This is a genomic window from Stenotrophomonas sp. LMG 10879, assembly GCF_002750935.1.
In the GTDB taxonomy this organism is placed as follows: domain Bacteria; phylum Pseudomonadota; class Gammaproteobacteria; order Xanthomonadales; family Xanthomonadaceae; genus Stenotrophomonas; species Stenotrophomonas lactitubi_B.
This window is the reverse complement of sequence record NZ_PEJT01000011.1, coordinates 1-57,671: the sequence shown is the minus strand read 5'-3', so window position 1 is coordinate 57,671 and position 57,671 is coordinate 1. Positions and strand designations below refer to the sequence as shown.

44 protein-coding genes (1 of these 44 running past the window's edge) are annotated in these 57,671 nt (G+C 66.1%); 12 read left to right on the top strand and 32 right to left on the bottom strand.

Annotation, left to right across the window (positions count from 1 at the left end; translation table 11 throughout):
• A protein-coding gene (gene fhuE / locus CR919_RS16570; RefSeq protein ID WP_099820945.1) for a ferric-rhodotorulic acid/ferric-coprogen receptor FhuE crosses the window boundary here: on the top strand, positions 1–1,517 show its 3' portion. 643 nt of this gene lie to the left of the window's left edge; 1,517 of the gene's 2,160 nt are visible here — the last part of the coding sequence; the start codon falls outside the window, past its left edge; the stop codon is at positions 1,515–1,517.
• Between the two features lie 147 nt (positions 1,518–1,664).
• On the opposite strand, the gene CR919_RS16565 is transcribed toward fhuE, so the two are convergent.
• The gene (locus tag CR919_RS16565) at positions 1,665–4,529 is read right to left on the bottom strand and encodes a TonB-dependent receptor (RefSeq protein ID WP_099820944.1); all 2,865 of its coding nucleotides are present in this window, start codon (positions 4,527–4,529) and stop codon (positions 1,665–1,667) included.
• A 257-nt stretch (positions 4,530–4,786) separates the two neighbouring features.
• Positions 4,787–5,194, bottom strand: a complete 408-nt coding sequence (locus tag CR919_RS16560) for a biopolymer transporter ExbD (RefSeq protein WP_099820943.1) — start codon at positions 5,192–5,194, stop codon at positions 4,787–4,789.
• A gap of 151 nt (positions 5,195–5,345) precedes the next feature.
• On the opposite strand from CR919_RS16560, the gene CR919_RS16555 reads away from it, so the two are divergent.
• Both CR919_RS16555 and CR919_RS16550 read left to right on the top strand, forming a co-directional pair.
• The gene (locus CR919_RS16555) at positions 5,346–7,331 is read left to right on the top strand and encodes a transglycosylase SLT domain-containing protein (RefSeq protein WP_099820942.1); all 1,986 of its coding nucleotides are present in this window, start codon (positions 5,346–5,348) and stop codon (positions 7,329–7,331) included.
• Between the two features lie 93 nt (positions 7,332–7,424).
• Entirely contained in the window at positions 7,425–8,645 is a 1,221-nt protein-coding gene (locus CR919_RS16550; RefSeq protein WP_099820941.1) for a multifunctional CCA addition/repair protein, read from the top strand.
• A 44-nt stretch (positions 8,646–8,689) separates the two neighbouring features.
• On the opposite strand, the gene CR919_RS16545 is transcribed toward CR919_RS16550, so the two are convergent.
• From CR919_RS16545 to CR919_RS16525, 5 genes are all read right to left on the bottom strand, one after another.
• Positions 8,690–9,124, bottom strand: a complete 435-nt coding sequence (locus CR919_RS16545; protein WP_049467432.1) for an SseB family protein — start codon at positions 9,122–9,124, stop codon at positions 8,690–8,692.
• 50 nt (positions 9,125–9,174) lie between these two features.
• A complete protein-coding gene (locus tag CR919_RS16540; RefSeq protein WP_099820940.1) occupies positions 9,175–9,510 on the bottom strand; it encodes a hypothetical protein in 336 nt (111 codons plus the stop codon).
• 3 nt (positions 9,511–9,513) lie between these two features.
• Positions 9,514–10,545: a S41 family peptidase gene (locus tag CR919_RS16535; protein ID WP_099820939.1), complete on the bottom strand. Its 1,032-nt coding sequence runs from the start codon at positions 10,543–10,545 to the stop codon at positions 9,514–9,516.
• 146 nt (positions 10,546–10,691) lie between these two features.
• The gene (locus tag CR919_RS16530; protein WP_108724218.1) at positions 10,692–14,099 is read right to left on the bottom strand and encodes an XVIPCD domain-containing protein; all 3,408 of its coding nucleotides are present in this window, start codon (positions 14,097–14,099) and stop codon (positions 10,692–10,694) included.
• Between the two features lie 35 nt (positions 14,100–14,134).
• Positions 14,135–14,776: a DUF1629 domain-containing protein gene (locus tag CR919_RS16525; protein ID WP_099820937.1), complete on the bottom strand. Its 642-nt coding sequence runs from the start codon at positions 14,774–14,776 to the stop codon at positions 14,135–14,137.
• Positions 14,777–15,468: 692 nt separating this feature from the next.
• Here CR919_RS16525 and CR919_RS16520 point away from each other — a divergent pair.
• Complete coding sequence (locus CR919_RS16520) at positions 15,469–15,891, top strand: hypothetical protein (protein WP_099820936.1); 423 nt, start codon at positions 15,469–15,471, stop codon at positions 15,889–15,891.
• Positions 15,892–16,028: 137 nt separating this feature from the next.
• On the opposite strand, the gene CR919_RS16515 is transcribed toward CR919_RS16520, so the two are convergent.
• The 6 genes from CR919_RS16515 to CR919_RS16490 all read right to left on the bottom strand — a co-directional run bounded on the left by CR919_RS16515 (position 16,029) and on the right by CR919_RS16490 (position 25,016).
• Positions 16,029–19,076, bottom strand: coding sequence for an autotransporter outer membrane beta-barrel domain-containing protein (locus tag CR919_RS16515; RefSeq protein ID WP_099820935.1), 3,048 nt, complete (start codon positions 19,074–19,076; stop codon positions 16,029–16,031).
• 286 nt (positions 19,077–19,362) lie between these two features.
• Positions 19,363–20,430 carry a heparan-alpha-glucosaminide N-acetyltransferase domain-containing protein gene (locus CR919_RS16510; RefSeq protein WP_099820934.1) on the bottom strand — a complete coding sequence of 356 codons (1,068 nt, stop codon included), beginning with the start codon at positions 20,428–20,430 and terminating at the stop codon, positions 19,363–19,365.
• A 2-nt stretch (positions 20,431–20,432) separates the two neighbouring features.
• A complete protein-coding gene (nagA, locus tag CR919_RS16505; RefSeq protein ID WP_099820933.1) occupies positions 20,433–21,581 on the bottom strand; it encodes an N-acetylglucosamine-6-phosphate deacetylase in 1,149 nt (382 codons plus the stop codon).
• Positions 21,581–22,609, bottom strand: coding sequence for an SIS domain-containing protein (locus CR919_RS16500; RefSeq protein WP_099820932.1), 1,029 nt, complete (start codon positions 22,607–22,609; stop codon positions 21,581–21,583). Before CR919_RS16500 ends, nagA begins: the two co-directional genes overlap by 1 nt.
• 7 nt (positions 22,610–22,616) lie before the next feature.
• Positions 22,617–23,684 (bottom strand): LacI family DNA-binding transcriptional regulator, encoded by a 1,068-nt coding sequence (locus CR919_RS16495; RefSeq protein WP_099821016.1) that lies wholly within the window; start codon positions 23,682–23,684, stop codon positions 22,617–22,619.
• Positions 23,685–23,723: 39 nt separating this feature from the next.
• Positions 23,724–25,016, bottom strand: a complete 1,293-nt coding sequence (locus CR919_RS16490; RefSeq protein ID WP_099820931.1) for a sugar MFS transporter — start codon at positions 25,014–25,016, stop codon at positions 23,724–23,726.
• A gap of 385 nt (positions 25,017–25,401) precedes the next feature.
• Between CR919_RS16490 and CR919_RS16485 the strand changes: the two genes are divergently transcribed.
• The 3 genes from CR919_RS16485 to CR919_RS16475 all read left to right on the top strand — a co-directional run bounded on the left by CR919_RS16485 (position 25,402) and on the right by CR919_RS16475 (position 31,692).
• Complete coding sequence (locus CR919_RS16485; RefSeq protein WP_099820930.1) at positions 25,402–26,418, top strand: glucokinase family protein; 1,017 nt, start codon at positions 25,402–25,404, stop codon at positions 26,416–26,418.
• 143 nt (positions 26,419–26,561) lie between these two features.
• Complete coding sequence (locus CR919_RS16480) at positions 26,562–29,225, top strand: TonB-dependent receptor (RefSeq protein ID WP_099820929.1); 2,664 nt, start codon at positions 26,562–26,564, stop codon at positions 29,223–29,225.
• Between the two features lie 112 nt (positions 29,226–29,337).
• On the top strand, positions 29,338–31,692 hold the full coding sequence (locus CR919_RS16475; protein ID WP_099820928.1) for a family 20 glycosylhydrolase: 2,355 nt from the start codon (positions 29,338–29,340) through the stop codon (positions 31,690–31,692).
• A 305-nt stretch (positions 31,693–31,997) separates the two neighbouring features.
• Here the strand turns inward: CR919_RS16475 and CR919_RS16470 are convergent, their stop codons facing one another.
• Together CR919_RS16470 and CR919_RS16465 are read right to left on the bottom strand one after the other, a co-directional pair.
• On the bottom strand, positions 31,998–32,390 hold the full coding sequence (locus tag CR919_RS16470) for a hypothetical protein (RefSeq protein ID WP_099820927.1): 393 nt from the start codon (positions 32,388–32,390) through the stop codon (positions 31,998–32,000).
• Positions 32,387–33,571 carry an SAM-dependent methyltransferase gene (locus tag CR919_RS16465; RefSeq protein ID WP_099820926.1) on the bottom strand — a complete coding sequence of 395 codons (1,185 nt, stop codon included), beginning with the start codon at positions 33,569–33,571 and terminating at the stop codon, positions 32,387–32,389. Before CR919_RS16465 ends, CR919_RS16470 begins: the two co-directional genes overlap by 4 nt.
• 59 nt (positions 33,572–33,630) lie before the next feature.
• Here CR919_RS16465 and CR919_RS16460 point away from each other — a divergent pair, with 59 nt between their 5' ends.
• A complete protein-coding gene (locus tag CR919_RS16460) occupies positions 33,631–34,368 on the top strand; it encodes a pteridine reductase (RefSeq protein ID WP_099820925.1) in 738 nt (245 codons plus the stop codon).
• A gap of 61 nt (positions 34,369–34,429) precedes the next feature.
• Here the strand turns inward: CR919_RS16460 and folK are convergent, their stop codons facing one another.
• A complete protein-coding gene (folK, locus tag CR919_RS16455; protein ID WP_099820924.1) occupies positions 34,430–34,930 on the bottom strand; it encodes a 2-amino-4-hydroxy-6-hydroxymethyldihydropteridine diphosphokinase in 501 nt (166 codons plus the stop codon).
• A 105-nt stretch (positions 34,931–35,035) separates the two neighbouring features.
• Between folK and CR919_RS16450 the strand changes: the two genes are divergently transcribed.
• Positions 35,036–35,785, top strand: a complete 750-nt coding sequence (locus tag CR919_RS16450; RefSeq protein ID WP_099820923.1) for a 20S proteasome subunit A/B — start codon at positions 35,036–35,038, stop codon at positions 35,783–35,785.
• A gap of 104 nt (positions 35,786–35,889) precedes the next feature.
• Here CR919_RS16450 and CR919_RS16445 read toward each other — a convergent pair whose 3' ends face one another.
• The 4 genes from CR919_RS16445 to CR919_RS16430 form a co-directional block, all read right to left on the bottom strand.
• A complete protein-coding gene (locus CR919_RS16445; RefSeq protein WP_099820922.1) occupies positions 35,890–37,401 on the bottom strand; it encodes a hybrid sensor histidine kinase/response regulator in 1,512 nt (503 codons plus the stop codon).
• A gap of 4 nt (positions 37,402–37,405) precedes the next feature.
• Complete coding sequence (locus tag CR919_RS16440; protein WP_025878695.1) at positions 37,406–37,846, bottom strand: response regulator; 441 nt, start codon at positions 37,844–37,846, stop codon at positions 37,406–37,408.
• Positions 37,843–39,660 (bottom strand): ATP-binding protein, encoded by a 1,818-nt coding sequence (locus tag CR919_RS16435; RefSeq protein WP_099820921.1) that lies wholly within the window; start codon positions 39,658–39,660, stop codon positions 37,843–37,845. Before CR919_RS16435 ends, CR919_RS16440 begins: the two co-directional genes overlap by 4 nt.
• Before the next feature lie 201 nt (positions 39,661–39,861).
• Positions 39,862–40,248, bottom strand: coding sequence for a BON domain-containing protein (locus CR919_RS16430; RefSeq protein WP_099820920.1), 387 nt, complete (start codon positions 40,246–40,248; stop codon positions 39,862–39,864).
• A 188-nt stretch (positions 40,249–40,436) separates the two neighbouring features.
• On the opposite strand from CR919_RS16430, the gene CR919_RS16425 reads away from it, so the two are divergent.
• Positions 40,437–41,480, top strand: a complete 1,044-nt coding sequence (locus tag CR919_RS16425) for an oxidoreductase (protein WP_099820919.1) — start codon at positions 40,437–40,439, stop codon at positions 41,478–41,480.
• A gap of 384 nt (positions 41,481–41,864) precedes the next feature.
• Here CR919_RS16425 and gnd read toward each other — a convergent pair whose 3' ends face one another.
• The 7 genes from gnd to CR919_RS16385 form a co-directional block, all read right to left on the bottom strand.
• Positions 41,865–42,770, bottom strand: a complete 906-nt coding sequence (gene gnd / locus CR919_RS16415; protein WP_099820918.1) for a phosphogluconate dehydrogenase (NAD(+)-dependent, decarboxylating) — start codon at positions 42,768–42,770, stop codon at positions 41,865–41,867.
• 10 nt (positions 42,771–42,780) lie between these two features.
• Entirely contained in the window at positions 42,781–44,019 is a 1,239-nt protein-coding gene (locus tag CR919_RS16410; RefSeq protein ID WP_099820917.1) for a hypothetical protein, read from the bottom strand.
• 17 nt (positions 44,020–44,036) lie between these two features.
• Positions 44,037–44,657, bottom strand: coding sequence for a DUF2242 domain-containing protein (locus CR919_RS16405; protein ID WP_099820916.1), 621 nt, complete (start codon positions 44,655–44,657; stop codon positions 44,037–44,039).
• Between the two features lie 175 nt (positions 44,658–44,832).
• Positions 44,833–47,010, bottom strand: a complete 2,178-nt coding sequence (locus tag CR919_RS16400; RefSeq protein ID WP_099820915.1) for a carboxy terminal-processing peptidase — start codon at positions 47,008–47,010, stop codon at positions 44,833–44,835.
• A 278-nt stretch (positions 47,011–47,288) separates the two neighbouring features.
• Positions 47,289–48,299: a lipoyl synthase gene (lipA, locus tag CR919_RS16395; RefSeq protein ID WP_033832023.1), complete on the bottom strand. Its 1,011-nt coding sequence runs from the start codon at positions 48,297–48,299 to the stop codon at positions 47,289–47,291.
• A gap of 17 nt (positions 48,300–48,316) precedes the next feature.
• On the bottom strand, positions 48,317–48,961 hold the full coding sequence (gene lipB, locus CR919_RS16390; RefSeq protein ID WP_236511563.1) for a lipoyl(octanoyl) transferase LipB: 645 nt from the start codon (positions 48,959–48,961) through the stop codon (positions 48,317–48,319).
• A gap of 56 nt (positions 48,962–49,017) precedes the next feature.
• Complete coding sequence (locus CR919_RS16385) at positions 49,018–49,296, bottom strand: YbeD family protein (protein WP_032975372.1); 279 nt, start codon at positions 49,294–49,296, stop codon at positions 49,018–49,020.
• Between the two features lie 281 nt (positions 49,297–49,577).
• Between CR919_RS16385 and CR919_RS16380 the strand changes: the two genes are divergently transcribed.
• Positions 49,578–50,651, top strand: a complete 1,074-nt coding sequence (locus CR919_RS16380) for a lipid A deacylase LpxR family protein (RefSeq protein ID WP_099820913.1) — start codon at positions 49,578–49,580, stop codon at positions 50,649–50,651.
• A 104-nt stretch (positions 50,652–50,755) separates the two neighbouring features.
• Here the strand turns inward: CR919_RS16380 and CR919_RS16375 are convergent, their stop codons facing one another.
• The 5 genes from CR919_RS16375 to rodA all read right to left on the bottom strand — a co-directional run bounded on the left by CR919_RS16375 (position 50,756) and on the right by rodA (position 56,525).
• Positions 50,756–51,976 (bottom strand): D-alanyl-D-alanine carboxypeptidase family protein, encoded by a 1,221-nt coding sequence (locus tag CR919_RS16375; protein WP_099820912.1) that lies wholly within the window; start codon positions 51,974–51,976, stop codon positions 50,756–50,758.
• Positions 51,977–52,078: 102 nt separating this feature from the next.
• Positions 52,079–53,323 carry a septal ring lytic transglycosylase RlpA family protein gene (locus CR919_RS16370; RefSeq protein ID WP_099820911.1) on the bottom strand — a complete coding sequence of 415 codons (1,245 nt, stop codon included), beginning with the start codon at positions 53,321–53,323 and terminating at the stop codon, positions 52,079–52,081.
• Positions 53,320–54,465: a lytic murein transglycosylase B gene (gene mltB, locus CR919_RS16365; RefSeq protein ID WP_099820910.1), complete on the bottom strand. Its 1,146-nt coding sequence runs from the start codon at positions 54,463–54,465 to the stop codon at positions 53,320–53,322. Before mltB ends, CR919_RS16370 begins: the two co-directional genes overlap by 4 nt.
• Positions 54,466–54,737: 272 nt before the next feature.
• Positions 54,738–54,989 (bottom strand): hypothetical protein, encoded by a 252-nt coding sequence (locus CR919_RS16360; RefSeq protein ID WP_099820909.1) that lies wholly within the window; start codon positions 54,987–54,989, stop codon positions 54,738–54,740.
• 459 nt (positions 54,990–55,448) lie between these two features.
• Positions 55,449–56,525: a rod shape-determining protein RodA gene (gene rodA, locus CR919_RS16355; RefSeq protein WP_207761046.1), complete on the bottom strand. Its 1,077-nt coding sequence runs from the start codon at positions 56,523–56,525 to the stop codon at positions 55,449–55,451.
• A 417-nt stretch (positions 56,526–56,942) separates the two neighbouring features.
• Here rodA and CR919_RS16350 point away from each other — a divergent pair, with 417 nt between their 5' ends.
• On the top strand, positions 56,943–57,353 hold the full coding sequence (locus CR919_RS16350; protein WP_099820907.1) for a hypothetical protein: 411 nt from the start codon (positions 56,943–56,945) through the stop codon (positions 57,351–57,353).
• Positions 57,354–57,671 lie beyond the last annotated feature (318 nt).

The window sequence follows — 57,671 nt, the reverse complement described above, 5'->3', positions numbered from 1 at the left end:
GCCGGGTGATCGGCAGCTACCTGGACACCGATGGGCAGATGGACCGCTACAACCAGCGCAAGACACTGGGCTATGCGGTGATCGACGCCGACCTGACCCCCGATACCCAGCTCAGCGTGGGCTACGACTACCAGCAGAAACGCGCGAACGGCGCGACCTGGGGTGGCTTCCCGATGCTGTACTCCGACGGCAGCGCGACGCCGTACGACGAATCGTTCAACGCCAGCCCGAACTGGACCTACTGGGACACCACCAGCAAGCGTGCGTTCGCCACCCTGCAGCACGCCTTCAGCAATGGCTGGAAGTTCAAGATCGGCGCCACGCATGACCAGACCAAGGCCGACGACAAGCTGTTCTACCCCGCGTACAACGACTGGACCACCGGCGCGTCGAACTTCGACAAGACCACCGGTGCGGGCATTTCGCCCTCAGCCGGCTTCTACAACACCGAGCGCAAGGTCACCGGCGTGGATGGCTATGTCGACGGCCCGTTCCAGCTGTTCGGCCGCGAGCACCAGTTCATGGCCGGCCTGAGCTACAACAAGCGCGAGTACGCCAACTATGGCGACTATCAGGTAGGCGGCGCTGGCCTGCCGTGGAACCCGTTTGCCAGCTATCTGAACTGGACCGGCAACATCAGTGAGCCGAACTGGAACCCATTGGCCCTGGCCAGCGAAGGCACCATTACCCAGAAGGCCGGCTACGTCGCCGCACGGTTGTCACTGTCCGACCCGTTGAAGCTGATCATCGGCGCACGCTACACCGACTGGAAGAGCGAAGGCGAGAACGCCGACCGCTCGCACAAGGAAACCACGCCGTATGCCGGCCTCGTGTTCGACATCAACGACACCTACTCGGCGTACACCAGCTACACCGAGATCTTCCAGCCGCAGACGCTGAAGGACCGCAACGGCAGCTATCTGAACCCGGTGGATGGCAAAAGCTACGAAGTGGGCGTCAAGGGCGCCTGGTTCGACAACCGCCTGAATGCTTCGCTGGCGGTGTTCCGCATCGAACAGGACAACGTCGGCCAGATCACTGGCGAGCCGGTGCCCGGCAGCCAGAACGAATTTGCCTATCGCGCTGCACGCGGCACGGTCAGCCGTGGCTTCGAGTTCGAGTTGAACGGCGAACTGGCACCGGGCTGGAATGCCACCTTCGGTGCGTCGCGCTACGTGGCCAAGGATGCCAACGACGCCGACATCAACACCAATCTGCCGCAGACCGCACTGAAGCTGTTCACCAGCTACACCCCGCAGTCGCTGCAGGAACTGACTGTCGGTGGCGGTGCCAACTGGCAGAACCGCATCTACTACCCGGTGCCGGCCTATGGCCGTATCGAGCAGAGTGGCTACGCCCTGGTCAGTGCATTCGTGCGCTACCGCATCTCGCCGGAATTCAGCGTGCAGGCCAACCTCAACAACCTCCTGGACAAGAAGTACTACTCGCAGATCACCGGCTACGGTGCGTATGGCGATGGTCGCAACGGTTCGCTGACCTTCACCTGGTCGTTCTGAGCAGGCGCGGGGCACGATCGCCCCGCACCTGTAGAGCCGAGCCCATGCTCGGCTGCCTTTCGCAATGTTGTGGGCGATCGAGCCGAGCATGGGCTCGGCTCTACATCCACATGGGGACGCCGGGCTGAGCCCGGCGCCACCCCTTCATCAGAACCGCAGGTCCGCGCGCAGGTACCAGTAGCGGCCACGCGGGATGTCGTAGGTCGAGGCGTCATAGCCGTTCAACGAGCACGACAGGCAGATCGGCGGATCCTTGTCGAACACGTTGTTCAGGCCGGCCGTCAGCTGCAGCCCCTTCATCCAGTCGATCTTGTAGCCCACCTGCGCATCGTGGAAGGTGGTGGCGGACAGCGTGTTGGTGCCGGCGGCCTGGTTGCTGCACACCGGGAACGCCACGGCGTCACCACAGTCTTCGGTCAGTTCGGAAATGTGGCGTACCGTCCAGTTGGCGCTCCAGTTGTCCAGCGTCCAGCCGATGCTGGCGTTGCTGGTCCATTCCGGAATCGAACTGTCAGCCACTTCCACACCGGGCTTCTGCGGCTGCCGCTGGCCGGCCGCACCGGTGGCCTCATAGCGACCGACGAAGGTGTTCTTCCAGCCCAGCTTGAACTGGCCGATCGAGCTCTGCGGCAGGGTCCAGAACAGATCCACATCCCAACCATCGGTCTTGATCGAACCCAGGTTGGTCAGGCGGTTGTTGAAGCTGCTGACCGCACCGGTGCTGGCACGGGTGATGCCGTCGCAGTAGATCGGGTCCAGCGTATCCACGCACAGGTCCAGCTGGGTCTGCGCGTTGATCGCCTGGATCGCGCCATCGATGTTGTGGCGATAGAAGGTCACTTCCACGTCGAAGCGCTCCGACCACGACGCATCGTTGCCGAACCAGGGGCTCCACACGAAGCCGGCACTGAAGCTGCGCGACCGCTCCGGTTCCAGCTCGCGGTTGCCGCCGGTGGTCACCGAGATCTGCGAGTTGGCCTGCTGGAAGCCCGCCGGCACGCCCAGCGAGGCACAGTTGGCCGCACTGCCGCGCGGCGGCGTGCCACCCAGGCCGACCGAGCAGGGATCGAACAGCTGCAGGTCAGCGCGCGCAGCCGAACCGTACAGCTCACCGATCGACGGTGCGCGGAAGCCTTCGGCGTAGGTGGTACGCAGCACGAAGTCATCGGTCACCTGCCAGCGCAGGCCGTACTTGGGCGTGAACTCGCCACCGAAGGTCGAGTAATCCGAATAGCGGCCGGCCAGGCTCAGGTCCAGCTTCTTGCCCAGTGCCGAGTCGGCGAAGATCGGCACGCTCAGCTCCAGGTACGCTTCATTGACGTCGTAGGAACCGGACGTCGGCTGCGACGGTACGCCGTTGTAGTGGCCGATCACCGTCAGCGGGTCGGGCTGGTACGAGCCTTTGTACTTGCGGTGTTCGAGGCCGGTGGCGAAGGACACCGGACCGGCCGGCAGGGTGAACAGATCGCTGGACAGGTTGGCGGTGAACAGGCTCAGCTCGTTCTGGCTGCGGTCGCGCACCACCGGCTGGATCCAGCGCAGCATGTCCGGGGTGATCGAACCGGCGCCACCGAAGATGTTCAGCGGCACGCAGCCCGGCGTGGCCGCGCACACGGCCGGATCACCCAGCGCCATGTTGACGTTGTAGATGTTGTAGCTGCCGTAGTTGGTCTGCTCGGCCTTGTTCTTGCTGTACATGCCGTTGACGTCCCAGTACCAGCTGCGGTCGGCCGCCTGGAAGTTGCCGACCAGACCGGAGGCGAAGTACGTGGTGTCCACCTTCTGCTCGAACACGCGCGCGCCGCCTTCCACCGGGCGGCGACCGATCAGGCTCATGTTGTCACCCGAGACCAGGTCGAAGCCGAACGGGTTGTATGGATTGAGCGCGGACACGGTGATGTTGTCGGCCAGCGGATTGCCGGTGGCACCATCGGGGCCGAAGAACAGCGGCTCCGGGCCGGCCTGGTTGGTCGACTCGCGGCGGTTGCCCAGTGCCTTGACGTACCACTGCACGTTGTCGGTGATGTCGAAGCGGAACTGGCCGAACAGACCCTTACGCTCCGAGGGCGTCAGCACCATGTTGTATTCGGCGAAGTTGAAGCGGTCGGCGCTGGTGAAGCAGTGATAGTCATCGGTGCGCGCGCAGCCGGCGCTGCCGTCGTAGCGCGGGTTGCTCACGCCGGTATTGGGCACGATGTTCTGCACCGCGCCGGTGTTCGGGTCGGTGAACATGAAACGGCCCTGCGGAATGCCACCGCTGCCGAACGCCAGCCCGGTGCCGGGAATCGGGAAGCGCGACTGCTCGCGGTCCTTGGCAAACACCGGATCCTGCTTGGTCCAGCTGGCGCCCAGGAACAGGCTGAAGCGGTCGCCGCTCTTGCCCCAGGCCAGGTCCACGCCCTTCTGCGTGCCGTCGCCCTTGCTGTATTCACCGTAATTCAGCGTCACCTGGCCGCCATCGAAATCGCGGCGGGTGATGATGTTGACCACACCGGCGATGGCATCGGAGCCGTACAGCGAGGACGCGCCATCTTCCAGCACTTCGATGCGTTCAACGATCGCCAGCGGAATGGTGTTGAGGTCGGTGGCCGAGCCCACGCCCGAGGCCGAGGATTCATTGACCCAGCGGATGCCATCGACCAGCACCAGTACACGCTTGGCACCCAGATGGCGCAGGTCCACCTGCGCCGAACCCGCGCCAACACCACTGCCGTCGGGCGGGAAACCGAAGTTGCCCGACGAATTGAATTTGGCATTGAGCGCCGAGCCGGAACCGGTGAGCTGTTGCAGCACTTCACCGATCGAGGTCAGGCCGGTGCGTTCGATGTCGGCGCGATTGAGGGTCTGGACCGGCACCTGGCCTTCCACTTCAGCGCGCTTGATGCGGGTGCCGGTGACTTCGATCGCGTCCAGATTGGTGGTGGTCGATTGGGCGGCAGCACCCATCGGTGCCAGGGCGGTCACGCACAGCGCGACGGCAACCGCCAAGGGGCGGTGGTGCAGGTAATTCATTCGCTCTCTCTCCAAAGGAATGTCGGGACATGGACTGCCGCGCTCCCCCCTGCATGGCGGCAGCGTCTCCTTTGTAAACAAGCGGTAAAAATCGCGGCGTGATGCCCGACACTCTTTCACGCAGATTTGACGATTCTGAAAGCAGATAACGTCATTTCGCTGCGTATTCACCGAAGGGCGCGCTGACCATCGGTGCCTTTGTAAGCGCCCCTGCGCGAGTGCGGCCCTCCATCAGGAAGGCCGCACCGGTAACCCGCTCACTGCACGAACGCGATGCGTTCCATGCCGGTGGCCTCGGCGGCGGCCAGGATCTTGGCCATGCCGTCGTACTCGGCCGACGGATCGGTACTGATGCGCAGCTCCGGCAGGTTGCCGGCATGCTCGCTGGCCTGCGCCTGCAGGCGCGACTGCAGATCGCCGATGGCCATCGGCTGCCCGTCCCAGCTCAACTGGCTGGACGCATCCAGCCGCAGCTCGATCGGCGGTGGCGGTTCGGGGCGATCCACCACGCGATCGGTGGCCTGCGGCAACTGCACGTTGATCGGCCGCGACAACATCGGCGCGGTCACGATGAAGATGATCAACAACACCAGCATCACATCCACCAGTGGCGTGACGTTGATGTCCGCCAGCGGGCCGCTTCTTCCTGCGCTACTGAATGCCATGTGCCGCTCCCTGCAGCAGGGCCGGTCGCCCCAGCCCAAACCTACGCCGATCAGCTGCCCTCGCGGCAGTGCGGATCACCTCATCATTCAGCTGTCGTTGCCCTCTGCTGCCGTGTACGAAATGAGAAACTGAATTCAGCCACCGCCCGCTATGCTGGTCGCCATGACCCGACGATCTTCGACCGCCCTGTCCCTGCTCCCGCTGGCCACCACGCTGCTGATCGGCTGCGCGAGTGCCCAGTCCCTCGATGCCCAGAACGCCCAGTTGAAGGCCGCCATCGCGGCCGCCGAACGTGGCCAGTTCGATCCCGGCCAGGCCGCTGCGCTCAGCCGCCATCCAGCGTATGGCTGGCTGGAGTTCGCCAACCTGCGGCGCAACATCGACACCGTGGATACGGCGCAGGCACAGGCCTTCCTCAAGCGCTACCAGGGCCAGGCCGTGGCCAACAGCTTCCGCAGCGCGTGGCTGCCCTCTGTAGCACGCCGGCAGGACTGGCCGACGCTGCTGGCCAACTGGGTGCCGACCGACAACCTCGGCCTGCGCTGTGCGCAGCTGACGGCGCGCCAGGCCACCGGCAAGGTGGACCCGCAGTGGATCGGTGAAGCCCAGGATCTGTGGCGCAAGAACGGCAAGTCACTGCCTGATGCCTGCGACGCCGTGTTCGCCGTGCTGCAGGCGCAGGGTGGCATGAGCGATGCACTGCGCTGGGAGCGCATCGATGCCGCTGCCGATGCACAGCAGCCGGCGGTGATGCGCTCGGCCGCGCGCGGCCTGCAGGCGGGCGATCTGGCGCTGGCCAACACCTACGCCGCCTTCGTCGACAAGCCCAATGCCAGTGCCCTGAACTGGCCGCGCAACGAGCGCAGCCGGCGCATCGCCACCGATGGCCTGGCCAAGCTGGCCAAGGCCGATCCGGACGCCACCGAACAGCAGCTGCCGCAGTACGCGCAGGCGCTGGGCCTGAGCGCCGAACAGCAGGGCCAGGTGCGTTACCAGATCGCCCTGTGGACGGTGGCGTCCTACCTGCCCGACTCTGCCCGCCGCTTGAATGCCGTACCCGATGCGGCCTACGACGAACGCCTGCACGAATGGCGCGCACGCGAAGCAATGTCGCGCGGCGATTGGCCGGCGACGCTGGCAGCGATCCGCAAGATGGGCCCGACCCAGCGCAACGATTCGCGCTGGCGCTATTTCGAAGGCCGCATGCTGGAAAAGACCGGCCAGGCACAGCAGGCGCAGCCGCTGTTCCGCGAAGCCGCACGCGCGCCGACCTTCCATGGTTTCCTGGCGGCGGACAAGCTGCAGCAGCCCTACACGCTGTGCCCGTGGAAGCCCGACGACAGCGCGCAGGCGCAGGCCGCGGTCGCCCGCGATCCGGCCATCCAGCGCGCGATGGCGCTGTACCAGATCGACCGCGCCGGCTGGGCGGTGGCCGAATGGAACAACGCACTGTCGCGCTTCGATGACACCCAGCGTCGCCTTGCGGTACGCGTGGCGCAGGACAACGGCTGGTTCGACCGCGCAGTGTTCTCGCTCGGCAAGCAGAAGCAGGAGCAGCGCCTGTACGACCTGCGCTTCCCGCTGCACCACGACGCCACGATCCGTCGCGAGTCGGCGCGCAATGCGCTGGACCCGGCCTGGGTGGCCGCTGAGATCCGTGCGGAAAGCGTGTTCAGCCCGCGCGCGCGTTCGCCTGCCAACGCCATGGGCCTGATGCAGGTGCTGCCGGCGACCGGTGCCGGTGTCGCCAAGTCCATCGGCCTGACCGGCTACGGCGGCGCTGACAGCCTGTACGACCCGGACACCAACATCGCCATCGGCAGCGCGTACCTGCGGCAGTTGATGAACAAGTACGACGGCCTGCCCTACGTGACCATCGCCGCGTACAACGCGGGCCCGACGCCGACCGCACGCTGGCAGACCCAGCGCCCGGGCTTCGATCCGGACCTGTGGATCGAGACCATCAGCTACAAGGAAACACGCGAGTACGTTGCCCGCGTGCTGGCCTTCAGCGTGATCTACGACTGGCGACTCAATGGCGACGCATTGCCGCTGAGCGACCGCCTGATGGGCCGCCTGGTGGACAAGCGCAAGGCCTTCACCTGCGCCGCCAACGCCGACCAGGGCGGCGATTGATCGCACGATGACGGTAGCGCCGGGCCATGCCCGGCGGACGCCACGATGTATCCCGCTGGGCATGGCCCGGCGCTACCGTGTCATCATCCCCGCATGAAGATCTATCTTGTCGGCGGCGCCGTGCGCGACCGCCTGCTGCAGCGTCCTGCCGGCGACCGTGACTGGGTCGTCGTCGGCGCCACGCCCGCGCAGATGGAAGCGCAGGGCTACACCGCCGTGGGCCGCGATTTCCCCGTCTTCCTGCACCCGAAGACCGGTGAGGAATACGCGCTGGCGCGCACCGAACGCAAATCCGGCCGTGGCTACCGCGGCTTCGTGGTCGATGCCGATCCGGCGGTGACGCTGGAAGAAGACCTGCAGCGCCGCGACTTCACCATCAACGCCATCGCCTGCGATGAAGACAGCGGCGCGCTGGTCGACCCCTATGGCGGCGCGCGTGACATCGAGCAGCGCGTGCTGCGCCATGTCGGTCCCGCCTTCGTAGAAGACCCGCTGCGCGTGCTGCGTGCGGCGCGCTTCATGGCCCGCTTCGCCTCGCTCGGCTTCACCGTCGCGCCGGAAACCATGGAACTGATGCGCGAGATTGCCGCCAGCGGCGAGCTCGACGCACTGGTGCCGGAACGTGTGTGGCAGGAACTGCGCAAGGCACTGGTGTGCGAACGCCCGTCCGCGTTCCTGCGCACCCTGCACGACGCGCACGCGCTGGGCCCGATATTGCCGGAGCTGGAAGCGTTGTACGGCGTGCCGCAGCGCGCGGAATTCCATCCGGAAGTCGACACCGGCATCCACCAGGAAATGGTCAGCGACATGGCGGCGAAGCTGGCCCCCGGTGATGATCTGGTCGGCTTCGCCGCACTCACCCACGACCTCGGCAAGGGCCTGACCCCGCCCGAGGAATGGCCGCGCCACATCATGCACGAACAGCGCGGCATCGAGCCGCTGAAAGCACTTTGTGCGCGCCTGAAGATTCCGACCGAGCACCAGCAGCTGGCCGAGGCGGTATGCCGCGAGCATCTGAACGTGCATCGCATCGACGAACTGCGCGATGCCACCGTGCTGGAACTGCTGGGCCGCTGCGATGCGTTGCGCCGGCCGGAGCGGGTGGCGCGCATCGCGCTGTGCTGCGAGGCCGACAAGCGCGGCCGGCTCGGTTTCGAGGACAGCGACTACCCGCAGGGCGAAACGCTGAAGCGCCTGCACCGGGCCGCGCTGTCAGTGCAGGCACGTGACCTGGATACCACGCACCTGAAGGGGCCGGCGATTGGCGAGGCGCTGGCCAAGGCGCGTGTACGAGCGATCGCTGCCGCCCGCTGAAGCATCGGGTAGTGCCGGCCGCTGGCCGGCAACCACAGCTTCTATCAGTGCGCCATCCCACGTGTGATCGCCGCAGCACGTTCCTTCAGCTGCGCCACCGCGTCGGGGATCATCTCCATGCCCACGTCCAGGCCCGGGTTCAGCACCAGGCCGACGCCCTCGCCGATGCCCGACAGCAGCGCATGTACCGCGATGGGCATGGCATGGGCGAACTGCGGCAGCTGCTCATGCCAGATTTCCGCGCGCTCGGGCGCCGTGAACACCGCGAACATCGGCTCGCCGCCTTCGCTGGTCAGCACCAGCGGCGAAATGCTCTCGTCCCAGGCGCCATCTTCACCGATGGCCTTGTCCAGCAGCACGAACACCGGCGCGGTCAGCAGGCCGTCGAGGAACTGCGAGGCCGTGAGGGTTCCGTCCTGGGCCTGCAACAGGCGCACTTCCAGGTCGTTGGCGGGTTCGAACGGCGTTTCGTGGTCCATGGTCGGTTCCGGTACGTGATTGCTGGCTGCAACTTTAGCAGGCCGCGTCCTCAACCACCGTGCCCTTGCCGCCACATCCACCCTGCCACTGCCAGCCCGGCCACCACCACCAGCATCACCGGCAAGCCGAAGCGGTGTCGCCACGGGATCGGCACCCCGCCCAGCTGCTGGTCCATGCTTTCGGTATCCAGCACCCAGCCATGCTCGCAGCCGGTGCAGGCCAGCTCATAGCGGCGCTGGTAGACGAAGCCGAACAGCAGGTCGATGCGCGCCATCTTGTAGCGCAGCTGCGGGGCGAATTCGGTTTCAGTCTGGCAGCGCAGGCAGTGGTGTGCTTCGGTGGGGCCGACAATCAGCACCCGTTCCTGTTGGCCGATCAGGATCATGGATCAGCTGCCCTGGCAGGCGGGTTGAGCCAGCAGCCAGGCCTGGGCAGCGGCGATGGTTGCAGCATCGCCTTCGGTGAGCTGGTCCGGCGCGATCTTCAGCCCATCGCCACGTCCGTTGCGGTCCCGCATCACGCTGGTGGTCAGCACCAGTGAACTGCCATCGACCAGCGGCCGCACGATGTTGGCCGTGGACATGCCGGCGGTGGGCAGACCGAAACTGCGTGTCTGGGGCCGGCCACGGAAGGCTAGCACCGTGGCTTCACCGGAGCTGGCGGTTCGCGGGCCGGTCAGCACGGCTACCGGCGCACCCGGGTTCTTCAAGCGGTAGCCAGGTGTACCCAGATCCACAATCACACGCGGGCCAAGGCGCACCCCGGAAGCCGTGGACTGCCAGCCCTCCGCACCAGCGGGGGTGGCGAAGGAACCGACGACTTCGTCATCGTTCACCGTGGTGCGCAGCAGCGGCGCCGCACCCACCAGCATCGGCCACATGTTGCCACCGGTGTTGCCGCGCAGATCAACGATCCAGCCGCAGCGGTTGCGCTTGTCCTTGTCGCGGATGATCGCCTGCCAGCGTGCAGCACGCGCCTTCATCTGCTCGCGCGCAGCGGGACCCGGGGCGACGGAATAGCCTTCGATACCCAACCAGCCGATGCGCCGATCCAGCATATCGACCGGCACATGCGCTTCCGGCGCAGTGGAAACGGCGGCATTGGCACGACCTAGGCGTTGCGCCTCCGATTGCAGCCGCTGGGGACTGATCCAACTGCCATGGCCAGCGGAACTGCGGTCAATCGCTTCGCGTAGAACCTCACGCGTCCTGCTCGGATCGCCCTGTGCAGCCTTCATGCGCGTGCGGATGGCGGGCCATTCCACGCGGTCACGGTACAGCGCCTCGCGCTCCAGTATGTCCAGCAGTTCGGCTTGGGCCTGCGGGGTTGGAAGATCGACGGATTCAGCGGCCGCTGCCGGCATTGCGATGAAGAAAAGTGAGCCCAGCGCAGTAACCATCGTTCGAAGTTCAAGCTGCATTCGACGTTCCTTCGTCATTGATGAATCACATAGAGCCAACCACTTTGGCACCAGCGCCAGACTGGACAACGCCCATATGGATGGCGCCTCTACTACATGCAACCGAAGACGGTATAGCCCGATCTCCAGATGAGCAAGCCCCAGTTTCACCCGCCACTGGCAGCGCGAATCTGGATATCGTGTTGTACCCGCTGATCTTCCATCTGCTGCTCAAATTGATTGGCCAGAGCCCGTTGATGGGCCTCCTGGCTCACCACGTCGAACTGCTGCATCGACTCTTCCACCGAGGTCTGTGCAGCCAGTTCCGTCTGCATCGCAGCCCGTAGGTGAGCCGGGTTGCCTGGTTCGCCCTGCACCACGAACAGGGTATGCCCGGCCGGCTTGTCTGCAGTGGCGTTGCTCAACAGCACGTGGTCGACCCGCTCCAGATCGTTGTCCTTGGCCAGCACCAGCAGGCTGGCTGCCATCCGCTCGCTGGTCGCATCGAAGCTGCGTCCGTGCTTGGCATCCAAGGCTTGAACCCCCTCGCAGATCTGCTGGTAGAGCGCGTGGTCGGGGTGGCCCGGGTGGGTGGGATAGGGCATCTCATCGCGAGCGACCTGCACCGGATCGGCATCGCTCGCCACTGCATAGGCCGGATGCGTGGTCGGAGCAGTTGTGGGCTCAGCCCATGCATTCACCGACGCAACCTGGACCTGCATGGGGGATTGCTCGTTTTCAGGCAACTTCTCTGCAAGGTCGGCAGTGGGCCGCTCGATGGACGCGTGCTGCGTGGCGGGTGACGGCAATGATTCGGTGGTTGGCTGCACCTCATGGCATCTTTCAACTTGCTGCGAAGTGCTTTCCTGCGGAGGCGTTGCCGAGGGCTGCGGTTCCGGCGGCATGGCGTGGGCAAAGGATTCATGCGCTGCCGGGCCAGTCTGCTGCGCTGACTCGGTGATGCGGGGCGATGCGTTCACCTGCCGCGGCATCGGATCGGGCGTAGGAATTCGGGTCGGTTCGGGCGTGGCCGCGTTGTGCGTGGCAGTGCCGTGCGTGACCGCTGGCATACCCGTTGCAGCGAGCGACGGCGGGTGCCGCACTTCTGCTGCATACGTGTCGCGCCGATGCTCAGCCTCGAACTGGCCGGATGACGATGGGGTATTCGGCTCCGCAGGTTGCTTGGCGACAGCAGCTTCGGGCTTGGGCTCCGGTGGTGGCCGCATTACCAGCGGCGGTACCGCCGCAACCGGTTCGGCAGGGGCCAGCGGCCGGTGCAGCGCCTCTTCGCGCTGAGCCGCCTCCACCGCTTCACGCGCATCGGAAGGTTCCGTTGCACTGCCGCTTACGTGCTGCGCTGCCGCCACCGCCGCCTGCCCCGCATCCACGGTGGCTGCACCCTGGCGATTGGCCTCCTGTAGCGCCTGCTGGTGCGCCTCCCGCTCGCGCGGTGACAACGCAGCGATGCGCAGCTCCGGGATTTCCGGCACAGGTGCATGCTCGCCTGCACGTGCACGGACTTCCCCCCATGCCGCCTGCAGCTCCTCGGTGGTGGTCACCGCCACCGGCCGGGCCACACCATCCTGCCCCACCTGGTAATGCGTGATCGGCCGGGATTCGCCGGCATGGCCGTCAACGGCAGGACCCAGCTCCTGCATCGTAGCGCCGGTAATGCCGTGCTGCTCACGCGTGCGCGCCGTGGCCAACGCGATCGCCTCCTGCCACACTGGCGTTGGCGCAACGCCCGCCGAGGCATAGGCATGGCGCTGCTCGTATTGGTTCAGTTCGGCATTGGTCGGCGCAGGCCGGGCTTCCAGTGCAGCCACCGTGCGCTCGAACCGTTCCAGCGAGGGTTGCTGGATCGTGCGTGTCAGCTCCAGTTCCAACGCAAGGTTCCCTTGGGCCACCTTGCCATCATGGTTCCACTGCCCGGTGGTGTCGCGCTGGTACATCGTATTGTCCGAACCCAGGATGGCATCGGGCCGGGCGCGCGCAGTCTCCACAGCATCGGGTACCAACGGCACGAAATCGCTGGCACGGGTGGCGGCGCGGGTTTCCAGATAGCTGGCCGCGATGGCGGCCTTGCCATGGGCAATGTTGTCTTCAATACGCTGCACCGCCTGCTGGTTCAGTTCTGCAGCGCGCTCCGGCGTGGCGATCTGGGATTCGTACACGCCACGGTCGTTGGCGCCTACCACGGCCGTCTTCACCTGACGGGTCCACTGCTCGGTCTGCGGGTCACGCTGCCAGTTCTGATTGTCCAGACCTTTCACATCCTGCGGCCCTGCCGGGATGCTGAAGGGATTCTGCGGCTCATGTGCTTTGCCCAGTGCCAGCTCTACGGCACGCACACTGGCTTTGGCACCCAACTCACGCGCCTTCTCATAGCTGGCGCCGACACTATGCTCGGCGGCGTCGGGCAAACCATCGGCCGCACGCGCCATCTTCACTTCGCGCTGCCAGTTGCGGCCGTTGAACTCCCACTGCACATGCGCACTGTCTTCCTGGCGGTAGACGGCGCGGTTGTCGAGCAGATCAGCGCCTTTGTCGAAGGCCTTGCTCATGAACAGCGCATCGGCAGCGACCACCGCCGCCGGCACGAAGCTCGACGTACCAATGACCGAGGCCGTTGCCACGCCGCCCATCCAACCGCCACCACTGCGTGCGAGTGCATGGTTGAACTCAGACTGCGCGGCTGTGCCATTGCCTTGCTGCAGCAGCTCGGACACGCGACGCGTGGTCATGACGGCATCGGCGCCAGAGGCCAACAGACCACCGGCACGGATCAGCGGGCTGGCCGAGGCTTCGCCGAGAAGCAGGTCCATCGAGGCGAAGCCCTGCTGTGCACGCGGTACACGGATGCGATAGGCCGCTTCCTCACCCAGGGTGCGCTCTACTACCAGGATGCCGCCGGGAGACATGCTCACACGGCCATCGTAGTGAGCATTGGCAATGGCCAGCGACAACCCGCTGCGCTGCAGTTCCATGTTGCCACCGCGAATGATCGGCCGGGTATCGACCTGGAACTGATGCAGCGAAGTGACGATCCGCGGCTCGGTATGCACGATGGCGCCCCAGCCGTGGTCCACGCCGTTGAAGCCCTTCAAGGCCTCAATCTGCTGAGCGTGGGTCTCGTAGTAGGTTGGGATGTTGCGAAAGAAGTATCGAACCTGCTGGTTGGTCAGCTCAGGGGAGCTTCCGACGGGGGTGTTGGTGTTCAAATCACCGTTGATCAGGCCGACCTTGACAGTATCCCGCAACTGCTCCACCCGCCGGGCAACTCGATCCATCGCTGACAGGTCGCCCTCTAATGAGGCTTGACCATCAGAGGTCATCTGGATCCTGTTCAGTCGATCAAGCATCCCTAGCTGGTAGGCACTCAGCGGACCACCACTATGGGGAGTAACACCAAGCACGTTGGCAAACTGGGGATCTGCTGGCAGAAAAATTCGGTTCTCCAGGGAATGGATATCGAACTTTCCGGCGCTCTGCAGCTTGGCAAGCAGTGGACTGTTCTTCAGCGTCTGCTGCTCGATGGTGTGATGGTCCTGAAGGTGCGTGCGGTAGTTAGGCATGATCAGGTTCCTTCCCTATTGCCGATATTGCCGGTTCAGCAGTTCACAACGTCTTCGAACCAGAGGCCGTTGGACTTCCTGGTCGTGACGATTCCGGCGGCCTCCACGGCATCTTTGAATGTGCGGTCGCAGAAGACCCCTCCATGGAACGCCAATCTGAACACGTGGGCCGAATCCAGAACCTCACGCTTGAAGGCCAGCCGGACATCACCCGTGAGCCCGTAATACTTGCCGGCTTCAAACTCATCACTAATCTCGATGTCGAGTGTAGATGCCTCCTCATCCAAGGCATCCAACGTACGCACCACATCGCAGAGGTAGTAGGTCGGCCCCTTTGAACCGTCGACCAAGCGATAGTCGACATCGGCGAAGGCGAATGCATCAGGGTCGACCGCTTCCATCACCTGACGCAGGCGCTCGGAGACCAGCCAATAGCCGCTCATCCCACCTTCCAGATCCTCGGGGAGTACACCTTCGCGAGGGTGATAGACCAAGCGTGGGGTTTCGCGCAGCGGTGGGAAACCACCAGCCTTGGGCAACAGAATGAGTCTGGGCGGGACAAGTAGGGCGTCCTCGTTCTCAAAGACCACCCCGTGGCCCTTTCCGCCTCGGCGGACATCTGGCTGCAATTGGTAGAACTCGCCTTTCCGAGGCTGATTGGTAGATGTCGATTCCATGCGTTGCGTCCTGCCCCGTGGCTGCGTCTTCGGAAGTGTCTCGGGTAAGCCTACCCCTCCATCCACTGGCGGGCCAAATTGCACCCTCGTTGGGCGAAGGGGCATCAACGGGCTCTGGCTATTGCGCTTCGGCCAGGAACCAGAGCAGACGCGAACCAGACGTTGAACACGAAGGTGTGACGGAAGTTCAGCTCAGAGCGCGTCGTTTACGACATTGGCCGCTTGATAAGTCACCTCGATTCGGGTTCTGTCTCAAATTCAATGATGACTAGCTGTCTCCAGTCTGGCGGCCGTGTCGGGCTTGTTTGGCTACAGGTTCCAGTTGATTGGCGTTTCGTAATGGATATCGCAGCATCCCGCCTCGGCGCACGCGCAAGGTGTCGTATTGAGCCCGTACGCATGGGACTGTGATTTGCAACTTTGCTCATGTCATCTCACGAGCGAACGCACGAAGGTTGTTCTGCCAGCGTCACCTGCGCTGGTCGGGATTGGCGTCCCGAATCAATGAGCAAAGATGACCGATTGCCTCACTGCAGGCACTCGCGACAATGCACCACCTGCCGGTCCACGGCGGGCGGTGCGTGGGGACCCTTTGGTCCGTCGGCTTATTCTTTGCTCTTGACCGGCACGCCAACCCGCACCGCCCGCCACCTTGCATCCCGCGGGTGGCCTTGCCCTGTGAGGTTGCTGCCATGACCACGCTCTACCCCACCTATCCCCGCCTGCACACACTGCTGGGTGATGCCCTGCCCGACCTGCAGCTGTCCAACGCCACTGCCGAGGCACTGGAAGACGCGCTGACCGAAGCCGATGAAGCCGCTCCCACGCCCGCCTTTTTCAAGCGGTTGCGCGACATCACGCGCTGCCACGCCGCCGACGGCGAGCCGTGGACGGAACTGCGCATCACGCCGGCACGTGCGCGCGATCTGGCCGGCACCACGCGCTGCCTGCTGGCATTGTCTGCGCTGGGTGGTGTGTTGTTGGCCACGCAGGCCGCGCGTGAACTGGACGACGCGCAGGCGCAGTGCCCGCCGCAGACCGAGGAAGGCCTGCTGTATGCAGTACAGCTGCTGGCCGATCACGCGGGTACGTTGCTGGGGCGATCGCCGTTGTGATGTGGTGGCGTAGGGATTGATTGACTGCTGCCAATGCGTGTCGACCAAGGTCGACACCTACCAGGGCGGTGCATGGCGCCCGTTGGATTCGTGCCGACTGAGGTCGGCACCCACCAAAGCCGCCAACGCGGCGGGCATCACCAATCCGCACGCAGGCCGATGTTGCCTTCGATGATGCGGCGCTTGCCGTTGTCGCTGCCACCGACCTCGCGGGTGTAGTCGGCCACGGCATACGCGCTGATCGTGCGGTTGAAGCGCCCGACCACGCCGACACCGGCTTCCAGTGCGCGCGAGCGCTGCGAATTGATGATCGCGTCGCTATCGAACAGGATGCGGTCCTCGCCCGAGCGACCGTGCCAGTAATTCAACTTGAAGTACGGCTGCCAGCCGTTATCGGCCAGTTGGTAATCACCCGCCAGGCGCAGGCCGACGCGGCCGGTCCAGGCGTTGTCGTTGTCGAAGGAAATGGTGGACACCAGATCGCGCTGGTCATCCAGCGAACTGCGCTGCCAGATCACCTGCAGTTGCGGCTCCAGCCACCACGATGACTGCCCGACCTGCAGCAGTGGCTTGCCCGCTTCCAGCGACAGCGTGGTGCCGTCGCCCTTGAGGTCGATGCCCAGCCCGCGCGACGAACGCGTGCGGCCGTCGTAGCGGCTCTGCATCGCCACCGCGTCGATGTAGCCGCCACTGCTGTCAGTCAACGTCCAGTACAGGCCCACGTGCTTGTCGTCCAACCGGCTCTGACCGACCAGCACGTTGTCCCAGCCAATGGCCAGGCCGGTGATCCTGCCATCGGCGCGGGTGCGGCCGACGAACACGCCGATCTGGTTGCGGTGGCTGTCGGCGGCAGCGGCCCATACATCCAGGCCCGCCTGCACGCCCATCACGTCGCCATCGAAGCCGGGCCGTGCATCGCCCTTCCAGTGGATCTCGCTGCTCTGCCCCACCAGCCGTCCCCATGCGGTGCGGAAGGCGCCCTGGTTGTACAGCAGGCGCTGTTCGCCCTGGCGCTCGTGGAAGGTCCCCAGGCTGGCCAGCGAGGTCTCGCGCAACAGCGGGGGCACCACGGCGTAGGCCGCGGTCTCCAGGCGGTACAGCGGCACCAGACCATTCTCGTCCGGTGCGGCGGGTCTTGCCCCCGCTGTGGGCGGCGGCGAACCGGTACCGGGCAGGCTGCCACCAGCCACCGGCACGTCCGGCACCGGTGGATCGCTGGGCGGTGCTACGGGCGGCGGTTCCGGCGGCGGCGGCGGTGGCGCGGTCTCACCGGCGGTCAGGTTCGGATCGATGGCACCTTCCGGTGGCGGTGGTGGTGCCGGGGGAATCGGCGGCGGCGGTGCGACCGGCGGTGTCGGCGGCGGCGGTGGAGCCACTTCGCCGCCGCCGTTGGGCGCGGGTGCCGGCCCGGCCGCAACCGTCGAACGCAGGTACCAGTTCTCGCCGGTGCCGGCGCTGACACCGCCCTTGAACAGGAAGTACTCGTAGGCGCCGGCCGAGACCGATGCGAACAACGAGAACGCGCCTGGCGCGGTGGTTGCGCCGTTCAACGCCTGCACCACCAGGATGCCGTCGACCAGCGTGGCCGATCCTCCGCCACCGGCGTTGATGATGCCCAGACCGGTGCTGCCGGTGGCGGTGCCGCCATCAAAGACCAGTCGGTCGCTGGCTGAGTCGTCCGCACCCAGCACGGTCTGCAGGTACACGCCACCGCCGTCGCCGCGGTAGTTGCCACGGATGGTGAAGGCATCACCGGCGCCGCCACTGTTGGTCAGGTCAATGCGGCCGGCGTTGACCATGTTCACCAGCGCGCTGCCGGCGAACGGTCGGATCGCGTGGTTGCCGCCCCCCGCAAACAGGGTGCTGGTCTCATCCACGATCACGCTGCCGGTAGCGGTGGCACTGTCGCCCAGCACCAGATCGCCATCGAAGGTGAGCTCGGTGCTGCTGGCCAGGCTGATCGCTTCCCAGTTCTGGAAGCGCCCGACGCCAGCGGTCTTGACGTTGTTGAAGCCGAGACGGTCGGTGCCGGTGCCACCATCGAACAGTGGCACGGCGCCCAGATTGGCCTGGTTGAGATTGCTGAGGGTCGCGACGTCATCGTCGGGCCCCATGTCGATGGCGCCGTAGACGATGCCGCCACCATTCCAGTTGAAGGTGTCGTTGCCGGTGCTCAGCAGCACCTGGCCGCGCACGGTGCCACCGGTGATGGTGACGCTGTCGGTGCCGCCACTGACGCTGATGTTGCCGCCGATGTAGGCGTCGTTGGAGATGATGACGGTGTCCTGGTCGAAGCCGGTGACCACGTTGCCGTCGACGGTGCCGCCGGACATGTCCCACAGGTTCTTGTCCAGCTTCATGTTGACGCGGCCGATGCGGCCACCGGTCATCCACGCCTGGTCGCCATCTTCGAACGCGCCGACGATGCGGCCACCGCTCATGCGGAAGGTATCGATGTTGTCGCCCTGCTGCAGGGCACCGATGGTGCCGCCGGTCATGACGAAATCATCGCGGCCACTGCCCTGCGTCACCAGTCCGGTGATGGTGCCGGCGTTGACGGTCAGCTGGTCATCGCCATTGCCTTGGTCGAGGCTGTCGATGGTGCCGCCGCTGAGCAGCAGCACGTCGTTGCCATCGCCCTGCTGCACGCCGCCGCTGATGCTGCCGGCCAGCATCTGCAGGCGATCGTTGCCGGCACCGAACTGCACGCCGCCGGTGCCGCCGCTGATGGTGCCGCGGTTGACCACGCTGCTGTCGCCGGCGCCACTGAACTGCAGTGCGATACCGCTGCCGGAACTGATGCTGCCGGTGTTGTCGACGCGGCTGCCGGCGCCGAGCTGCACCGCGGTACCGCTCGCCGAGTTGATGGCGCCCAGATTGGTGAGCACGTGCCCGCCGGCGCCGAGCAGGGAGACGGCGCTGCCCGCGCCGGCCTGCTGCAGCTGCGCGCCGTTGCCAACATTCACGGTGATGCCCGCCGCGCCACTGGCACTGATTGCTGCGGTCTCGGGATTGGGGGCAGCGCTGCTGCAGGTGACGGTCTGCCCGGCGACGGGAGCCGTCGCATCGCAACCAGCCCAGGCGGCCGGGGCGGACAGGGCGAGCAACGAGGGCATCGCCAGGATCTGCAGCAGGGAAACGGTCAAACAGCGCCGGCGTAACCCGCGCGGGACGACATGGGACATACGGCACTCCTGGGTCGGGGGATCAGGAACTGCGGATGTTCTGTACGACACTGCAGACGCAGTCTGCCCTGCCATGAATGGTTTCGATAGGTGAATTTATCGGCAGTCGGTCACGCTTTGGTTGTGAAGCCGGGAAGTGCTCACGCGGTCCGCATGTCGATGAATCCGTTCACGTCGAATGATCCGTGGAGAACATCCACGCATGGCGTGGATGACCCACAACCCACCAGCTCAGTAGATCCACGCCATGCGTGGATGCGCCATTCGCTACGACCTTTGCCCGCGCTCAGATCTTCAGATAAATGCGACGTCGGTCCAGCCACCACGCCACACCCCACCACAGCGCAACGAATACCAACGCCTGTAGCATCGAGGCCAGCTCCAATGCCTGTGGCATCGCCGCAGCCAGTTGCTGCCAGACCCACCCCCAGGCACCGGTCGCCAGCAGGATCACCGACATCACCGAGGCCCCCAGATAGGCAGTGATTGCATTGACGCCGAAGCGCCGGCCCAGCGCGGGCCATCCCTTGCGGTCGATCAGCACGTGACCCAGCCACAATGCCAGCGCGGCCAGGCCCCCGGTCCACAGTACGTAGCTGGGCGTCCACAGCTGCTTGTTGAGTGGCAGCACGGTCGCCAGCAGCAGGCCGAGCACGGCAGTGATCGCACCCAGTGCGGCCAGTGCACCGGCGCGGCCACTGCGCAGCAGGCCGCCGGCCAGCAGGCCCAGCACGGTGCTGGCCAATGCGCCGAGACTGCTCAGCAATCCTTCGGGGTCGTGACCCAGACCGGTATCGGCCTGCCATTGGTAGATCGATGGCGCGAACAAGGTGGTGTCCAGACGGCTGGCCGGGTTGGTCCACGGCGCCAGATCGCCGATGCCCAGCAGCAGCGCTGCATACCCCACCAGCAACGCCACTAGCACGGCCGCCTGCACGCGCGGACGCGTATACACCGCCAGCACGCCCACCACTGCCGCACACAGCGCGATGCGCTGCAGCACGCCCCAGATGCGGAAATGGTGCGTGTGCAGTGCCCACCACACCAGCAGGTGCAGCAGCACACCGGCAACGGCGATGCGCAGTGCGCGTTCCAGCACGCCACGTGCAAGTGCCGGCCGTGCAGCTGGATCCAGCGCGCGCGGTGCGACGCTGAAGGCCATCGACACGCCCACCAGGAACAGGAAGAACGGGAACACCAGGTCTGTAGGTGTGCAGCCGTGCCATTCAGAATGGCGCAGCGGTGCGAACACCGCACTCCAGTCACCGGGGTTGTTGACCAGCAGCATCGCCGCCACGGTCATACCGCGCAAAGCGTCGATCGAGCCCAACCGGCGTGGCGGCGTGCTGCTCATCGTCAAGCCGCCTCGTACTGGCCGGCGATCCACGTACCACGCACCTGCAATGCATCGTCCAGCAGAACCAGGTCGGCCTGGTAGCCCTCGGCGATGTGACCCAGGCGATCATCGACATTGAGGAACTGCGCCGGATAGGTCGAGGCCATGCGCGCAGCTTCGGCCAGCGGTTGGCGCAGCAGCTGCACGGTGTTGCGCACGGCGGTGGCCATGTCCAGCGCCGAACCGGCCAGCGAGCCAGCGGCGTTGCGCACTACGCCATCGATGGCAGTGATGGTTTCGCCATACAGCACGTAGCTGGGATCGTCTGCACCGACCGGCGGCATCGCATCGGTCACCAGCAGCAGGCGGCCGCGCGGCTTGGCCGCCAGCGCCACGCGCAGGCTGGCCGGATGCACGTGCACGCCATCGACGATGATGCCGATCCAGCTGTCGCGATCTTCCAGCGCCGCGCCGACCGCACCGGGCTCGCGCCCCTGCAGCGGCGACATCGCGTTGTACAGATGGGTGAAGCCACGCACGCCGGCATCGAGGCCGGCACGGATCTCTTCATAGGTACCGGCGGTGTGACCGGCGGCAACGATCACCCCGCGTTCGACCAGCGCGCGGATGGTCTCCAGCGGTACGCGCTCCGGTGCCAGGGTCAGCAGGGTCACGCCGTTGTCCAGCGACGACGCCAGTTCGATCTCTTCCGCGTCCGGCACGCGGAACTTGCTGGCATCGTGCGTGCCTTTGCGCGCTGGTGCGATGTACGGGCCTTCCAGGTGGATGCCGATCACGCCCGGCACACCCAGTGCAATGGCCTCGCGCAGCGCAGCGATCGCCTCGCGCATCACACCAAGGTCATCGCTGATCAGGGTCGGCAGCATCGCGGTGGTGCCGAAGCGGCGATGCGCACGCGCAATCGTACGCAACGCCTCTACGTCGGGTGTGTTGTTGAACAGCGCGCCGCCACCGCCATTGACCTGCACATCGATGAAGCCGGGCAGCAGCCAGCCGCCCCCCAGGTCCACCTGCTCGTCGGCCGTGCCCAGCTGCGGCGCAGCGTCGGGCAGCAGCGCGCTGATGTGGCCGTCTTCGATGACCACCGCAAGATCGTCGCGGAACTCATCGCCGGCAAGAATGCGGGCATTGCGCAGAACGGTTGCCATCACACCGTCTCCGTAACCTTGTTCAGATGCGGTGGCAGGTCCGGGTTGAAGCCGCGGCGCAACGCCAGCGCGTTGATCGCGCGGTAGAAGCTCTGCACCGTCAGCAGCGGCGCGCACAGCGGATGCGGCGCGGCAGCGACCGGCAGGTTGCCGCCGGCACCGGCCAGCCACACCTGGGCGCCACGTGCGGTGAATTCTTCGGCCACGGCACGGGTGCCGGCACCGGTTTCATCGGGCTGGGCAAAGGCCAGCACCGGGAAGCCGCGATCGACCAGCGCCATCGGACCATGTTTGACCTCGGCCGAGCTGTAGGCCTCGGCGTGCAGGCTGCAGGTTTCCTTGAACTTCAGCGCGGCCTCCTGCGCCGCGCCGAGGCCCAGGCCACGGCCGAGCACGAACAGGTTGTTGGCCTCCACCAGGCCGTCGATCACTGCGCTCCAGTCGCACTGCCAGGCCTCGCGCATCGCATCGGGCAGCAGGTCCAGGGCATTGCGCAGCGCGCTGTCCTGCTTCCAGTACGCGGCCAGCTGCAGCAGCGCGGACAACGAGGCGAGGTAACTCTTGGTCGCCGCCACGCTTTTTTCCACGCCGGCATGCAGCGGGATGACCGTGTCGGCAAGCTGTGCCAGCGGCGAATCCTCGACGTTGACCAGCGCCACCACGCGCGCGCCAGCGGCCTTGGCCGCCTCGGCATTGCGCAGCAGGTCCGGGCTCTTGCCGGACTGCGAGATGACGATGAACAACGCACCGCGCAGCTGCAGCGGTGCGGCGTAGACCGAACCCACCGACGGCGAGGCCGAGGCAACGACCAGACCCAGCTGGGTTTCCAGCAGGTACTTGCCATAGGTCGCAGCATGGTCGGAGCTGCCGCGTGCGCAGGTCACCACGAACGGCGGCGGCGCAGCGCGCAGGCTGGCTGCCAGCGTCTCCATCACGGCATGGTTGCGGGCGAACTGGCGGGCAACGACCTCGGCCGCTTCGGCGGCCTCGGCGAACATCAGGGTAGCGGTGGGGTCGGACAGCGACATGGCAGGCTCAGGAAGGATCGGAAGGAAGGGGACGGGCGGCGGCAGGCCGCATCGGCGCGGTCGAGCCGCGCACCACCAGCTGTGGCACGAAGCCCTGGTTGTGCAGCGGCGCCGGCGCATCGTCGTAGGCATCACTGCGCAGCTGCGCGATCAGCAGGCGCGCGGCATGGCGGGCGATGTCTTCGGTGGCCTGCTTGGCGGTGGTCAGCGGCGGCCACGACTGGCGCGAGAACGGGCTGTCCTCGAAGCCGGCGATCGACAGGTCGTAGGGCACGTTCATGCCGGCCGACTTCGCGGCGGCCAGTACGCCGGCAGCGATTTCATCGTTGGAACCGAAGATGGCGGTAGGCGGTTCGCGCAGTGCAAGCAGGCGCCGCGCGCCGCGGAAACCATCGTCGAAGGTGTAATCGCCCTGCACCACCAGATGCTTGTCCACGGTCATGCCGTAGTCCTTCAGCGCGGCCTCGTAACCGGCGTAGCGTTCGCCCGACGACCGGTGCGAGGTGCCACCCCAGAGGAAGCCGATGCGCTGGTGACCCAGCTGGATCAGGTGCTCGGTGATTTCGTAGGCGGCTTCGCGGTCGTCGACGAACACGCAGGCGCCATCGGCCGGATCTTCGGTAGCGGCGATGATCCGCACCAGCTTGATGCCCCGCGCAGTGAGCGCCTGGATCAGATCGCGACGTTCGGACATCGGTGCGGTCAGCACCAGCCCGGCCAGGCGCGAACGCTGCACCCAGTCGGCCAGTTCATCGGCCAGCAGCGGCGAACTGGAATCGCACGGATGGATCTGCAGGCCGAAGCCGGTTTCGCGGCAGGCAGCGAGCACGCCGTTCTGCACGCCGATGATGTGGTACGGGTTGGGGTTGTCGTACACCAGCCCGATCACGAAGGTGGTGCCGCTGCGCAGGTTGCGCGCGGAGGGATCGGGTTCGTAGTCGAGCTCGGCAATGGCACGCAGCACCCGCGCACGGGTGGCCTGCATCACCGAGGGCTCGTTGTTGATCACCCGCGACACCGTCTTCAGCGAGACCTTGGCCTTTTCGGCAACGTCCTTGATGGTCGCTCTGCGCATCGGCTTTTCCTGGGGTTGGCTGCCGTCCATCATCGCCGATCAGCCCTTGTCCTGCGGCAGGCCGACGCGATGGCCGACCACCGAGTAGAACAGGATGTACAGGTAGCACGGCACCATCAGCAGCAGGAACACCAGCTGGAAATCGATGTGCTGCTTGAGCACGGCGAACAGCTGCGGAATGATCGCGCCGCCGGCGATGCCCATCACCAGCAGCGCCGAACCGGTTTCGGTGAAGCGGCCCAGGCCACGGATCGCCAACGGGAAGATCGCCGGCCACATCATCGCGTTGGCAAAACCCAGCAGCGCCACGAAGGCAACCGACACATAGCCATGGGTGAAGAAGGCGCCCAGGCAGAACACCACGCCCAGTACTGCGGAAATGGTCAGGTAGCGCGACTGCGAGACCACCTTCGGGATCAGCAGCAGGCCGACCACGTAGCCCACCAGCATCGCGCCCAGGGTGAGCGAGGTGAACATCTTGGTCTGGTCCAGCGGCAGGTCGAAGCCATGACCGTAGGTACCGATGGCATCACCGGCCATTACTTCCACGCCGACATAGACGAACAGACACAGCACGCCCAGCCACAGGTGCGGGAACTGGAAGATGCTGCTGCGCTCGGCCTTGCCCGGTGCGCCGGCCGGGGTGGCATTGGCCTCGGAGGCCTTGATTTCAGGCAGCGGCGAGAACAATACCGCCACCGCCAGCACCACCAGCAAGCCGGCCATGGCCAGGTACGGCGCGTGGATCTTGGCGGCGAATTCGTTCAGCAGCTGCGCCTTGGTCGCTTCGTCGGCAGCGGCCACCGTGGCCGACAGATCGCCGATGCCGTGCAGCACCACCGTGCCGATCAGCACCGGCGCCAGCATGCCGGCGATCTTGTTGCAGATGCCCATCATCGCGATGCGCCGTGCGGCGGTTTCAATCGGGCCGAGGATGGAGATGTACGGGTTGATCGCGGTCTGCAGCAAGGCAAGTCCACTACCGATCACGAACAGGCCGCCGAGTGCACCGGGATACCAGCGCTGGGTGGCGAACTCACCGAACAACGCCGCGCCACCGGCCATCACCAGCAGGCTCAGGCTGAGGCCTTTCTTCATGCCGGTGCGGCGCAGGATCCATGACGCCGGCAGGGCCAGGAAGAAGTAGGACAGGTAGAACACCATCAGCACCAGGAAGGCACCGACCTCGCTGAGCTCGAAGGCGAGTTTGACGAAGGTGATCAACGGGCCGTTGAGCCAGGTGAAGAAGCCGATCAGGAAAAACAGCACGCCGACGATGGCGATGGACGAGGCCACGTTCGGGCGTGCGCTTGCAGCGGGGACGGCTGACATCAGGAAGGCTCCTGCGGCGACGGCCGCAGAACACGGCGTCGGAGAGTGGCTGGGAACAACGTTGTCACATTCTTTCGGTGGACGACGTCCGTTTGTCAACTTCCATGCACGGCCCACCACATCGGATGCTGCACTGCGCAAGCCCGCTGCACGGCCATCCGCTGAATGCGCTTCGCCCTTGAAGCCCCTCGCTGCAACGGTTCTGCCATGGATGCCGCACTCACGCCATGTAAACGTTTACGGCGATCTGCATTCGCTGCGGCGCAGCAACGAAAGTGTCACGAACTCGTTGACATCGTTGTCAACGCGGTTACAGACTCCGCCCCAATCGCCGGCTTCATCGTTGCCCTTCCCGGGGCCGGCCCCACCTGCAGCAGGAGCCCGCGTGACCGCCAGCCATCCCGCCCCGGCCCATGTCCTGTCCCGCGTCGCGCCCTCGTTCCTGGCCGCCGACGTTGGCGGCACCCATGTGCGTGTCGCCCGGGTCCAGGCCAGCGGCGACGATGCCCATCCGGTGCAGGTGCTCGATTACCGCAAGTACCGCAACGCCGACCATGCCGGGCTCAGCGCGATCCTCGCCGACTTCCTGGCCGAAGGCCCGCGCCCGTCGCACTGCGTGGTCGCCACCGCCGGCTATGCCCGCGAAGACGGCACGGTGATCACCGCCAACGTGCCATGGCCGTTGTCGGCGCGGCAGATCGAGGCCGACGTCGGCCTGCAGCGGGTGCACATCGTCAATGACTTCGAAGCCGTGGCCTATGCAGCCGCGCAGGTCGATGCCAGTGGCGTGCTGCACCTGTGTGGCCCGGACAGTGCACCGCGCGGCCCGACCCTGGTGGTCGGCCCCGGCACCGGCCTTGGCGCAGCGTTGTGGATTCCCACGGCCAACGGCCCGGTGGTCCTGGCCACCGAAGCCGGGCAGCCGACCCTGGCCGCCAGCACCGAACTGGAAATGGCGATCGTCCGCCACATGCAGCGCGACCGCGCGCATGTATCGATCGAACATGCGATCTCCGGCCCCGGCCTGATGAACCTGTACCGCGCGATCTGCGCGCTGCAGGACCAGGCACCGGCGCTGGCCAGCCCCGATGCGGTCACCGCTGCGGCAATGGCCGGTAGCGATCCGCTGGCACGGCAGGCGCTGGATGTGTTCTGCGGCCTGCTCGGCAGCACCATCGGCGACATGGCCCTGTTCTATGGCGCCCACGGCGGGGTCTACCTGGCCGGTGGAATCCTGCCGCAGATCCGCGAGTACCTGCGTACCAGCACCTTCGTCGAACGCTACCTGCAGAAGGGGCCGATGGGCGAGGCGCTGGCACGCATCCCGGTGAAGGTGGTCGAACACGGACAGCTGGGCGTGATCGGCGCTGCCAGCTGGTACCTGCTCCACGCCGACGCCTGAACCTGCAAACGGCTTCAACGCAATCGCAGCACGCAGTACGTGGCACGCCAATGCCCGGGACATCGCCGTCGCCCCGCGCACGTCATCGCAACCGCAATCCCATATCGCCGCCGGCATCCAATCGAGTGATGAGGAGAGACATCATGAATACCCGCAAGACCTTGCTTTCGGCCGCCATCGTCAGCTGCATCGCCTTCAGTGCCCACGCGCAGCAGGCCGCCCCGACCGCCACCGATCTGGACACCGTCACCGTTACCGGTATCCGCGGTTCGATGGAGAAGTCGCTGGACACCAAGCGCGAAGCCAATGCGCGCGTGGAAGTGGTCACCGCCGAAGACGTGGGCAAGCTGCCGGCGCACAACGTTGCCGACACCCTGCAGCGCCTGCCGGGCGTCAACATCAGCTCGTCCAGCGCCGATGAAGGCGGCTTCGACGAAGCCGACCGTGTCAGCCTGCGCGGCACCAGCCCCAGCCTCACCCAGACCCTGATCAACGGCCACACCGTCGGTTCGGCCGACTGGTTCGTGCTCAGCCAGGGCAACAACGTCGGCCGCAGCGTCAGCTACTCGCTGCTGCCGTCGGAACTGGTGAGCTCGGTGGAAGTGAACAAGTCCTCGCAGGCCAAGCTGCAGGACGGTGGCACCACCGGTACCGTCAACATCATCACCCGCAAGCCGCTGGAGTTCTCCAAGCAGTTCACCGCTGAAGGCTCGATCGGCATGGTGCGTTCGGACCAGGCCAAGTCGAACGACCCGCAGTACTCGGCGCTGTTCAACTACAAGAACGACGAAGGCACCTTCGGCGTGATGGTGCAGGGCTTCAGCCAGAAGCGCGAACTGCGCCGTGAAGCGCAGGAAATTCCGGGTGGCTTCTTCAAGATCGGCGCCGACGATCCCGTCGCCAAGACCAACCCGGACCTGATCGGCGTCAACGTTCCCGGCCTGCTGGGTTCGACCCTGTTCGAACAGACCCGTGAGCGCAAGGGTGGCCTGGTCTCGCTGCAGTTCAAGCCGACCGATACCCTTACCCTGGGCCTGAACGGTTTCAGCTCCAAGCTGGAAGCCAACAACTACAACCGCAACTTCATGATGTTCGGCAACAGCTTCGCCAAGTCGCAGGCGCCGAATCCGGGCTATGTGGTCAAGGACGGCGTGCTGACCAACGCCACCTACGCGGGCGTGCCGGGCACCAATTACGCGGTGTACGACATGATCTACCGCGAGTCGACGGCCAAGTCGAGCTACGTCACCTTCGATGCCGACTGGCAGATCAGCGACAGCCTGACCGCCAAGTTCCAGGCCGGCAGCACCAAGGGCACCGGTGAGACCCCGCGCCAGTACATCGCCGAGGTCACCGTGGGCAGCGGCGGTGGCGCCAGCTGGGCTACCCATGGCGCCGGCTCGCCGATCGATTGGAACGTCGGCGGCGACCTCTCGCCCAACGGCGTCACCAGCTTCGGCACCTGGGGCAACCAGCAGGTCACCGCCGAAGACAAGGAGAAGTGGGCCACGCTCGACTTCAACCAGTACTTCAACGATGGCGGCGTGCTGAGCTCCATCGACTTCGGTCTGCGCTTCGCCGACCACAAGCGCGAAGCGCTGTCGCCGGAGGGTGCAACCCCGGGTGACATCTGGAGCGCGCTGAAGAACGGTGCCACCTCCAACTATCCGAACGGTTTCGCTGGCGATATCGGCGGCAACTTCCCGCGCAACATCTGGTACTTCACCCCGGGTGCGCTGAAGGATGCGGTGACCAACAACTCCACCTGGCTTGCCGGCAACGACGGCCCGACCGGCCGCCACAACTACGGTGCCGAGTGGCAGGTGAAGGAAAAGAACTTCGCCGGTTACGTGCAGGCCAACTTCCGCGGCGACTGGTGGAGCGGCAACGTCGGCCTGCGCTACGTCAACATCAAGCAGGACATCAACACCTACAACGCCGTAAGCAAGGCCGCCGATGCAGATGTCAGCAGCCTGTTCGGCATGTGGGAGAGCGTGGCCTTCCAGAACAAGCGCAACCGCGTGCTGCCCAGCGCCAACATCAAGTTCGACCTGGACGACAAGCTGGTGCTGCGCGTAGCCGCTTCGCAGACCCAGACCCTGCCTGACTACTCGGCGCTGGGCGCATCGTCGTACGGTTCGGACCTGAACCGGACCGGCGGCGGCGGCAACCCGAACCTCAAGCCGACCCTGTCCACCAACCTGGATGCCAACCTGGAGTGGTACTTCATGCCGCGCGGCCTGCTGTCGATCGGCGCCTACCACATGGACCTGAAGGACTACATCGCCTTCGACGTGGTCTCGCGCCAGCTGTACAGCGAACTGACCAACCAGCTTGAGACCTACCAGATCTCCACCCCGATCAATGCCGACGGCAAGGTCACCGGCGTGGAAGTGGCCTACGAGCAGCCGATCGGCGAGTACTTCGGCGTCAATGCCAACTACACCTACGCCAACGGCACGACCGCGCACACCTGGTCGGACGGCTCGCACAACCTGCTGGGCACCTCGAAGAACACCTACAACGTGGGCGCATACTTCGAGAACGAGCGTTTCGGCGCGCGGGTCAGCTACACCCACCGTTCCTCGTTCCTGATCAGCCTGTCGGGCACCAACCCGTACTACCAGGATGACTTCGGCACGCTGTCGGCGTCGCTGAGCTTCAAGGCCACCGACTGGCTGAGCATCAGCCTGGATGGCCTGAACCTCAACAACCCGACCTACAAGTACTACCAGACCGCGGCCATTCCGACCTCGTTCTACAGCAACGGTCGCCAGTACTACCTGAACTTCCGCTTCAAGTACTGATCCAGCGGCAGTTTCATCGCCGAGTCGTGCACGCACGCCGGGCCTGGGTCATTCCGGGCCCGGCGTTTTTCATGTATAGCGAACATCGCACCCGATCCAAGGAGTCCTTCCGATGACGAAGCCCACCCGCGCCAGGATGCGCAGCCTCCTGTTGCTGGGCAGCCTGCTGGCCGCCCTGCCCGTGCTGCCGGCACTGGCCGCCGATGCCCCGGCACTCGATACCGGCCCCGGCCCGCAGCTGCGCGCCGGCAGCCTGATGTTGATTCCCGCACCGGCCAACGTGCAGCGCGGCAACGGCGCGGGCATCACCGTCGGCGCGGGCACCGTGCTGCAGGCCGATGGCGAAGCAGCGCAGCGTGTCGCTGCACAGTTCGCCGACCTGCTGGCGCGCAGTGGTGGACCGCGCCTGGCAGTGGCCAACGGCAAGGCCGCCGCCAAGGGCGGCAGCATCCGCTTCCAGATCGTGCCGACCTTCCGCGACAGTGGCGAGGGCTACACGCTGGAAAGCACCGCGCAGGGCGTGCTGGTGCAGGCCGGCAACGAGACCGGCCTGTTCTACGGCGCCACCACCCTGGCCCAGCTCGCCACCGGCGGCAGCAATGGTGTGCTGCCGGCCGTGCAGATCCAGGATGCGCCGCGTTTCAGCTGGCGTGGCTTCATGCTCGACTCGGCGCGGCACTTCCAGAGCCTGGACGAGATCAAGCGCGTGCTCGATGCGATGGCCGCGCACAAGCTCAACACCTTCCACTGGCACCTGACCGACGACCAGGGCTGGCGCATGGAGATCAAGCGCTACCCGAAGCTGACCGGCGTCGGCAGCTGCCGCCTGCCGGCCGGTGACGGCGGCATCGATCCGGTCAGCGGCAAGGAGCATCCGTACTGCGGCTTCTACACGCAGGATCAGATCCGCGAAGTGATCGCCTACGCCGCCAAGCTGCACATCCAGGTGATTCCGGAGATCGATGTCCCCGGCCACGCCACGGCGGCGATCGCCGCTTATCCGGAACTGGGCACGATCAATACGCCACTGAAGCCGTTGAGCGAATGGGGCGTGTTCCCGAACCTGTTCAACGTCGAGGACGGCACCGTCACCTTCCTGGAAAACGTGCTGGAGGAAGTCATCGCCCTGTTCCCGGCCAGGTACGTGCACGTGGGTGGCGACGAGGCAGTGAAGGACCAGTGGGAGGCGTCAGAACAGGTGCAGCAGCGCATGCGCGCGCTCGGCATCAAGGATGAGATGGCCATGCAGAGCCACATCATCAAGCGTCTGGAAACCTTCCTGGAACAACACGACCGTCGCCTGATCGGCTGGGACGAAATCCTTGAAGGCGGCCTGCCGCCGCAGGCCACGGTGATGTCCTGGCGCGGTACCGAGGGCGGGCTGGCCGCGGCCAGCGCGGGCCACGATGTGGTGATGTCGCCGGTCAGCCACCTGTACCTGGACTACCTGCAGACCGCATCGCCGAACGAGCCGCCGGGCCGGCCGACGCAGGTGAACCTGGCCAAGCTCTACAACTACGAACCGGTGCCGGCCGAACTGGCCGCCGACAAGCGCGGTCACATCCTCGGCCTGCAGGCGAACATGTTCACCGAACACACGCGCACCTATGCACGTCTGCAGCACAACCTGTTCCCGCGACTGGCCGCCGTGGCCGAGACCGGCTGGAGCACGCCGGAGCATCGTGATTTCCGCGACTTCCTGGCCCGCCTGCCCTCGCAGCTGCAGCGCTATCGGGCCTGGGGCCTGGCGTATGCGCAGACGCCGTTCGAAGTAGGCATGGCCTATACCGATGACCGCGTGGCGAACACGGTGACCGTGTCGCTGGCCAACCCGCTGGGCTATGAAGTGCGCTACAGCAGCGACGGAAAGCCGGTGACCGCGCAGTCGCCGCTGTACCAGCAGCCGCTGACGTCCACGCTGCCGGCGACGGTGCAGGCCGCTGCGTTCTACCAGGGCCAGCCACTGGCCGCGACGCCGACGGTGGCGTCGTACACCGCGCAGTCGCTGCTGTCGCGGCACAGCGAAGGGCTGCGCAGCTGCGTGGGCGAGAAGGGCCTGGTACTGCGCCTGGAAGACGATGGCCCACGCGAAGGTGCGCGTGCGGTGTTCACCGTCGACATCTTCCAGCCGTGCTGGCGCTGGCCGCAGGCACAGCTGGATGGCATCGGCAGCGTGGAAGTACGTGCGGGCCGCATTCCGTACTACTTCCAGCTGGCCCACGACGAGCCGAAGCGCCGCTTCGAAAAGGCCCGGAGCGCACACGGCGAAATGCTGATCCGTCGCGGTGACTGCACCGGCAAGGTGCTGGCGCAGGTGCCGCTGCCGGCGCAGACCGATGCCGACGGCTTCGTGACCCTGCGTGCGGATTTGCCGAAGGGCACCTCGGGTACGGGGGATCTGTGCATCAACTTCACCGGCGACACGCGCCCGGCGATGTGGGTGCTGGATGAGGTGACGCTCCGGTAGCTGCCAACCCTGGTTGGCGCCGGGAAGATTCATCCACGCATGGCGTGGATCTACCGGTCGACGCCAACCTTGGTTGGCGATGGGGAGGTTCATCCACGCATGGCGTGGATCTACTGGTCGACGCCAACCCTGGTTGGCGCCGTGGAGATTCATCCACGCATGGCGTGGATCTACTGGTGGATGCCAACCTTGGTTGGCGATGGGGAGGTCCATCCACGCATGGCGTGGATCTACTGTAGAGCCGAGCCCATGCTCGGCTGCTTTTCAATCGGCAAGCCGAGCATCGGCTCGGCTCTACAGGAACGTTACCCCCGCCAGCGCAGCAGGATGTCGCGCAGCGGGGTCAATGCGGTGGCCATCCCCGCCAACACGCCGATGGTGTTGGCCACCGCATCCATCGGATCGGCCATGCGGTTGCTGGTCAACGCGCCCTGCGCGAACTCGATGCCGATGCCCATCAGCACCAGGCCAGCCCCCACCCACAGCAGCGGACGGCCACGCCGGAACAGCTGCACCGCGCTGCCGGCCAGGATGAAATAGGCCAGGAAGTGCTCACCCTTGTCGCTGTTTTCCGGCAGCGGAATCGGCGGCGGCGGAATCAGGCAGACCACGATCACCGTCAGCACCGCCAACACCCACAGCGCGCTCCACAGGCGTGGCCGCCGCAGCGGCTTGATCACCGGCAACGCTGCACTCACAGGCGCCAGCTCAGGTCGCCCAGTTCGAACGCCGGTTCGAAATCAACGTCGCGCTGCAGGCCAATGGCCTGGAAACGCTCGCCCATCTCCGTTGGCAGGGTCAGCTTCTTCACCTGGTCGCGCAGCTGGATGCGGCCCACTTCATCGGTGCGCTCCTCGGCCAGGGTCAGTACCTGGTCCAGGCCGTTGCCGAGCAGGAAACTGGCCTGGCTGCAGTAGCCGGCCAGGTCGAAACCGCCGTGCAGGCCGGCCTCGGCCATGGCAGTGAAATCGACCGATGCGGTGATGTCCTGCAGGCCCGGCCAACGATGGATCTCGTTGTGCACGTGGTGGCGGTAGAACGCGCGTACGGTGCCATCATCGCGCTCTTCCTGGTAGAACTCGCCCCGGTTGTAGCCGTAATCCACGAACAGCATCGCGCCACGGCGCAGGCCGCCGGCCACTGCCTGCAACCAATACGGCAGCTGCGGCAGCACCTCGGAACGGTAGCCGTCGGCAAAGGGCTTTTCCAGGTAGCGTTCGAGATGGCGCACCGCGCCGTTGAGCAGCAGGTCGGCCGGCTGCGCGCCACGGATGAAGTTGCCCTGCCCGTCCAGCTCGACGGTTTCCTCGTACACCTCGCCGTCCTTGATCAGGAAGCGCGGTGTCGGCAGCGCATCGATCACCTCATTGGCGAACACCACGCCGTCCCAGTCGTCCTCGAACGGACGATCCAGCCATTCCACCCGGCCGGCCAGCTCGGGCGGCAGGTTCTGCTGCAGGCGCTCCTGCTGGCGCTGGCGCAGGTCCGCGCTGGGTTCGAGGATCGCGTAGCGGGCTGGCAATGCGTCCAGCTCGGCCAGGCGCAGCAGCACCGCCTCGGCGAAGGCACCGGTGCCGCCACCCAGTTCCAGCATCCGTGCCTGTGCATCAAGCTGGCCGAACACCGGCGCCAGTGCATTGGCCACGCTGCCGGCGAACAGGCTGCCCAGCTCGGGTGCGGTGGTGAAATCGCCACTGCCGCCGAATTTGCTGGCACCGGCGCTGTAGTAACCCCAGCCCGGCGTGTACAGGCACAGCTCCATGAAGCGGGAGAACGGCATCGCCCCGCCCTGTGCGAGTATCTCGGCACGCAGGGCGGCGGCCAGCTGGTCGCTGTGGGCCAGGGCATCGGCTTCGGGCAGGGGGAAGGTAGGCTGCATGGCGTCTTCGAATGCGGTGACAATGGTGCACAGGATAGCCGAGCCTTGGAGGACCCTCGATGAGTGACACCGCCCCCGTGGCCCTGATCACCGGCAGCGCGCGCCGGATCGGCGCGGCCATCGCCCGCCAGTTCCACGCCTGTGGCTGGTCGGTGGTGCTGCACGCCCATACCTCCAGCGCCGAACTGCAGCAGGCCGCCTTCAACCTGGACAACGAGCGCCCCGGCAGCGTGCTGGCGTTGCAGGCCGACCTGCGCGACGCCGACGCCCTGGCCGATCTGGTCGAGCAGGCAGTGACCCACTTCGGCCGCCTCGATGCGCTGGTCAACAACGCCTCCAACTTCTTCCCCACCCCGCTCGGCCAGGTCACCGCCGAGGCGATGGACGAGCTGTACGCGGTCAACGCGCGCGCACCGCTGCTGCTGGCCCAGGCCGCCGCGCCGTACCTGCGCCGCCAGCACGGCTGCATCGTCAACCTGACCGACCTGCACGGCACCGACCCGATGCCCAACCACATCGCCTACACGATGGCCAAGGCGGCGCTGGAGATGGCGACCCGCTCGCTGGCGCTGGAACTGGCGCCGAAGGTGCGGGTGAATGCAGTGGCGCCCGGTGCGATCCTGTGGCCGGAACAGGGCAAGGACGATTTCGCCCGCGAGGCGCTGCTGGCGCGCACGCCGCTGGCGCGGATCGGCACGGTGGAGGAAATCGCCGAAGCGGTGTACTGGCTGGCGGCCGAGGCCAGCTTCGTCACCGGCCACACCCTGCGCGTGGATGGTGGGCGTACGGTGAGTTGATCGTTCAGCCACCCATGGGGTGGCTCTACTGTAGAGCCACCCCATGGGTGGCTGCGTCGGGTCAATCCAGCGCGTCGGGGTCCAGCTCGACCGTCTCGAACGCTTCGCCATGCTGCTTGTGTGCGCGCCACAGCGTGGCCAGGTCCAGGCCGCTGACCGGATCGATGAAATCCGGGGCGATATCAGCCAGCGGCTTCAGCACGAAGGCATGCTTCAGTTCCGGGCGCGGAATGCGCAGATGGCCGGGGCCTTCCACCACCAGGTCGCCATAGAACACCACGTCGACGTCCAGGGTCCGGTCGGAGAAACGCGGACCGCTGCGGTCACGACCGTGCGCATCTTCCAGCGCATGCAGCCAGTCATCCAGTTCCTGCAGCGGCAGGTCGGTCTCGATGGCAACGCCATTGTTGAGGAAGGCCGGACCCTCGAAACCGACGGCGGCGGTACGGTAGGCGGCAGACACCTGCAGCGCACCAAAGCGCTCGCGCAGGGCCGCCACCGCAGCATGGAGGTAGCGGCGGGGGTGGACGTTGCTGCCCAGGCTCAGGAGCACGGTGGTCATGCGGTTCCGGTGACGGCAATCAGGTGGAGCGCGGGCATGCCATCGTCACAACGGCCTGCCTACAATCCGGGACGCATATGATAGGGCACCTGATAGGGCACCGACATGACCTATTGCGTTGGAATCGAGGTGGACGAGGGCCTGGTCTTCGCCGCCGACACCCGCACCAATGCCGCGCTGGACGATGTCCGCGTGCACCGCAAACTGCACGTGTTCGAATATCCCGGCCAGGCCGCCTACGTGGTGATGGCCGCCGGCAACCTGGCCACGACCCAGCTGCTGGTGTCGCGGCTGAAGCGCGATGCCGAGGAGCGGCGCACGCCGAACCTGCGCGACATGGCCCATCTGTTCGAGGCTGCGGCCTACGTCGGCTCCCTGCTGGTGGACAGCCAGGTGCAGAGCCAGCACACCGAACACGGCCATGACGGGGTGAACACCCAGGCGACGCTGATCTTCGGCGGGCAGATTGCCGGCGAACAGCCCGGCCTGTACATGGTCTACCCACTGGGCAACGCCATCGCCGCCTCGCCGGAGACACCCTATCTGCAGATCGGTGAATCCAAGTACGGCAAGCCGATCCTGGACCGCATCCTGACCCCGTCCACGCGCCTGGAGGATGCCGCACGCACCGCGATCGTGTCCCTGGATTCCACCATCCGCTCCAACCTGTCGGTGGGCCTGCCAGTCGACCTGGCGCTGCTGCGCGCCGGCGAACTGCGGATCAGCCAGCAGCTGCGGCTGGGCGCCGATTCAGCGCTGTACGCCGACATCCATCAGAACTGGTCGCGGCGGCTGGAACAGGCGGTGGAAAGCCTGCCGCGGTTTCCGTGGGAAACGACGGATCGCACGGGCTGAAACGCCGCCGCTGCACACCTGTAGAGCCGAGCCCATGCTCGGTAGACGCAGCCGATGCAGACAGCAGCCGAGCACGGGCTCGGCGCTACAGCGTTCCCTCGACGTCAGCCCAGTGCGTCGGCCACCGCGCGGAACACCTGCTGCATCTGCAGCGGCTTACGCAGCAGGTGCACCTCGATGCCGGCGGGGAACACATCTACCGGCATTTCCCCGGCAGCGTCTTCCAGCACCAGCGCTGGACCGCGGTAGCCGAGCGTGGCCATCTCGCCCAGCAGCTGGCTGGCCGACAACAGCTTGGAGCCGGCATCGGCGATCACCAGCGCCGGCATCGCCTCCTGTTGCATCCAGCGCAGCGCGGCCGGGCCATCGGAGGCCAGCTGCAGCTGATAGCCCTGGCTGGACAGCGCATTACCCAGCAGCGACAGGCGGGTGGCTTCACCATCGACCACCAGGATCGACTGGCCACTGCCCAGCGCCACCAGTTGTTCGATCGGCTCACCGCCCTCGGCGCTGGCATGCATCGGCAAGCGCAGCTCGAAGCAGGTGCCCTGCCCCAGCTGGCTGTTGACGTGGATGCTGCCACCGGCGCCTTCAACGATGCGCTTGCAGGAAATCAGGCCCAGCCCGGTGCCATCGGCCTTGGTGGTGAAGAACGGATTGAACAGATGCGACAGCGTGTCCGCATCCATGCCGGTGCCTTCATCGACCACCGCGATGCGCAGCCAGTCCTCGCCATCGCGCTGGCCACCATGGCTGGCGGTCAGGCTCAGGTTGCCACCATGGGGCATCGCCTGGATCGCGTTGAGCGCCAGGTTCAACAACACCTGCTGCAGCTCGGTGTAGTTGGCATCGACCACCAGCCCCTCATCCTCGACCACCAGATCCAGGCGGACGCCATCGGGCACGTTGCTGCGCAACAGCAGCGCCACGGCCTGGAACAGGTCATCGATGTGGATGCGCTCGCTGGCCTTGCGCGACCCGCGCACGAACGACAGCATCGATTCGGCCATCTCATGGCCGCGGCGACCGCACTCGGCGATCACGTCGGCCAGGTGGTGCAGTTGCGGATCTTCGGTACGCGCCTTCAGCAGGTCCGGCATGATCAGCAGCGGCTGCAGGATGTTGCGCAGATCGTGACTCAGACCCGCCGCCAGCAATGACAGGCTTTCCAGCCGCTGCGCGCGCATCAGCTCGGTTTCCACCCGCGAGCGCTCGATGGCGCTGCGTGCCTCACGCACCGCGCGCGCCACGGCCGACGGCAGGCGTGCCGGCTGGTGCTTGATGATGTAATCGTTGGCGCCCTTCTGCAGGGCCGCCACCGCATTCTCTTCGCCCATGGTGCCGGAGACGAAGATGAAGGGCACTTCCGGCAACGCGTCGCGCACGATGCGCAGCGCGTCGTCGCCGGAGAAGCCTGGCATGCTCAGGTCGGACAGCACGATGTCCGGCTGGAAGCGTGCCAGCGCATGGCGCAGGTCGTCCGCACTCTCGACACGCTCGAACGTGGCCTCAAGGCCTGCATCGAGCATCTGTTCGGACATCAGCTCGGCATCCTCGGGGGAATCTTCCACCAGCAGGATGCGTAGGGCGCCGAGCGCGGGACCGGTCAGGGGCATGGGCCTACTCGATCTCCGGAGCCTGGTTGATCAGTGCCCAGAACTTGCCCAGGGTCTGCACGGCGCCGAAGAACTGGTCCACGTCCACCGGCTTGACCACATACGCGTTCACGCCCATGTCCCAGCTGCGGGCCAGGTCGCTTTCCTCGCGCGAGGAGGACAGGATCACCACCGGCAACCGCTTCAGCTCATCGTGTTCGCGGATCTGCCGCAGCACTTCCAGGCCATCCATGCGCGGCATCTTGATGTCCAGCAGCAGCACCGCCGGCAGGCCTTCCTCGCGGCTGGCGAAGGCGCCACGGCGCAGCAGGTAATCCATCACTTCCACGCCGTCTTCGACGTGCACGATGGGATTGGCCAGCCGCGCTTCCTGCAGCGCATCGATCGCCATTTCGGCGTCGGCCGGGCTGTCTTCGGCAAGGAGGATGGTGCGCAGCGTCGTCATGCGATGGGGCCCTGTTTGTCCGCGTCGAGCACGGGGGGAAGATAGAAGTGGAAGGTGGCGCCGGCATCCGGTGCGGCTTCGGCCCAGATGCGGCCGCCATGGCGGGTCAGCACCCTGCGTACGCTGGCCAGGCCGATACCGGTGCCGGGATAGTCGCTGGCCTTGTGCAGGCGCTGGAAAACGCCGAACAACTTGCCGGCGTAGGCCATGTCAAAGCCTGCACCATTGTCGCTGACCGTGAACTGATGACCGCCATCGGGCTGCTGCTGGTAGTCCACGCGGACCTTCGCCGGCTCGCGGTTGGCCGAGTATTTCACCGCGTTGCCCAGCAGGTTCAGCCAGACCTGGCGCAGCATGTTTTCGTCGCCCACCACGATCGGCAGCGGCGCGATGCTCCACTCCACCTGATGGGCATGGCCGCTGCTCTCGGCTTCGCTCTGCACGTTCGCGTCGAGCATCGCGCGCGTATCGGCCACCAGCGACTGCATGTCCACGGTCTGTTGGCGCATCGCTGCGCGGCCCAGCCGCGAATAGACCAGCAGGTCGTCGATCAACGTGGCCATGCGCCGCGCTGATCCGGAGATCACCCCAAGGTAGTGCTGGCTCTTCTCGTCGGCCGCCTCGCCCAGATGGCGCGACAGCTTGTCCGAGAAACCGGCGACATGGCGCAGCGGCGCACGCAGGTCGTGCGACACCGAGTAGCTGAACGCTTCCAGCTCGCGGTTGACCTCCGAAACCTGGGCGACCTTGCCTTCCAGCTGCCGGTTCAACTCTTCGACGCGTGTCTGCACCGCACGCTGCACGGTCACATCGCTGACGGTCAGCAGCACCACTTCATCGTCGGTGTCAGGCAGCGGCATGCGCCGCGCGTTGAGCAGCATGTAGCGGGACATGCCGTCGACGGTGCGTTGTTCGTGTTCGAAATCCCACAGTTCGCGACCCCGCAGCAATACGTCGGCCAGACGCTGGCGAACCACCGGGTCACGCCATGCGCCGTCGCCTACGTTCTCCAGCAGCAGGCCATCGGCGCGCTCATCCTGCAACCCGTACAACTCGGAAAACGCGGGATTGTGCAGCTGCACGCGCAGCTCGCGATCCAGCAGCACGATCGGTTCACGCACGGTCTGCAGCACCGATGCCGCGCGCGCAGCGGCGCGCTGCGACTGTCGTTCAGCCTGCAGGCGGCGGCCAATCTGTCGTTGCAGCAGCCACAGCACCAGGCCGAGCAGCGCCAGCTGTACCAGCAGCGAGCTCCACGAGACGAAGTTGGTCTGCCGCTTCTGTCGCTCCGCCTGGGCGGCGCGCTGGGCCAGCAGCGCTTCCTCGCTGGCCTGCAGTTCTTCCACCAGGCCGCGGATCGGATAGCGCGTGCTCAGGTCCTGCACCAGCTCGCGCTGGTCACTGTTGGGCTCGGACTTCGCCAGTTCACGCGCAACCCCCATACGGCCTTCCAGCATCGACTGGATGCGGCCGATGCGGATCAGCTGGTCGGGATTGTCGCGGGTCATCCGGCCCAGTTCAGCCAGGCGCTCGGGGATGTCGTTGGCCTTGGCCATGCGCTCGCGCAGGCCCGGCGCATCCACGCCCTTGGACAGCGTCAACGCAGCCGATTCGATGTCGCGCACGTCGGTCTGCAGCTGCTGCAGGGCTACGGTCACCTGCTGGGTATGGGTCACCCAGCCCATCGCCAGCTCGTTGTCCTGCTGCAGTTTGCGCAGGGTCAACCACGGGACCACGATGATGGCTGCCGCTGCCAGTGCCAAAGCAGGCAGTCGCCAGCGATCCCAGATGTCATCACTGAAAACCAGCGCCATAGTTCCTCGTCAGCTCAGCCGGGGAGAGCGATCCGGGCAGGATCAGCCACGGCGGAACCGGCAATATAGCGCAGCCGGTCACATCTCTGGGGTAATGGGTCGTTCGGCGGGGCGCCCATCCGCAGGCATCGCGCAGGCCCGACGCTACAAAAACAGGGGCGCCCCCGTGGGAGCGCCCCTGCTGGCAACCTGCGCTGAAGGTCAGCGCTTCTTGGCGGCACTGACCTTCAGCGCGGCGGCATCAACGCGGGTCACGCCCTTGATGCCCTTGGCGGTGGCGATGGCCTTGTCATGCTCGGCCTTGGTAGCGACGGTGCCGCTCAGGCTGACCACGCCGTTGACCGTCTCCACCTTCACTTCGGTACCCGGCACATTGCTGCTGGCGAGCAGATCGGCCTTGACCTTGGTGGTGATCCAGCTGTCGGTGACCGGCTCGTTGGAATCATGGCGGTCGGCATGGGTCATCGCCGAATGATCGGTTTTCGGCGGGCTCTTCGCTGCGGCGTCCTGGGCGAATGCGGCCGAGGAGGACAGCGCCAGGCCCAAGGTGAGGGCGGAAGCCAACAGCGTACGGGTCGTGGTGCTCATCGTGTGGTTCTCCTACTGGTTGGTGCGCCCAGTGTCGCCAAGTGCTTGTAGTGCAGGCGTGGCGCTGCGGTCATGCTCACGTGAATGGGCATACCTGCAGCGGGAACGGTTCAGCTTCCGGGCGCGCAGTCATCTCGTTTACCCTGAGGTTCCTGTCCTGTACTTTCCGATCCGCGCGGAGTCTTCCCATGCGCCCCGAGCTGCAACTGGCCCTGATCGGCTACGGCCTGGCCGGCCGTGTCTTCCACGCCCCGCTGATCCAGCACACGCCGGGGCTGGCCCTGCACAGTGTCGTCAGTTCGCAGCGCGATACGCTGCTGCGCACCTTCAGCGACGTCCACGTACGCGCTACCGCGCAGGAGGTCTTCGATGACCCTGCGGTGGATGCGGTGGTGATTGCCACGCCGAACGAACAGCACGCGCCGTTGGCCATCGCCGCGCTGGCCGCCGGCAAGCATGTGCTGGTGGATAAACCATTCGCGGTGACCGTGGACGAAGCCGAGCAGGTGCTGGCCGCAGCGCGCAGCGCCGGACGCATCGCCACCGTGTTCCAGAACCGGCGGTTCGATGCGGACTTCCTGACCCTGCAGGCGCTGCTTGCCGACGGCACGCTCGGCGACATCGCCGAATGCCACGCCCATTTCGACCGCTACCGCCCGCAGGTGCGCGAACGCTGGCGCGAGCAGGAGGGGCCGGGCAGCGGCCTGTGGTACGACCTGGGGCCGCACCTGCTGGACCAGATGCTGGTGCTGTTCGGCTGTCCGCAGGCGATCGATGCGGACCTTGCCGTGCAGCGCGAAGGCGGCAGCGGCGTCGACTATTTTCATGCGGTGCTGCACTACCCGCGCCATCGCGCGATCGTGCACGCCGGTTCACTGGTCGCTGCGCCTGCCCCCCGTTTCGCGGTGCATGGCACGCGTGCCAGCTGGATCAAGCATGGCCTGGACGTGCAGGAGGCGCAGCTGCGTCGCGGCGTTGCGCCAGGCGCGCCGGGCTGGGGCATCGATCCGCGCCACGGCGAACTGCTGCACTGCGATGCGGAGGACAACGTGCAGCGCAGCACCGTGGACAACCTGCCCGGTGATTACCGGCGCCTGTATGCCGACTTCGCAGCGGCGATGCGGGGCGAGGGTGAGCCGACGGTCAGCGCGCAGCAGGCGTTGCAGGTGATGCGGTTGCTGCAGGCGGGGATGGACAGCGCGCGCGAAGGGCGGCGGGTGCGGTTGGGGTGATCGGCAGGGCTGCGCCCTGCACCTGCCGAGGCAACAGCAACGTCAACGTCAACGGCAAAAGCTGGGCTGCTGAGGGATGGCGGGGTGGGTCCGGTTGCGGGGGACGCTGCAAGTACGTCCATGTAAGCTCGGTCGCCGCATCCATGCGGCTCACGCCCCCGCAACCGGACCCACCCCGCCTTCAACAGTTTCTCGCGATCTGCCGGGGTCGGATCACGTTGCTTGGCAACGGGCTCTGACCCCATGCGTGACCCATGCGGACGGACGATGGCTGACAGTAGATCCACGCCATGCGTGGATGACGTCGAAACGATCAAAGAAGGCTTTCAGTTACGGGGTCAGAGCCCTTTCCTGCGGAAAGGGATCCGACCCCGGCGCCGGTACTTACGACTTCTTGATGGCGTGGCCGCCGAATTCGTTGCGCATCGCTGACAGCAGGCGGTCGGTGAACGAGTTCGACTCGCGCGAACGCAGGCGTTCGAGCAGCGACAGGGTGATCACCGGTGCCGGTACGTCCAGCGCAATCGCTTCGGCGACGGTCCAGCGGCCTTCACCGGAATCCTCCACGTACGGTGCGATGCCATCCAGCGAGGGGTTGCGCTTGAGGGCTTCGGTGCTCAGGTCCAGCAGCCACGAACGCACCACGCTGCCGTGTCGCCACACCTCGGCCACCTGCGCCAGGTCCAGTTCCATCTCCTGCTTGCGCTCCATCAGCGCGAAGCCTTCGGCGTAGGCCTGCATCATTCCGTATTCGATGCCGTTGTGAACCATCTTGGTGAAGTGGCCTGCGCCGGACGGGCCAACGCGCGCCCAGCCGCGGTCCTCGGCCGGTGCCAGCGTGCGCAGCAGCGGTGCGATCTGTTCGACCACCGCGGCATCGCCACCCACCATCAGGCTGTAGCCTTCCTGCAGGCCCCACACGCCGCCGCTGGTGCCGCAGTCCACGTAGCCCAGGTCATCTTCGGCCAGCGCCTTGGCGCGACGGATCGAGTCCTGGTAGTTGGAGTTGCCACCGTCGATGACGATGTCACCTTCGGCCAGGTGCGGGCTCAACTGCCCCAGCGTCTGGTCCACGGTCTCGCCGGCCGGCACCATCAGCCACACCACGCGCGGCACCGGCAGCGCGGCCACTGCGGCGGCCAGCGAATCCACCACTTCCAGGCCGGCCTCGGCGGCGCGCTGGCGGGCGCCCTCGCCCGGGTCGTAGCCAACCACGCGGTGGCCGCCGCGGTGCAGGCGCTGGGCCATGTTGGCGCCCATGCGGCCGAGGCCGATCATTGCAATATCCATTGTTTCACCTTCAGTTGTTGTCGGAAGTCAGGCTGCCTGGCCGGCCGGTCGTCGCGCAGTGGCGCAGCTGCGCCTCGCGCCAACGCCGGTAGAGCGTGGTATGCAGATTGTGCAACGCCAGGTCGATGGAAAACGGCGTGCGCGGATTGCGGTCGAGCAGGCGGATGATGTGATAGCCGACAGGACGTATACCGCGTGGGTGCACGTAGATCACGAACTGCTGGTAGAACGCATCGTCCAGCAACTGGTCCATCTGCTGCACGACGTCGCGATAGCGCGGGGCCAGCTGCGCACGCAGGGCCGGATCGCGCTCGTACAGCAGCCGCTCGAAATAGCGTTGGCCGACACGCGGAATGCCCTGCGCCAACTGCCACAGGGCACGATTGCGCTGGTCGTACCAGGCCAGGCCGCCGTGTTCTGCCAAGGCCCGCGCGGCCCCCTCGCCCACCGCCACCACGACGAAGTTCTCCGCCTGGTTGCTGAGGTCGTCCAGCGTGCCTTTGTCGAATACGTGTTCGATGAAGCCGGGCAATCCGACGAATGCCTGCCGCCCCATCGCCGACGTGCGCACGGCCTTGCCGTCGGCCAGGAACTGGCCAGCCTGTGCGCCCAGCAGGATGCTGTCGGTGTCGTGCAGACCCAGGAAGGTGCCGATGGACAGCTCCCCCGGCGCGAATTCCGCATCGAAGGCCGCATCGCCGTACAGCTCGCGCTGCGTAGCCAGCTGCGCGACCTGACGGCCGACACCGCACTCGGCACGCACCCGGCCGGTGTAGAACGCATCCAGTGCGCGGCTGTTGCTGGCGGCCGGCACATAGCCGCGGCCGAAGCTGCGTACCCGCTGCCATCCCTGTGCCGGAGCACCGCGAGCGCCAAAGCCGATCCAGCCCAGCTGCACACCGGTGAAGCGGAAGGACTCATTGTCCTGCAGTGCCTGCGTGGCCCGTTGTACGGCCGCGCCCAGTTCGAAGGCGTAGGCGCAGACCGTGGCCGGATCGTCCAGCAGCTGCTGCAACAGGGCCTGGCGGTCCGCATCGGCCAACGTCTCCGGCAAGCGCACGCGTAGATCGCCGGCGGCCTGCGCTTCGGCCAGCGAGGCTCGCGTACAGACCGGCCCGCCCCGCACCTGCGGTGTGCTGATGGCTGCAGTTTCAAAGCGCCAGCCCAACCGCTGCAGCAGGCCTTGGCGGCACTCGGCCGTAACGGCCAGCGCGCTCAAGGGCCAGCCCAGCAGCAGGGCCCACGCCATCACCCTGCCGCGCACGTTCAGCCCTGGTCCGTTGCTGCCGGCGCGGGTTCGGGCTCAGGCCCGGCAGGAGGCGGCGACGCGGCCGGTTGTGGTTGCGGTTGCGGTTCTGCTTTCGCTGCCGCCGGCAGGTACTGCTGCAGGCGCTGGAAGAAGCGCCGATAGAATTCGGCATCGGTGATCGTGCTGCTGGCCACTTTCACCAGCGAGTCGTCATTGCTGCCGAACGGCAGCGACACCGAGCCCAGCGCGCCCACGCCGACACTGGCCGAGGTCGGGCTCTTCTTCAGCGCATAGCGGTCCTGCACGGCGCTGACGAACACCAGCGCCTGGCTGCCACGCGGCGCACACGAGATACGCAGCACCAGTTGTTCGTGGTCATCTTCGCGCGGCTGGAAATTCTTGTTGCCTTCCACCTGCGCGTCGTCCGACCGTGCGATGGCATAGCCCTGGCTGAGCAACGTGCGCCGTGCCGCCTCGCAGGCGTCGGCCGGGCGCCCATCGACGGTGCGCGAGAAGGTGTCGCCGGAGTCAAAGGACTCCCGCAGCAGACTGCTGTCGGCAGCGCGGCCACCGCACGCGGTCAATGCCAGGGCACTGGTGGCGGCCAACAGGGAAGCGGAGAGGAGGGAGGCCCGCATGGGTACTCCTGCAAAGACGGTAGCCCCGAGGGTAGCCCCCTGCCCGTGTGCGCCGGGTCGATGCTGCTTGGCCCGGCCGCCACCGTTGCTCCCGGTTCATGCAAAAAGGGGACGGAGGGGTTTAAGTCGCTTGTGGCACCAACGACGTAAACCCCTCCGCCCCCTCCTCAGTCAATCAGTCTGCCCAGCGGCCTGCGGCGGTGGACTGCGGCAGCACCTGTGCCGACAGCGGGCGGTCGGCCTCCAGCAGGTTCACCGCGTCGGCCAGGATCGAGGCCGATTCACGCAGCAGCGGGTCCGGGCGCTTCTCGGCGGCCTTCTCGCGGGCGGCATCCTTGACGATGTCGCGCTCGTTGCCGGTCAGGCCATCATCGCTGCTGTCATCGGCCAGCGGGTCCAGGGCCAGGCCCAGTTCCTTGCGCACGATCTGGCGCTGCTTGCGCTGGGTGTCCTGGCGCTCGCGCTCGGCACGACGGGTCGCTTCATTCAGCGAAACGTACTTCTTCGCCGCTTCGGTACGGAACTGCTCAACGTCCTCGTTCCACCACTGGAATTCCTTGTCGGTGGCGATGCGCGAGTCATGACGCGTTTCCAGCTTCGGCAGCAGCGGCGCGAAGTTGCCGTACTGGGTGTGCGGCACCGCGGCGATGCGGGTCCACGGCAGCGCATTGTCGTAGGTGCTTTCGCCGAATTCGGTGGCATCGACGCTGGCCGGGAACGCCAGGTCCGGCACCACGCCCTTGTGCTGGGTGCTGCTGCCGCTGATGCGGAAGAACTGGGCGATGGTCAGCTTCACCTGGCCAAAGCGCTGGGCTTCGCCACTCGGCCAACGGTCCAGGTCGACGATGTTCTGCACGGTGCCCTTGCCGAAGCTGGTTTCACCGATGACCAGGCCGCGGCCGTAGTCCTGGATGGCACCGGCGAAGATCTCCGACGCCGACGCCGAACCACGGTTGATCAGCACGGCCAGCGGGCCGTCCCATGCCACGCCCTGGTTGCGGTCGCTGTTGACGGTGACACGGCCACCGGATTCGCGCACCTGCACCACCGGACCCTGTTCGATGAACAGGCCGGTCAGCTCGATCGCTTCATCCAGCGAACCACCACCGTTGTTGCGCAGGTCCAGCACCACGCCGTCCAGCTTGTCGGTCTTGAAACCGGCCAGCAGCTTGGCCACGTCGCGGGTGGCCGACGCATAGTCGGCGGCGTTGCGACGACGGCCTTCGAAGTCCTGGTAGAAGGTCGGCAGCTTGATCACGCCGACCTTGCGCGCCGGCTCGCCATTGGCGGCCGGGATGGTCATGGTCTCGCCCTTGGCGGCCTGTTCGGCCAGGCGCACCTTCTGCCGGGTCAGCACCAGGGTGTGGTGCTTGCCGTCGACGCCGGCTTCGGCAGGAATGAATTCCAGCTTGACGTCGGTGTCCTTGGCGCCACGGATCTTGGCCACCACATCATCGATGCGCCAGCCGATCACATCTTCCACCAGCCCGGACTTGCCCTGGCCGACACCGACGATGCGGTCACCCGGCTTCAGCGTGCCGTCCACGGCCGCCGGACCACCGGCGATGATCTCGCGGATCACCACCACATCGTCCTGGCGCTGCAGCTGCGCGCCGATACCTTCCAGCGACAGCGACATCGCCTGGTTGAAGTTCTCGGCGGTACGCGGGGTGAAGTAATCCGTGTGCGGATCAACCGCGCTGGTGTAGGCATTCATGAAGAACTGGAAGGTGTCTTCGCCCTTCAGTTCGTTGACCGACTTTTCCAGGGTGGCGTAACGCTTGTCCAGCGTCTTGCGGATGTCATCGGACTTCTTGCCGGCCAGCTTCAGGCGCAGCCAGTCGTTCTTCACCGACTTGCGCCACAGCTCGTCGAGTTCGGCATTGGAAGCGGCCCACGGCACCTCCTTGCGGTCGTACTCGAAGCGCTCATCGGTGGTGAAATCCGGTTCCTGCTTGAGCAGCTTGCGCGCATAGGCCACACGCTCGCCGACGCGCTGCTTGTAGACCGCGAACACCTGGAACGCCGGCTCCAGTTCGCCGCCGCGGATGGCATTGGCAATGCCGGCCTGGAACGGTGCGAAGCGGGTGATGTCGGCCTGGGTGAAGTACTGCTTGCCGCCGTCCAGCGTCTCCAGGTAGCGCTTGAACACATCCTTGGAGGTGGCTTCATCGAGCGCACGCGGGCGGTAGGCGTAGCGGCTGTCGGACAACAGGCCGTACACCAGCTTGGAGGTGGTCACCTGATCGGCGGTGGCGGCAGCCGGCAACGCCGGCGAATCGGCCTTGGCCGCGAGCGCCAGCGGCGCTACCAGCGCCAGGGCCATCAGGAATGCGGGGGCTTTGAATTTCATTGACGTGCTCGAAGGCGCCTTGCCAAGGGGGAGACTGCAGGGTGTTCAGACACCGCGACAGTGCCGAAAGTTGCCGGGTTTGTCACCCGCCCACGTTCGGTGGAAAGCCAGCCTAGCGGGGCCGGTGTAGCAAATTGTGAATGCATGTAGAGCCGAGCCCATGCTCGGCTGACCGGCAGCAAGCAGCCGAGCATGGGCTCGGCTCTACGGCAGGCAGAGGTGTGCGGACCAACGGTCCGCACCCACAGGAGAAGCAGCTCCCACCCATCAGCAGGGTGTCAGGAAACGCCGGCGCCCTTGGCCTGCACGTCGGCGTGGTACGACGAGCGCACCATCGGGCCGGAGGCCACGTGGCTGAAGCCCAGCTCGTAACCGTAGACTTCCAGCGCCTTGTAATCGTCCGGCGTCCAGTACTTCAGCACCGGATGGTGATGCGCGGTCGGCTGCAGGTACTGGCCGATGGTGATCATGTCCACGTTGTGCGCACGCAGGTCGCGCATGGTGGCCTTGATCTGTTCGAAGTCTTCGCCCAGGCCCAGCATGATGCCCGACTTGGTCGGCACGTCAGGGTGCTGCGCCTTGAAGTTCTTCAGCAGGTTCAACGACCACTGGTAGTCGGCGCCCGGGCGCACGTTGCGGTACAGGTCCGGGACGGTTTCGATGTTGTGGTTGAACACGTCCGGCGGGTTCTGCGCCAGGATCTCCAGCGCGCGCTCCATGCGGCCCTTGCCACGGAAGTCCGGGGTCAGCACTTCGATCCGGGTGCCGGGCGACTTCTCGCGGATGGCGGTGATGCAGTCGACGAAGTGCTGGGCACCGCCGTCGCGCAGGTCATCGCGGTCGACGCTGGTCACCACCACGTACTTCAGACCCATGTCGGCCACGGTCTGGCCGAGGCTGGCCGGCTCGTTGGCATCGGGCGGCTTCGGCCGGCCGTGGGCCACGTCGCAGAACGAGCAGCGACGGGTGCAGACCTCGCCCAGGATCATGAAGGTGGCGGTGCCGTGGCCGAAGCATTCGTGGATGTTCGGGCAGCTGGCCTCTTCGCACACGGTCACCAGACGGTTCTCGCGCAGCTTGGCTTTCAGGTTCTGCACGGCATTGCCCGAAGGAATGCGCACGCGGATCCAGGAGGGCTTGCGCAGCACCGGCACGTCGGCGAACTGCACCGGCGAGCGGTTGATCTTGTCCCCACCCATCTGCTTGACCCCGGCCTGCAACGGCGCGGTGGACGGAAGCTCGGCCTGCACGATCTGCAGGGGAATGGTGCGGGCAGTGGTTTCAGTCATGGCGTTTCCGGGGGCGGTCAGGCGGCCGCAGAGAGATCAGGCAGTTCAGGCACGGGCTGCAGCAGCAGGCCGAACTGGCGGGCCAGGTGGTCCAGCAGCACCGGCTTGACGGCGTCCATCCCGGACGGACCGCCCAAGTCTAGCACCGTGGTCACCTGCAGCCCCTCGTAACCACAGGGGTTGATGCGGTGGAAAGGATCCAGGTCCATGGCCACGTTGAAGGCCAGGCCATGGAAGGTGCAGCCGCGACGCACGCGGATGCCGAGCGCGGCGATCTTGGCGCCGCCGACATAGACGCCCGGGGCGCCGTCGAGCCGTTCGGCACCTATGTTCCACTCGGCCAGGGTGTCGATGATGGCCTGCTCGATGCGGCACACGTAGTCGCGCACGCCGATGCCCAGCCGCGGCAGGCGCAGCAGTGGGTAGATCACGATCTGGCCGGGGCCGTGGTAGGTCACCTGGCCGCCGCGATCGACATGGACCACCGGGATCTCGCCCGGCGCCAGCACGTGCTCGACCTTGCCGGCCTGGCCCAGGGTGAACACCGGATCGTGCTCGACCACCCACAGCTCGTCGAGCGTGTCGTCGTCGCGCTGGTCGGTGAAACGCTGCATGGCGTGCCAGACCGGCTCGTAGGGCTGGCGCCCCAGGTCACGGACCACCGCCGGGCGCGGCGGACGCGCCTCGGGGGCCGCCGCTTCGGCAGGGCAGCTGACGGCTACACCGTCCACTTCACTTCCGGGTGGTCGCGCAGGGCCTGGTGGGCCACGTCGTACTGTTCGCGGTTCTCGGCCCGGAAGACCAGGCGCACCGAGACGTACTTGCCGTTGGACGAATGCTTCCAGCTGATGCGCTCGTTCACCACGTCGACGCCAGCAGCCAGCAGCAGGCGGGGGAGTTCATGCTCCAGGCCGCGGTTGGCCGGGCCCATCGCGCTGAGCTCGAACTGACCGGGGAACTGGAAGCCGTGTTCGGGATTGTCGGACTTGATTTCCATGCGCCCATTATCGGGCCGCAGGGCAACAAACCCAAGAGTATTCATAAAGCTCGGCGGCACCGCAGACGGGCCGCTGCGTTGCAGCTGAACATCCATTCAGCCTCGGACCCGGCTCCTACGGCCCTGCCCCGGGCCCGACGACGCCTGTCTGCGGTAACCAATTGTGTCGATCAGACAATGTTGTTTTCGGAACAGACAAGTGATTCCAGCGCGCTCGTTCCGTCACAGCGCCGGGAGTACCGTTTCGTTGCATAAAACGACAGACAAAAGCCCCCTTCCCGATGATCATCCCATCCATGCGCTACCTCGCATCCTTTGGATTGTCCGGCCTGCTGGCCACCGCCCTCCCCCTTTCCGCCCACGCAGCCGAGCAATGCGGCCCGGACGCGATGCGCGAGCATCCGCCGCAGGTCAATTTCCGCGTCGACAACGACCTGTTCGGCGGCCGCCACCAGGACCAGGGCTATACCAATGGCGCCCAGCTGACCCTGGTCTCGCCCAACCTGGTCGACTACACCGATGACCCGTGCCTGCCGCGCCTGGCGCGCTGGGTGAACAGCCACCTGGAAGCACTGCACCCGGGCAAGTTCGAACAGCAGAACATGATCTTCAGCCTGGCCCAGGGCATCTTCACCCCCACCGATCCGACCCGCAGCGACCTGATCAAGGATGACCGGCCGTATGCCGGGGTACTGCTGGTCAGTTTCGGCTTCAACGCACGCAGCGGCGATCGCCTGCAGACCACCCAGCTGTCGCTGGGCGTGGTCGGGCCGTGGGCGCAGGGCAAGCAGGTGCAGGACGCGGTGCACAGCGTGCTGGGCGATGAGAAGTTCAAGGGCTGGGACAACCAGCTGCACAACGAACCGGTGTTCATGCTGACCCACGAACGCATGCGCCGCTGGCCGGGCGATGCCAGCCTCAATGCCGACGGCTGGGGCTGGGATGCGATCAGCCACTACGGCGGTTCGATCGGCAACCTGGAAACCAAGGCAAACCTCGGCGGCGAAGTGCGCTTCGGCTGGAAGCTGCCGGACGATTTCGGCAGCACCCCGCTGCGCCCGGCCGGCGAGAACACCGCGCCGACCCGCGGCGGCAAGCCGTCCGGCTGGTCGTGGCACCTGTTCGCCACCACCGATGCGGCGTGGGTGATCCGCGATATCACCCTGGACGGCAACACCTTCCGCAACAGCCACAGCGTGGACAAGCGTCATGTGGTTGCGCAGGGCGGTTATGGCGTCGCGGTGATGCGTGGCCGCTGGAAGTTCGCGATGGCGCGCTACCACAGCACCCGCGAATTCGATGGCCAGCGCCAGTCGCCGGTGTTCGGCAGTTTCACCGTCAGCCGCTCGCTGTAAGCAATCGGGCTGGTAGTGCCGGCGGGATTCATGCGGAGCCGGCTCCCGAAACAGAAAAGGCCGGCATTCGCCGGCCTTTTCCGTTCACCGCAGCACGCTGCGGATCATTCCGATTCCCACCACATCCAGAAACTGTCCCACAGGCGCTTGAAGAAGCCGGCCTGCTCGACCGCAGCCACGGCCACCAGCGGCGCTTCGGCCACCAGCTTGCCATCCAGGGTGACCTTGACGGTGCCGATCTGCTGGCCGGCGGTGAACGGTGCTTCCAGGGTCTTGGGCACGTCGATGCTCGGCTTCAGGTCGTTGTAGCGACCGCGCGGCACGCTGACCAGCATCGGCTGGGCCACGCCCAGCTGCACCTTGTCGGTGGTGCCCTTCCAGACCTTGTGCTCGGCCACGGCCTTGCCCGGCTCGTACAGGCGGTGGGTTTCGAAGAAGCGGAAGCCCCAGTTCAACAGGGCCAGGCTGTCATCGGCGCGCTGCTTTTCCGACGCGCCGCCCAGCACCACGGCGACCAGACGCTGGTCACCGCGCTGGGCCGAGCTCATCAGGCAGTAGCCGGCTTCGGAAGTGTGGCCGGTCTTGATCCCGTCCACGCTGCCATCGCGCCACAACAGCAGGTTGCGGTTGGGCTGCTTGATGGTGCCGACCTGGAATTCCTTGATCTTGTTGTACGCGTAGGTTTCCGGGTAATCGCGCACCATCGCGCGGCCCAGCAGGGCCAGGTCGTAGGCGCTGCTGTGATGGCCCGGGGCGGTCAGGCCGTGGGCGTTCACGAAGTGCGAGTTCTTCATGCCGATCTTGGCGGCGTAGCTGTTCATCAGCGAAGCGAAGGCTTCTTCGCTGCCGGCCACGTGCTCGGCCAGGGCAATCGCGGCGTCATTGCCGGACTGGATCGCCATGCCCTTTTCCATGTCTTCCAGGCGTGCCGTCTGGTTGACCGGGAAGCCGCTGTAGCTGCCATCGGTGCCAGCGCCACCTTCGCGCCAGGCGCGTTCGCTCATCATCACCTGGTCGTCCGGACGGACCTTGCCGTTCTTGACCTCGGCGGCGATCACGTAGGACGTCATCACCTTGGTGATGCTGGCCGGGGCCAGCTGTTCGTTGATGTTCTCGCCTGCCAGCACCTGGCCGGTGGCGTAGTCCATCAGCACCCAGGCCTTGGACACGCTGGGTGCGGGCGCCGGCGGCGTGGCCACGGTGGCGGGGGCAGCAGCGGCAGCGGCAGGCGTCGGCGTGGCCGGGGTCGGCAGCGGCGTCTGGGCGGAGGCCAGGCCCACCACCAGGGTGGCGGCCAGGGCAGTGGCGGCGGAACGGAAATTCATGGGACAGCAGGCTCCAGGGGACGGCCGGAAAATGAAGGATGGGACAAGGTGGCCATTGTAAGGCCGGGGTGGCAAGGGCCGGCAGCACCGGCCCGGGCGGAATCAGTCCTTGACGATCTGTGGCGAGCCAAAGCCCAGACCCGAGATGCGCCCGGCGAGTTCCGCCGCGCTGGCATGGTCGCTGGCGGGAACCCGCAGGCGCCACAGGGTACGACCACCGGCAGCGATGTCGCTGATGGTGGCACCGACGATGCCGGCGGCGTTGAGCTGGCCCATCGCCCGGTTGGCGTTGTCGCGGTTGGAGAAGCTGGCAACCTGCAGCATCACCGCGCCCACTACCTTCTGCGACAGGCTGGGGCTGCTGGCCGGGGCCGGGCTGCGCGGCATGGCGGTGGCCACGACCGGCGCGGCGGGACGCGGCGCGGGTGCGCTGGGCGGCAGGCTGCTGACCGCCACCTCCGGCATCGTGCTGACGGCGGCCTGGGTCGTGGCCGGCTGGCCACGCGCCGGCGCCCCATCGGCAGGCAGGCGGTTGACCAGGCGATCGATGTCACTGTCGGCAACCGCGCGTGCGGCAGGTGCGGGGCGTGCGCTGGCGACGGCAGCAGTGGCCGCCGCCGCTTCAGCAGCACGGCGTTCGCGGCGCGACGGCTTCTGCGCCATCAGGTTGGTTTCACCCGGCTGCACCGCGCGCACTTCCACGTTGCCGGTACCGCGCTGGGTGATGCCCAGGCGCACGGCGGCGGCATAGCTGAGATCGACCACGCGGCCATCATGGAACGGACCACGATCATTGACGCGCACGATCACCGATTCGCCATTGTCCAGGTTGGTCACGCGGGCGAAGCTGGGCAGCGGCAAGGTCTTGTGCGCGGCGGTGAACTGGTACATGTCGTAGACCTCGCGGTTGGAGGTCAGGCGGCCGTGGAACTTGGCGCCGTAATACGAAGCGGTGCCACGTTCAACGTAGTTGCGGGTGTCGTCGAGCACCTTGTACTGCTTGCCCAGCACCACGTAGGGCGATTTGTTGCCGATCGCCGAGCGGTCTTCATTGGTGACCACCGGCTCGGGAATGCAGGCCACGTTGGGCACGTAACTGGGCGTGGTGTCTTTCACGCCGGGCTTGTACAGGCCGCCAGCGGTGTAGTTGCCACGGGTGGACAGGTCCTCGGTGGCGGCCGCATACGGCGAGCCCTCCGGACAATGCGCCGGACGCCCGCCCTTGCCCTGCACCACCGTGCCGGACGGCTTGCCACCGTGGCCGGCGGTCGCCGGCTTCTTCGGCGCGCTGCTGCAGGCGGCCAGCGCGAGGACGATCAATCCAGGGACCAGCCATCTGATGTTCATGCCGGGGGCAGCTCCTGTCCGGCAATGGCCTGCGACAACTGGAACACGGCCATCGCGTACATCTTCGAGAGGTTGTAACGGGTGATCGCGTAGTAGTTCTGGAAGCCCAGCCAGTACTGCTTGCCGGTGCTGCCTTCAAGCGTGATGGGGGTGGCGGTGGCGCCCGGCTGGACCGGTGCGCTCGGCTGGTAGCCGCGCTGGGCCAGATCGGACAGCGACCAGGTGGGCATCCACTCGGTCGGGTTGAACTCTTCGCGGCCGGCGGCGAGCGTGGCCGGCACGGCGACCTGGCCGCCGCGCACCCAACCGCCCTTCTTCACGAAGTAGTTGGCGATGGACGAGAACACGTCGTCGTAGCTGGTGAACAGGTCACGGCGGCCATCGCCGTTGCCGTCCACCGCGTAATCCAGATAGCTGGAGGGCATGAACTGGCCCATGCCCATCGCGCCGGCATAGCTGCCCTTGAGCGTGGTGATGTCCAGCTTTTCCTCGCGGCCGAGTTCGAACAGCTTGGCCAGTTCATCGCGGAAGAACAGCTCGCGGCGTACTTCGCGTTCCAGCTTGGCCGGGTCGCCACTGCGCGGGTAATAGAAGGCGAGCGTGTACAGCGCGTCGAGCACGCGATGGCTGCCGGCATTCTTGCCGTAGCTGGTTTCCACGCCGATGATCGCCACGATCACTTCAGCCGGCACACCGGTGCGCTGCTGCACACGGTCCAGTTCGGCGCGATGCTGGGCAAGAAACGCCTTGCCGCCATCGATGCGCGCCTTGCTGATGAACATCGGCCGGTATTCGTTCCACGGTTTGACCCGTTCGGCCGGCCGCGACATGGCGGCAATGATCGGCTGGCGCACCTGCGCCTGGTCGAGCACGTTGCGGATCTCATCGGGCTTCAGGCCGTAACGCTTGGCGGTATCGGCAATGAACCTGGCGCGCGCGGTTTCGAACGGCACCGGGGTGAGATCGACCGGCGCAGCCGTAGCGGCTGCCGCTTCCGGCGCGGCTTCGGCCGGGCCCTGAGGCTTGGCCGCCGGGTGGCGCGGCGTACTGCTGGCCTGGGGCGAAGTCGGAGGGGACGTCGGCTGGGTCGCACAGGCGACCAGGCCGAGAGTGAGCATGCAGGCCAGAGAACGTCGAATCATCACCGCAGGTTAGCAGGTCATGGATGAATTAAAACCCCTAAGACCATGAATCACAACGATTTGCTCGCGTTCAGCGAGAAATGTGAAGGCGTCGTGATTGACCTGCCCCATTCAGGCAGAGGTTGCCGGTTGCGTCCCCATCCCCGCAGACGCAACCGGCCGCCGGACCCGGTCGGTACCTGCGCGGCTGCCGCTCCCCAGTGGCAGTGCTCCGCGCTCCTTGTACCTGTTGGATCAGTACTGCTTTCCCGTCCGACGCCCCTCGCGCTGCATCAAAGACGGCGCGCCATGCCGAACGGGCCGCCATTGTGCAGGCCGATTGCGACAAGTCCATTGATCAGGATCAACGCGGCGTCAAAATGTGAATTGGCGCCCACTTTTAATGGAACTTCGTCAGCGGCGATGCTGCTGTGCGGCGTTGTGGGAACGATTACAGAAATGCGCTTGCGCAGATTCATGCGCGCATCGGCGGCGAAGGTCGGCGAACGGCGCAGCCCCTCGTGGGTGGCCGCGAAGCGATTCATGGGGAGGGCCGGGTAGATGGGCTGCGCAGGGGCCGCTGCAAGTACGTCCCTGTAAGCTCGGTCGCCGCATCCATGCGGCTCACGCCCCTGCGCAGCCCATCTACCCGGCCACGGACACGTTCCTGTGGCGTCCACCCACGCAAAGAGAAAAGAAGAGCGAAGAGCAACAGCGGGTCGCTTCGCTCTGAGCCGAGCGCGGGCTCGGCTCTACTGGAAGCGTGGGCAACCGGCCATGCTGCTTTTGCTTTTGATCTTTTTTCTTCTTGCGTGGGTGGACGCCGCAGGAAACTGTCGGAGGCCGGTCGGGTTGGGTTCGCGGGGGTGTCCGCGCCATGGATGGCGCGGCCAAGCCTCCATGGACGGATTCACGGCGTCCCCCGCGAACCCAACCCGCCCGGCCCAATCGATGAATCGCATTGAGCGGCCCACCCACGAGGGGCTGCGCCGTTGGCTGGAAACCTACGCGTGTACCGGCCGGTGCCCGCGCACCGCCATCACCAGACCGATGCCGGCCAGCAACGACACCGCCGAAGTGCCACCGTAGCTGATCAGCGGCATCGGAATGCCCACCACCGGCAGCAAGCCGGAAATCATCCCGCCGTTGACCAGCACGTAGACGAAGAACGCCAGGCCGAGACTGCCGGCCAGCAACCGCGCGTGCGTGTCGCGTGCCTGCACCGCGATCGACAGGCAGCGCCAGACCACGAACAGATACAAGGCGAACACCGTCACCACGCCGATCCAGCCGAATTCCTCGGCCAATACCGAGAACGCGAAATCGGTGGTGTACTCCGGCAGGAAATCCAATGTCGCCTGTGTGCCGTGGCCCCAGCCACGACCCTGCAGGCCACCCGAGCCGATGGCGATGCGCGATTGCAGGATGTTCCAACCGGTGCCCAACGGATCAGCCGCCGGATCCAGGAAGGTCAGCACACGGTTCTTCTGGTACTGCCGCAGCAGCCCGAACCACGCCAGCGGCGCCGCCACCGACACCGCACTCAGGCCGGCCATCACCCAGCGCCACTGCAGGCCAGCCAGCAGCAATGCAAACACGCCACTGGCCGTCACCAGGGTGGCGGTACCGAGATTGGGCTGCATCAGGATCAGCACCGCTGGCACCCCGATCAACACCGCTGCCGTCAGCACCGTGCGCGGCGATGGCGGCAGCGGCTGACGGTGCAGATACCAGGCCATCATCAACGGCAGACTGAGTTTGAGCAGCTCCGAGGGCTGCAGATAGAACACGCCAAGGTTGAGCCAGCGTTGCCCGTATTTACCGGTACCGATCACATACACCGCCATCAACGGCAGCATCGACAGCGCATAGATGGCAGGTGTCCACGCGCGCAGGCGCAGCAGCGAGACCCGCGACAGCAGCCACATCGCTAGCAGACCCATCGCAAAGCGCATCGCCTGCCCCGCCACCGGTCCGTTCACGCTGTGCAGCACCGCAAGGCCTGCACCCATCAGGATCAACAACGCGACCAGCAACGGCAGATCGATCGTGCGCACTACCTCACGGCAGCCGCCAAGCATTCGTTTCCATTTCACCCGTGGCACGGTAGCAACCGGCGCTTTCGTGAAGCTGTCAGCGCTGTTTGTCGCTATCGACACCGCGCGTGGCAGATGCCTTTGGCCTGCGGATTTTCCGGGTTTCAAACAATTCTGATTGGAGCCGCAAGGGCCCCGTGCACATCATGTAGTGCCACCGACAACGGGTGGCACGGGACTCCAATCCCGAAGGACAGACAGTTGTTTACGCTTGCCGGCCGGCGTCGCCCTTTCCTTGTTGGGTGGCGTCGGCTGGCAATCCGTCCGTGCGTCTTTGGCGGGCGGTGCGTGGAGGGCCTCGTGCCCGCCGGAACTGTCTGTCCCCGGTATTGGAGCCACGCATCGTCCGCCACCCTCGCATGCACGCGGGGTGGCCCTTGCCCACCGCACAAGGATGCCGCCATGTCCGCTTCCACCTACCCGTACCTGTTCGCGACCTTGGGCGAGGCCGCCCACCAGCTGCCGGACGACATCGCCCGCGCACTGGAAACCACGCTCACCGCCACGCAGGCCGCCAACAGTCCAGGCAGCCCTACCCTGCTGGACTGCCTGCAGCGCATCCGCCAGGTGGAAGCCGCCGACGGCCAGCCGTGGCCACACAAGGGGCGAACACAGGCGCAGTGCATGGCGATGGCGCGCATCGACCGCGCCAATGCCGGGCTGACCTTCCTGCTGGAACTGCTGCATGCCAGCGAACGCGTGCGCGTGGACGGCGACGACACGCAGCACCTGGGCGACGACGCCCGCGAAGGGCTGCTGCTGGCCTGCAGAGGCCTGTCGGAATATGTGGATGTGCAGCTGCAGGCCGCGTGATGCGTGCATTCCTGAAGAGCCGAGCATGGCTCGGCACTACAAAGAGCGAAGCGACCCGCTTCTGCTCTGCTTTATTTCTCTTTGCGTGGGTGGCCACCGCAGGAAACTGTCGGGGCCGGGCGGGGTGGGTTCGCGGGGGTGTCCGCGGCATGGATGCCGCGGCCAAGCCCCCAGGGTGAAGTGACCCCCGAGAGTTGGACGCCAGATCCAACCCCGAGGGATACATGAACAGGTACGAAGCTCGATTCAAACTGCAGGTCGCCAAAGAGGCCTGCAAGACCTCCACGTCGGTCAAAGCCATCGCCCGACACCACGGTT

Bases quoted from the DNA above. Each gene is read 5' to 3' on its own strand.
- CR919_RS16565 (WP_099820944.1), bottom strand. From the start codon at position 4,529: ATGAATTACCTGCACCACCGCCCCTTGGCGGTTGCCGTCGCGCTGTGC.
- CR919_RS16560 (WP_099820943.1), bottom strand. From the start codon at position 5,194: ATGGCATTCAGTAGCGCAGGAAGAAGCGGCCCGCTGGCGGACATCAAC.
- CR919_RS16555 (WP_099820942.1), top strand. From the start codon at position 5,346: ATGCTGGTCGCCATGACCCGACGATCTTCGACCGCCCTGTCCCTGCTC.
- CR919_RS16550 (WP_099820941.1), top strand. From the start codon at position 7,425: ATGAAGATCTATCTTGTCGGCGGCGCCGTGCGCGACCGCCTGCTGCAG.
- CR919_RS16545 (WP_049467432.1), bottom strand. From the start codon at position 9,124: ATGGACCACGAAACGCCGTTCGAACCCGCCAACGACCTGGAAGTGCGC.
- CR919_RS16540 (WP_099820940.1), bottom strand. From the start codon at position 9,510: ATGATCCTGATCGGCCAACAGGAACGGGTGCTGATTGTCGGCCCCACC.
- CR919_RS16535 (WP_099820939.1), bottom strand. From the start codon at position 10,545: ATGCAGCTTGAACTTCGAACGATGGTTACTGCGCTGGGCTCACTTTTC.
- CR919_RS16530 (WP_108724218.1), bottom strand. From the start codon at position 14,099: ATGCCTAACTACCGCACGCACCTTCAGGACCATCACACCATCGAGCAG.
- CR919_RS16525 (WP_099820937.1), bottom strand. From the start codon at position 14,776: ATGGAATCGACATCTACCAATCAGCCTCGGAAAGGCGAGTTCTACCAA.
- CR919_RS16520 (WP_099820936.1), top strand. From the start codon at position 15,469: ATGACCACGCTCTACCCCACCTATCCCCGCCTGCACACACTGCTGGGT.
- CR919_RS16515 (WP_099820935.1), bottom strand. From the start codon at position 19,076: ATGTCCCATGTCGTCCCGCGCGGGTTACGCCGGCGCTGTTTGACCGTT.
- CR919_RS16510 (WP_099820934.1), bottom strand. From the start codon at position 20,430: ATGAGCAGCACGCCGCCACGCCGGTTGGGCTCGATCGACGCTTTGCGC.
- nagA (WP_099820933.1), bottom strand. From the start codon at position 21,581: ATGGCAACCGTTCTGCGCAATGCCCGCATTCTTGCCGGCGATGAGTTC.
- CR919_RS16500 (WP_099820932.1), bottom strand. From the start codon at position 22,609: ATGTCGCTGTCCGACCCCACCGCTACCCTGATGTTCGCCGAGGCCGCC.
- CR919_RS16495 (WP_099821016.1), bottom strand. From the start codon at position 23,684: ATGCGCAGAGCGACCATCAAGGACGTTGCCGAAAAGGCCAAGGTCTCG.
- CR919_RS16490 (WP_099820931.1), bottom strand. From the start codon at position 25,016: ATGTCAGCCGTCCCCGCTGCAAGCGCACGCCCGAACGTGGCCTCGTCC.
- CR919_RS16480 (WP_099820929.1), top strand. From the start codon at position 26,562: ATGAATACCCGCAAGACCTTGCTTTCGGCCGCCATCGTCAGCTGCATC.
- CR919_RS16475 (WP_099820928.1), top strand. From the start codon at position 29,338: ATGACGAAGCCCACCCGCGCCAGGATGCGCAGCCTCCTGTTGCTGGGC.
- CR919_RS16465 (WP_099820926.1), bottom strand. From the start codon at position 33,571: ATGCAGCCTACCTTCCCCCTGCCCGAAGCCGATGCCCTGGCCCACAGC.
- CR919_RS16460 (WP_099820925.1), top strand. From the start codon at position 33,631: ATGAGTGACACCGCCCCCGTGGCCCTGATCACCGGCAGCGCGCGCCGG.
- folK (WP_099820924.1), bottom strand. From the start codon at position 34,930: ATGACCACCGTGCTCCTGAGCCTGGGCAGCAACGTCCACCCCCGCCGC.
- CR919_RS16450 (WP_099820923.1), top strand. From the start codon at position 35,036: ATGACCTATTGCGTTGGAATCGAGGTGGACGAGGGCCTGGTCTTCGCC.
- CR919_RS16445 (WP_099820922.1), bottom strand. From the start codon at position 37,401: ATGCCCCTGACCGGTCCCGCGCTCGGCGCCCTACGCATCCTGCTGGTG.
- CR919_RS16440 (WP_025878695.1), bottom strand. From the start codon at position 37,846: ATGACGACGCTGCGCACCATCCTCCTTGCCGAAGACAGCCCGGCCGAC.
- CR919_RS16435 (WP_099820921.1), bottom strand. From the start codon at position 39,660: ATGGCGCTGGTTTTCAGTGATGACATCTGGGATCGCTGGCGACTGCCT.
- CR919_RS16430 (WP_099820920.1), bottom strand. From the start codon at position 40,248: ATGAGCACCACGACCCGTACGCTGTTGGCTTCCGCCCTCACCTTGGGC.
- CR919_RS16425 (WP_099820919.1), top strand. From the start codon at position 40,437: ATGCGCCCCGAGCTGCAACTGGCCCTGATCGGCTACGGCCTGGCCGGC.
- gnd (WP_099820918.1), bottom strand. From the start codon at position 42,770: ATGGATATTGCAATGATCGGCCTCGGCCGCATGGGCGCCAACATGGCC.
- CR919_RS16410 (WP_099820917.1), bottom strand. From the start codon at position 44,019: ATGGCGTGGGCCCTGCTGCTGGGCTGGCCCTTGAGCGCGCTGGCCGTT.
- CR919_RS16405 (WP_099820916.1), bottom strand. From the start codon at position 44,657: ATGCGGGCCTCCCTCCTCTCCGCTTCCCTGTTGGCCGCCACCAGTGCC.
- CR919_RS16400 (WP_099820915.1), bottom strand. From the start codon at position 47,010: ATGAAATTCAAAGCCCCCGCATTCCTGATGGCCCTGGCGCTGGTAGCG.
- lipA (WP_033832023.1), bottom strand. From the start codon at position 48,299: ATGACTGAAACCACTGCCCGCACCATTCCCCTGCAGATCGTGCAGGCC.
- CR919_RS16385 (WP_032975372.1), bottom strand. From the start codon at position 49,296: ATGGAAATCAAGTCCGACAATCCCGAACACGGCTTCCAGTTCCCCGGT.
- CR919_RS16380 (WP_099820913.1), top strand. From the start codon at position 49,578: ATGATCATCCCATCCATGCGCTACCTCGCATCCTTTGGATTGTCCGGC.
- CR919_RS16375 (WP_099820912.1), bottom strand. From the start codon at position 51,976: ATGAATTTCCGTTCCGCCGCCACTGCCCTGGCCGCCACCCTGGTGGTG.
- CR919_RS16370 (WP_099820911.1), bottom strand. From the start codon at position 53,323: ATGAACATCAGATGGCTGGTCCCTGGATTGATCGTCCTCGCGCTGGCC.
- mltB (WP_099820910.1), bottom strand. From the start codon at position 54,465: ATGATTCGACGTTCTCTGGCCTGCATGCTCACTCTCGGCCTGGTCGCC.
- CR919_RS16360 (WP_099820909.1), bottom strand. From the start codon at position 54,989: ATGAATCGCTTCGCGGCCACCCACGAGGGGCTGCGCCGTTCGCCGACC.
- rodA (WP_207761046.1), bottom strand. From the start codon at position 56,525: ATGCTTGGCGGCTGCCGTGAGGTAGTGCGCACGATCGATCTGCCGTTG.
- CR919_RS16350 (WP_099820907.1), top strand. From the start codon at position 56,943: ATGTCCGCTTCCACCTACCCGTACCTGTTCGCGACCTTGGGCGAGGCC.